The following is a 43,596-nucleotide window of genomic DNA, read 5'->3' as shown; positions in this document are numbered from 1 at the left end:
CGCGAAGGTGAGCCGATCCCGATCGCCGAGGAACGCATGGCGACCTTCGGCGCCAACTCGCTGTCGATCCGCGTGTGTTCACCGACGGTCAAAGAGGAAAGCCGGATTGAGGCCTGTTATCTGGATTCTGACCAGCGTCAGGCGTCGTTCTGCTGCCCACACTGCCAGCACCGCCAGTTCCCGACCTTTGAGCAGGTGCAATGGGACAAGGCCGGCAACACGCACCTAACCCGCACCGCGCGCTATTACTGCGAAGGCTGCGGCGTCGGCTGGAGCGAGGGTGACCGCCTCAAGGCGTTGAAGACCACCCGCTGGCACCAGTGCCGGACCTTCACCTGCTGCGAACAGATCATTGACCCGCGCGAGCAGTACCAGCAGGCCTGGCGCAGCAATCCCGAGGGCGCCCTGGAACGCGTTTGGACCTGGAGCACCAGTGATCGGCATGCGGTCTACATGGCGCGTTGCCTGACCTGCGGCACGCACCCAGTCAGCAACGAGCACGCCGGCTTTCAGGCTGGCAAGCTGTTTAGCCCCTGGTCGCGCGACAAGCCGGCGGACATGGCGCGCAAGTGGATCGCCGCCCAGGGCAACGAGGAAATGCTGCAGGTGTGGTGGAACACCCAAATGGGCCTGCCCTACCGCAAGCACGCCGGCCGCGAGGTGCGGCTGCAGACCCTGCTCGATCGCCGCGAACTGTGGGCGGCCGAGTTGGTCGACGAAATCGCCTGTATCACCTACGGGGTCGACGTCCAGGATTACCGTCTGGAAATCGAGGGAGTGGCCTGGGGTCGCGACGAGGAATCCTGGAGCGTGGATTACCACGTGATCGAGGGCGAATTTTCCGATCCGAAGACCCAGGCGGCGCTCGATGCCTACCTGCAGCGCAAGTGGTACCGCGCCGATGGCCGGCCCTTTGTGGCCAAGGCCACCTGCATCGACTCCGGCGGTCACCATACCCAGGCCGTGTATGCCTTCTGTAAGGCCCGGATCGGCCGGCGGGTGTGGGCGATCAAGGGTGAGTCGGCACAGAGCGGCCAGCGCAACCCGGTATGGCCGACCAAAAAGCCCAACAACCGCAACAAGGCCAGTTTCCGGCCGATCATCCTGGGCGTTAACTCGGCCAAGGACACCATTGCCGCGCGCCTGCACAAGGACACCCCGGGCGCCGGTTTTATGCACTTCCCGGTGGCGCGCGACGTCGGTTATTTCGAGCAGCTGACCGCCGAACGCTCGGTGCTCAAGTTCAAGGCCGGCCACAAGTTCCGGGTGTGGGAGGTTCGCCCAGGTCGGGCCAACGAGGCCCTGGACTGCCGGGTGTACGCCTATGCCGCGCTGCAAGGCTTGCTGCACCACGGCTACCGCTTGAACGCCGAGGCCATGGCTCTGGCCAAGACCATCGGACCCACGGTGGCCCGCGAGGTGCCCGCCGAGGCGATCGAGGCCGGCGTCACCCTTGAACAGCCGCCACTCCCGCCCTCCCCAGCCCCTGAGCCGGCCGCGCCGAAAAAGCGCCGCAAGCTCGCGTGACTGGTCACGAAGCATTGAGGTAACACCATGCGCCGAACCTACAACCCGGACACCAGTCTGCTGGCTGGCCGTTCCAACACTGCTCTGCAGGCGGATCTGGCGGCGGCCCAACAGGCCTATGTCGACCTGCAGGGCGGGGCCAAGGTGGTCAGCGTCAGCTATGCCCAGGGCAGTGGTAGCCGCTCGGTCACCTACACCCAGGCCAGCATTGCCGACGTGCAAAACCTGATCCGCTCGCTGCAGTCGCAACTGGGCATTATCCAGCGTGCCCGCCGGCCGATCCGGGTGGTGTTCTGATGGCGGCCGAAGTGCGGATTTTGGGCCTGAACGGTCAACCGCTGTTACGCACCACGCCGGGCAAGGCCAAGATGCTCAACGGTGGCGAACGCACTGCGTTTGATGCGGCCGGCACGGTGGGGGAGCACGTCGAGGCCTGGAACCCGTGGCTGTGGTCGCCGGATGGCGAGCGCAACCTGCACCGGGACCGCATCGCCGCGCGCGCCCGCGACCTGGTGCGCAACGATGGCTGGGCCAACGGTGCAATCACCCGGATCCTCGATAACTCGATCGGCGGTCAGTTCCGCCCGATCTTCAAGCCGGACTATCGCGGGCTGGCCCTGCGCACCGGCATCAAGGGCTTTGACGGCGAATGGGCGCACGAATACAGCCAGGCCCTGGCCGCCAATTATCGCGCCTGGGCCGAGGGTGATGGTTTTTACGCCGATGCCCAGCGGCACAACACCGTCACCCAGCTGATGCGCCTGGCGTTTCGCCACAAGCTGATCGACGGTGATGCGCTGGCCCAGGTGCAATGGATTCCTGACCGGGTCGGCCCGGGGCGAGCGCGCTACGCGACGGCCATTCAGCTGATCGATCCCGACCGGCTGAGCAACCCTTACCTGCAATTCGACAACGACGTGATGCGCGGCGGGGTGACGGTGGATGCCTACGGCGCCGCGACCGGTTATTACATCCGCGCCGCGCACCAGGGCGACTGGTGGGCCGGGGCCGACAGTCAGCGTTGGGACTGGATCCCCAAGGAAACCCCGTGGGGCCGGCCGATCATCGTGCACGACTTCGACCCGGATCGGGCCGGCCAGCACAAGGGTGCGGCGGGGATTTTTACCCCGGTGCTGACCCGCATGCGGATGCTGGCCAAGTACGACGGCGTCGAGCTGGACGCGGCCGTGGTCAACGCCATTTTTGGCGCCTACATCGAGAGCCCCTATGACCACCAGCTGGTCGAGGAAGCGATCGGCGACGCGGCCACCGATGACAGCCTGAGTCACTACCAGGATCAGCGCGCCGACTTCCACGACTCGCGCAAAACCATGCTGGGCGGTGTGCGCATCCCGACGCTGTTCCCGGGCGAAAAGATCAACGCGGTGACGGCCACCCGGCCCAACGCCAATTACATGTCGTTCGAAAACGCGTTCTTGCGCAACTTCGCCCAGGCCGCCGGCGTGTCGCCACAGCAAATGTCCGGCAACTGGTCGGACGTTAACTACAGCTCGGCGCGTGCGGCGATGCTGGAGGCCTACAAAACCATGGGCCGGCGGCACTATGACTTCACGTCGCGCACGGCCACCCCGCTGGTCAGCGCCTGGCACGAGGAAAGCCGCGAGATTGACGACTATCCGCTGCCCGCCGGGGCGCCGCCGTTTGCCCTGTTTCGCAGCCTCTACAACCGCATGCACTGGATGCGTCCGGCGCGCGGCTGGGTCGATCCAGTCGCCGAGAAACAAGGCGCCATCCTCGGCATGGATGCCGGTCTGTCGACCCTGCAGGCCGAGTGCGCCGAGCAGGACCTGGACTGGGAGGAAACCCTGGAACAGCGCAAACGCGAACTCGACAAGTTCAAGGAACTGGACATTCCGAAGCCGCAATGGACCGGCGCGCCCCATCCCAACCAAATCCCGGCCAACCAGGTCGACCAAAAACCCGAGGCCACCTGATGCAGTTTGCCCACTTGGCTCAGCGCCTGTTCAACACACCGATCGCCATCCGGCCGGACAAGGCCGAAGTGGTGATGGCCGCCCTGGCCGAGCGCCTGGGCATCACCCAAATGATGCACCTGGGCGGTGCGCCGATGAGCCTCAAGCCGCAGATGTTTGTCGATGACGACGACGGCTACGACTACGGCAGTCGCGACCGCAGTGACAAGGGTTATGACCTGGTCGGCCCGGTCGCGGTGATCCCCGTGCACGGCACGCTGGTGCAAAAACAGGCCAGCCTGCGACCGTGGTCCGGGATGACCGGCTATAACGGCATTCGCCAGGCGTTCCTGACCGCCCTGACCGACCCCAAGGTCGAGGCGATCATGCTCGATGTCGACTCGGGGGGCGGTGAGGTCGCGGGTTGTTTTGACCTGGTCGACACCATCTACGCCGCCCGGGGGCGCAAACCGATCTGGTCGATCCTCAACGAGTCGGCCTATTCGGCGGCCTACGCCATCGCCAGCGCCGCCGATCGGGTGGTGGTGCCGCGTACCGGCGGCACCGGCTCGATCGGCGTGATCACCCTGCACTGCGACATGAGCAAGGCGCTGACCGATTCCGGGCTCAAGGTCACCTTTATCACCTACGGCGACCAGAAGGCCGACGGTCACGCTGAAATCGCCCTGTCGCCCGAGGCGCAGGCGCGTATCCAGGCCGATATCGACACCATGGGCGAGCTGTTCGTCAGCACCGTGGCGCGCAACCGCAAGCTGTCGGCGGCGAAGGTCAAGGCCACTCAGGCCGGCACCTTTCTCGGCCAGCTCGGTGTCGACCAGGGCCTGGCCGATGCCGTAATGGCTCCCGACGCCGCCTTTCGCTCGCTGCTCAAACAGCTGGCATAACTCAACCTGAGAGGTTACCCCGTGTCTGTTTCTAAAACCTGGTCCCACCTGCTGGGCCTCCCCCTGCGTTCGCTTCGCGCGTCCAAGGCCGACGATGATGGCCCGATCGTCGAGGACTACAACAACGACGACCCGCTCGATCAGCAATACGCCGACGACGAGGACGACGACAAGAAAGCCCGTGGCAAAAAGGCCCGGGGCAAGCGCGCCGAAGACGACGACGACAAGCCTGACGCCGAAGACGACGATGATGACGTCGACGCCGATGACGACGACGAGAAAAAGCCCGACGCCAAAGCCCGGGGCAAAAGCGCTAAGGGCAAGCGCGCCGAAGACGACGACGTCGATGCCGAAGACGACGACGAAGACGACGAGAAAAAGCCCAGCGCGGCCCGTGCCTCCGAGCGCGCCCGTTGCGCGCGGATCATGGCCTACGGCATGAACCACGGCATGGCGCGCCAGGCTTTTGCCCTGGCCTTCGACAGCAATGTCACCCGCGCCACGGCTATTACCGTGCTCAAGGCTAACAAGGCGGCCTCGCCGAAAACGGCGGGCCGCACCAGCCTGGGCCATTCGATGGCCAGCCTCGGCATTCACCAGGTCGCCCCGGAAGGCTCGCGCGAGTTGCCGGCCGGCGCCGATACGGCGGCCGCCATGATCATCAAGGCCGGTCAGTAACCCTTCCTTTTCGCTAGACGGATTCCCATATGTCCACCATTAGCAGCAATGTCCTGGGCGATAACGCCCAGGTCCCGGGTGCTTACACGGCCCATTACAGCCCCGACCAGCTGATCGCCGATTCGCGCACCCTGGTCTCCGAGCCGATTTTGCTCGGCGCCGGCACCTACAAGCGCGGCGCGGTCCTGGGTCAGCAAACCGTGTACCCGATCACCGGCGCGGTGGTCGCGGGCAACACCGGCAACGGCGTGCTCAGTGCCCTGAGCACCAGTAAAACCAGCCAGATCGGCACCTACACCCTGACCGCCACCAGCGTGACCGACTTTGCCCTGGTTGACCCGCAGGGCAACGCCCTGCCGCATGTGACCGTGGGCACCCCGTACGCCGGCGAAATTGGCTTGACCCTGACGGCGGGGGCCACGGCGTTTGTCGAGGGCGATCACTTCACCCTGAGCGTGGCGGATGCGGTGGGTGTGTTTGTGTTGTGCGTGAAAACCGCCGTCGACGGCAGTGCGGATCCGGTGGCGATCCTCGCCGACGACGTCACCAGCACTGGCGTGGTGAGCACCGGCGCCTATGTGGCTGGTGAGTTCAACGCGGCGGCGTTGAGCTATGACGCCGGTTGGAACCCGGCGCTGTTGTTCGCCGGTTTGCGCAAGGTCGGCATTCACGCCAAGGCCTCGGTGACCGCCTCGGCGCCGTTGAACAACTCGGCCCCGTAATTCCCCCCGTCACCCGCCCTGCCCTGCCCTTCGGCGGGGCTTTTTTTTGCGCCCAGCCCACCCTCGCGTGGGCTTTTTTGTGGGCGCGCTTTGGAGCCTTTCAATGTCTGACAACCTCCCAAGTCTGGCGTTTACCACCGCGACCCTGGTCGCCGTGGTGCCGACCCTCAAGCGCCCGAGCAGCTTCCTGCTCGATAAATTTTACCCGGGTGTGCAGATGGCCGACAGCGAATACGTCGCGATCGACATCATCATCGGCAAGCGCCGCATGGCGCCGTTTGTCAGCCCTTTGGTCGAGGGCAAACTGGTCGAACAGTTGGGTACCGACGTCAAGCTGTTCAAACCGCCCTATGTCAAGGACAAGCGCGCCCCGGACCTGCGCCGCCCGGTGATGCGTCAGGTCGGCGAGCGTATCGGTGGGGGCCAGCTCAAGGGTGCCGAGCGTGAGGCGGCCAACCTCAACGCGGAAATGACCGATCAGCTGCAGATGCTGACCCGGCGGATGGAGTGGATGGCCGCCCAGGAGCTGCAGTACGGCAAAGTATTGGTTTCGGGGGAAGGCTTCCCGACCTCGCTGGTCGACTTCGGGCGTGACGAGTCACTGACCATTGCCCTGTCTGGCAATCACAAGTGGGGTGTGGCGGCCAACTTCGATGAGGACGGCCGCGACCCGTTGCCGGAACGTACCATCGATCAGGCGGCCCAGCGCATGCTGCGCCTGTCCGGTGCGCAGGGCACCGACCTGGTGTTCACGCCGGCGGCGTGGGACGCGTTCAAGAACGGCAAAAACATCTACGGTGCGATCAACTTTCCGAAACTCGCCGAGTCCGGCAACGTGATCAACCCGGCCACCCAGGTCGCCCCAGGTGCGGTCTATAAGGGGCGCTGGGGTCAGTTTGATCTGTGGCTGTACAACGAGTGGTTCGTTGATGACGACAACGTCGAACGCTCGATGCTGGAAGACGGTGTGGTGTTGATGGCGGGTGCTGACCTGATGGGGGTGCGCGCCTTCGGTCAGATCATCGACCCGCAACACAGCTACGAGGCCATGCCCTTCGCGCCCAAGACCTGGCTGCGTGAGGATCCAGCGCAGCGCATGCTGATGCTGCAGTCCTCGCCGCTGCCAATCCCAACCCGGGTCAACGCCAGCCTGGCAATGACCGTCTGTGACCCTCTGACTGACCTGGATGGCTAATCCCATGACCACACTGCAAAAAGATGAAGCGCCCAAGATCGTCAAGGCCGTGGTGGCCAAGGGTTGCCAAGTGACCGGGCACAACGGCAAGGCCGTCAAGGCCGGCGGCACCGTAACGCTGTTCGATTACGAGGCCCAGCGCTACACCGCGCGCGGTTTCCTGGTGGCTTCTGACGGCAAGTTAAAGACCGCGTCCGCACCGCCGACCCGCAACGAGGAAGGCGGGGTCTAAGGTGCTCAACTTCGACGCCCTGCTGCATGGCCCTGTGAGCGCAATTTTCGGCGAACAGGGCCAGGGTGCTGACCTCCCGGTCTACCAACCACAAGTCGGTGCGGCTTACCCCGTCGACGGCGTGTTTGATCAGGCCTATATCGAGGCTGATTTGTTGTCGGGGGTGGGAGCCAACACCGTCGAAAACCTGTTCGGCGCCCGCCTGGCGGCCTTCAAGGCGGCGCCTGTCCAGAACGATGCCATCACTATCCCGCGCCTGGGCAAAACCTTCCTGGTGCGTGACGTGCAGCCGGATGGCCATGGCTGGGTGCAACTGAGGCTCAGTGAAACATGACACAAACCATTGATCTGCTGCTCAGTGCGGTGGAAGCCATGAAGGACCACACCCTGGCCGGCGCCCGGGTGTACCCGGTGATTGACTGGCCGACCACGGCCGCGCACTACCCGGTGATTTATTGCCGGGTGCCGACCGAGGAAAAGCACTCGCTCAGTCGTAACGGTGGGCCGGATTTCACCGTGACCGCGACCCTCAAGGTCTGCGCCAGAACCGAGGTGTCCGCGCTGCCCAATGGGCAGAGTGCGGCTGTGTTGCTGCAGCAGCTGGCGCAGCTGAGCCAGCAAATTCAGGTGGCCCTGGTCAATAACCCGGCGCTGATGGGCAGCCTGCAGCAGGTCCCGTTTATTCATACCGAAATGTCGATCACGGCCAATGGCAACAAGGAGTTGGGCGAAGTCGAAGTGTCCATTGGCCTGGAGTTTTACCAGGGCCCGGAGGACTTCTACCCGCTGCCCGCTGTACCGCTGACCTCGCTGGGGCTCACGGCTGACCTGGGCAACGTGTTTGACCCCACCGGCACCTATGTCGATCCCCTGTTCCCTGATGCGGCCTTGCCGGCTCCGCGTACTAGCGGCCCCGACGGTCGTCCCGAGGGCGGTTTGATCATCGACTTACCTACTTAGGAACACCCCCTATGAAAGTTTATCCCGTTGCTGGGTTGCTATTACGCGACCCGGTCAAGGGCGATTTTGTGCCCGTTGAAGGCCGCGAGGTCGTCGATTCGCCGTACTGGTTTCGGCGCCTGGCCTGTGGTGATGCGTCCCTGACCGCGCCGGTAGCCCTGGAAAGCAATGTTCCAGAAGGACCGGCGGCCCTGGCCGAGGAATCGGCCGATGATCCGGCGGCCCCGCTGGCGGGCGATGAGTCGGCCGAAACCGTGGAGGACGCGGAATGAGTGTTTCCTTTAACCGCATCCCGTCCAACCTGCGCCTGCCGCTGTTCTATGCCGAGGTGGATAACAGCCAGGCGAACACCGGTTCGCAAACGCAACGCACGCTGATCGTCGGGCAAATCACCAGCGCCGGCAATGCCGTGGCCGGTGTGCCGGTGATCTGTGCCGGCGTGGACGATGCCAAGGCCAAAGGCGGCCCGGGCTCGCTGTTGCATTTGCTGACGAAAACCTACGTCGCGTCGGATTCGTTCGGCGAGGTGTGGTTGTTGCCCTTGACCGACGCCGTTAGCTCGTTGGCGGCGAAGGGCACGTTGTTGGTTAGCGCGCCGCCGACGGATACCGGGGTGATTTCGCTCTACATCGGTGGCGAGCTGGTCAGCGTCGCGGTGGCCAGCACCGATACCCCGGCCATCGTCGCGGCTGACATCGTCACCCAGGTCAACGCCAACCTGGCGTTACCCGTCACGGCGGCCGTGGACGGCACCGTGTCGGCCAAGGTCAACTTGACCGCGAAAAATGCCGGTGCCTGTGGCAATGACATCGATATTCGCCTGAACTACCGGGGAACGCCTGACGGTGAGGCGCTACCCGCTGGCCTGGCGTTGACCATCACCGCCATGGCGGGTGGCGCGACTAACCCGGTGCTGGACATGGCCTTGTCGGCCCTGGGCGATGAGGCGTTCGATTTCATCGTCTCGCCCTACAACGACACCGCCTCGCTGAACTCGCTGAAAAGCTTGCTCAATGACGCTACTGGCCGCTGGAGCTGGGCCAATCAGCTATACGGCCATATCTTCGCGGCCAAGGCGGGCACCCTGGCGACGCTGACCACGTTCGGCAACACGCGGAACAACCAGCATGAGTCGGTGCTCGGAGTGTACGACTCGCCGAGCCCGTCGTGGCTGTGGGCGGCCGACATGGCCGGCGCGGCCGCTGTGGCGTTGCGTGCTGACCCGGGCCGGCCGCTGCAAACCATTACCCTCAGTACGGTCCTGGCGCCGCCGCATGCGTCGCGCTTTACCGCGCCTGAGCGCAACACCTTGCTCTGGGACGGTATCTCGACCTTTACGGTCGGCATGGACGGCACCATTGCCCTGGAAAACGTCATTACGACTTACCAGGTCAACAGCTTCGGCGAGGCCGACAACAGCTACCTGCAGATTGAAACCCTGTTCCTGCTGATGCTCGTCCTGCGCGCGCAGAAGTCGGTGATCACCTCGCGGTTTCCCCGGATGAAACTCGGCGTGGACGGCGGCCGTTATGCGGCTGGCTCCAACGTGGTCACCCCGTCGGTGATTCGTGCCGAACTGATCGCCAATTACCAGGAGCTGGAAACCGCGGGCTTTGTGCAGAACAGCGCGCTGTTCGCCCAGGGCCTGATTGTCGAGCAGGACACCACCAACCCGAACCGCGTCAACGTCCTGTGGCCGGCCGAGCTGATCGACCAGCTGCGAGTGTTCGCCTTGCTCGCGCAATTCCGCCTGTAACCGGTACTGATCCACCCAAGCCACCCACCCGGGTGGCTTTCTTTTTGGGGCGCCCAAATGGCTGCAAGCAATCGTCTGGCCGGTACGGCCAGCATTACCGTGAGCGGTAAAAATTACATGTTGGTGGGTGAGCTGAGCTATGACCCGTCGACCGTCAAACGTGAAACCAAAACCGGCCAAGACGGCGTGCATGGCTTTGGTGAGATGCCTAAGCCCGGGAAAATTTCCGGCACCCTGCGCGACTCGGGGGACCTGACCGTGGCCGATATCAACGGCATGGTTAACGAAACCGTTGTGTTGACCCTGGCCAACGGCAAAACAGTCATCGGTCGCAACATGTGGACCGTGGAAAGCCAGGAAGTCAAAACCGCCGAGGCCACGTTTGAAGTGGTTTGGGAAGGCCCATCTGTCACTGAGGTAACTGCATGAACATCGTTGAAACCCTGACCCTTGAATTTCGTACCCCTATCGTTATCGGCAAGGACGCTGGGGCGTTGACCTACACCCACGTCGAGCTACGCGAGCCCACGGCCGGCGATCTGGAAAAAGCCCAGCGCGCCGACACCCCGGTGGGCGGTGTGATCAACCTGATCACGGAAATCGGCGGCGTACCGCGTCTGGTCGCGCAAAAAATGTGTGGTCGCGACATGGCCATCGCCGACAAGTTTTTCAGCTCTTTCCGCGCTGGCCCCGAGACGGCGGCGGATGGCCAGAACTGATAGCCGAACTGACTAAGTTCTATGGTTGGGGGCCGCGCGAGGCGTGGTCCCTGACCCTAGCAGAGCTGAAATGGTGGGCTCAGCAGTCCAAGCTAATGATGGAAAAGCCCGATGGCGAATAATTTTCAGATCCAGATCAGCGCGGTCGACAAGGCATCGGAGGTTTTCCGCAAGGTCAATACCGCCGTTAACCAACTGACCCGGCCGTTTGAACAGGTTGGCCAGTCGTTTAAAAGCCTGGGCAAGGAACTGGGCTTTCAGCGCTTGGGCAAGAACCTCGGCCAAATCGGTCGCGAAGCCAAGGGCGCGGCCTCGGGCGTGGCCTCGATTGTCGCGCCGATGGCCGCCGTGACCGGGATCGGTTCGGTCGCCGGGATTATTGCCTTGGCCGATGGCTGGGCGCGGCTGGGCCGTTCAACGGCCAACACCGCCGGCAACATCGGGATCAATGCCGGCGAGCTGCAAAAGTTCCAAGGGGCGGCCCGGTTGGCCGGGCTGTCGAGCGAGGACATGGCCAGCAGCCTGCAAGGGCTGTCGAGCACCATGGAAAACGCCAAGTTCGGCCGGGATAACTCGGCGCTGATGTTGTTCAACCGCTTGACTGGCGGGATGAAACACACGGCGGCCGGCGCGCTGGACGTGACCGGCGAATTTAAGGCGATGGCCACGGCGATCGCCAAGCTGAAAAACCCGCAAGAGCAAATGCTTGCCGCCCAAAAGTTCGGCATGCAGGCGTTATTGCCGCTGATTCGACAAGGCCCGGAGGCGTTTCAGGCGCTGCAGGATCGGGCCGAGTCATTGGGGTTGGTGATGTCGGGCTCGGCGCTCAAGGCCGCGACCGATTTTGCCAACAGTCTGGACAACCTGCACGGCGCTGGTACCGGGCTGAAAAATTCGATTATCGAGCAGATTACCCCGGCGATTAAGCCGCTGGTCGATGAGCTGGCGGGCTGGATCAGTCAAAACCGCACGCTGATCGCGCAGGACGTCGGCGCCTGGGCCAAGGACTTCGCCACCTGGGTCAACTCGGTGGATTGGAAGGGGGTCGGCAGCGGAATTCACAACTTTGTCAAAGGCATCGGCACGGTAGTTGACCACCTGGGCGGCTGGAAGGGAGCCGCCATCGCGGTCGGGGTGGTGATGAATGCCGCGCTGATCGGCAGCGTGGTCAGTCTGGGCGTGACTTTAGCGCGTGGCGGTATGGGGTTGTTGACCTTTATCGGCATGTTATCGCGCTGGAAATTTGCCGCTCGTAGCGCGGCGGCGGCGCAGGTGGAGGCCAATGCTGTCGGCGCGGCTGCCGGCCGTGGTGCGCTGGGAATCGGCTTGGGGGCGGCGGCCGTGGTGGGCACTTCTCTGGCCTTGACGGGGGACAAATCCGAGGACACTCGGGACGCCGAAAATCTGCAGAACGCCGCCATGGCTGGCGACCGAGGCGCCGCCGAACGGTTGGCCACCCAGCAGCTCGACCACTGGTGGTCTAAGGCGACCCCGCAAGAGATCAGCGCCCGCGCCGATGACATCGCCAGCGGCAAGCAGGCCGGTTACAGCCCGGAACTGATGGCCAAGCTGCACCCGGCGCAAGCCACGGCGGAAAAGCAACTGACCGGGCTGGAGCAGCAATACCATTTGCCGGCCGGCTTGCTGGATAAGGTCTGGAAACAAGAGTCGTCGCGGGGCGCCAACCTGTTGTCGCCGAAAGGCGCCAAGGGCCATTTCGGTTTCATGGACCCCACCGCCCAGCAATACGGCGTGACCAACCCGAACGACTTCACGCAATCGGCCGACGGCGCCGCGCGGATGTACCGGGACCTGTTGAAGGCTAACGGCGGCAATCTGGATAAAGCCCTGGCGGCCTACAACTGGGGACAAGGCAATCTCACTAAAAAGGGCCTCGACCAGGCGCCCGAAGAAACCCGTAACTATATCCGCGAGATCAAGGCGGGCATGGGTACGGACCAGGCCCCCCAAGGGCCTATCAGCAGTGGCAAAAACGAGACGCCACGGCATGCCATCGACTTGACGTTTAACGGCCTGCCTTCGGGCGTTTCCGCCAAGGCGCACTCGCCGAGTGGCGCCGACGTGAGCACTAAGATCGGTTATTCGGTCATTGGGGGTGTGGTGTGACGAGCTGGGTTAAAAAGTTAAACCCCGCCTCGTTTCGCGGGTTGCGCTTCGGGGTGCTGGGCAGCGAGCAGCGCTTTGGCCGCCGGGTGGCCGTGCATGAATACCCGAATCGAGATAAGCCCTTTGTCGAGGACATGGGGCGCTCGACCCGGAGTATCAACCTGGTGGGCTTTCTGATCGAGGACAGTCACGTCTATGGCGGCGGCTCGGTCCTTGAGCAGCGGGAGTTGATGATCGCGGCGGCCGAAAAAGCCGGGCCGGGGATCCTGATTCACCCGACGCTGGGTCAGTTGACGGTGTCGCTTCCCGACGGTGGCCTGTCGGTGGTCGAACGTTGGGATGAGGGGCGTTATTTCGAGCTGCATTTCTCGTTTATCGAGGCGGGAGAGCGGGTGTTTCCGGCGGCCAAGGTCGCCACGAAAAGCTTGCTCGACTCGTTGGTTGATAAATTGGGCCTTGCGGGGCTGAGTGACTTTGTGCGCTCGGTGGAGGCCACGATCAGCTCGGTATTCGCCGCGATCAAAACGGTGGAGGGGGTGATCAGCGATACGCTCGACACCGTGGAGTCGGTGATCAGTATCGGCCAGTCAGCGGTCAATGCGGTGATCGATACGGTGGCCGGCTTTCAGCAGATGGCCGGTCGAATCACCCACGACGTTAGCAATATCTCAAGTCTAGGCAGCCTGCTCACGGGGGACTTCGGGCGCTATACCTCGGGCGCCACCACTAAGGCGTTCCAGGCCAGCCCGTCGTCGTCGGATACCTCGGCCGCCATGTCGACGTTGATTGCGTCCGGCTGTGCCAAACGGGCTGCCGTCGCCTCGGCCTCGGCCTCGCTGACGGCCGCCGCCGCCGGGCTGAATGCCAAAACCGTGGGCGTCTTTGTGGCAGCGGTGAACGCCCTGGTCGACGCTGTGGTCGCCGCCATCCCCAGCCCGGCCGACCGGATTCGGCTGTTGTCGGGCCTGGCCAGTTTCATGCCGACGGCGTACAGCAGTACGTCGCCAATGGGCCAGGCCAAGAGCGTGGCCCAGTTTGTAACGGCCGCGTTAATTCGCCGCTCGGCCCTGGGTGCGTTGGCCAGCGCCGTATCGGAATACACGCCGAGTTCTTATGACGACACCTTGGCGGTGCGCAATGCGGTGGTGGGGGTGCTCGACGCGGAACTGTTGATTGCCGGCGACATGGGCGACGACGCGACCTATGTCGCGTTGAACAGTCTGCGCCAGGCGATTGTGGTCGATCTGGACACGCGCGGCGCCACGCTGGCCTCGCTGGCGACCTTTGCCCTCAACGCAAACCTGCCGGCGCTGGTATTGGCCAACCGGCTGTATCAGGACGCCGGTCGCTCGGATGAGTTGATCGGCGAGGCGGACCCCATTCATCCGGCTTTCATGCCGTCAAGTTTTCGTGCGCTGGCCCGCTAGCGCCGTCTGAGAGTCTCCATGTTTGATAATGACGTTTCGATCATCGCCGGCGGCCAGGTGCTGAGCGGCTGGACGGAGGTGCGGGTGACGCGCGGTATCGAGCGCCTGCCGAGTGATTTTAGCGTGAGCATGTCGGATGTCGTGCCGGGCGAGCTGCAGGCGATGGCGGTCAGAGAGGGGGACCCCTTTCAGCTGAAAATCGGTCAGGACCTGGTGATCAGCGGCTACGTCGACAAGGTGGTGCCGGGGTTTTCCGCGCGCTCGCACTGGATCCGGGTGGCCGGGCGGTCCAAGTGCTCGGACCTGGTCGACTGCGCGGCTGAGTGGCCCGGCGGTCAAATCAGCGGGGCTAACGCGCTGGTAATCGCGCAGAAACTTGCCTCGGTGTACGGGATGAATCAGGAAGGGATTCCGGTCTCGACCTCGATCACGGACTTACCGCAGATTCCGCAATTCAACCTGCTGTATGGGGAAAGCGCATTCGAGATCATCGAGCGGATCTGTCGTTATTCGGCGGCCCTGGTCTATGACTTGCCCGACGGTAGCCTGTTCCTGAGTCGGGTCGGCGTCACGCAAGCGGGCAGTGGTCTGGTCGAGGGGCAAAACGTTGAAAACGCGTGGGTCGAGAATTCGGCCGACGGGATCTATTCGGAATACGACGCGCTGTTGCAATCCATGGATGACCTGGGCGACTTGGGCGTCGGCGGCAATCTGCAATACACCGCCTATGACCCCAACTGTCGCCGCCATCGGAAAATGGTCCTGATTGCCGAGGCTGCCGGCGGCGGCCTGCAGATCCTGCGGCCCCGGACGCTGTGGGAGGTTGCGCGGCGCTCGGGCCGCTCTCAGGTGGTGCGGGTGCAGGTGGATTCGTGGCGCGACAGCACGGGGGCGCTATGGGCGCCGAATACCCTCGTGGCAGTGGAACTGCCGACCTTGAAACTGGAGTCGGCCAACCTGCTGCTGGGTGAGGTGACCTTTAGCCTGAATGATCGAGGCGGCCATGTGGCTGACCTGCTGCTGATGGACCCCGCCGCGTTTACCCCTCAACCCGTGCTGCTCCAGCCAATTTTTGCCGAGTTTGCCCATGTTCAATGACCAATATGCCGGTGCGGTGTCTCGGCTGTGGCGTCGGGTGCAACTGTTTGTGACGCGCGGGCGAATCACTCTCAGCAACGACAGCGGCACCGTGCAAAAGCTGCAGGTGCGGCTGGGGGCTCAGGAAGTCCGGGATTCCACCCCGCGCCTGGGTGAGTTCGGCCACGCCTCACGCCCGCCGACCGGTTCCGACGTGGTGGTGCTGTTCGTGGCGGGTGACCGTTCTAACGGGGTGGTGGTGGCCAGCGGTCACCAGGCCAGTCGGCCGCGCGACATGCAGGAAGGCGAAAGCCAGCTGTATGACCTGTGGGGTAAGTCGGTTTACCTGACCAAGGACGGCGGGATTGTGGTCGAGGCGCAGGGCACGCCGGTGACGGTCAACAACGCGACCACGGTGACGGTCAACGCCTCGGCCAAGGTGCGGCTTAACACCCCGGTACTGGAAGTTTACGGCCCTGGTGGCGTCGGCGGCGTGGTTAAGGTCGGCGCCGGCGCGACCGGTTCGTTTTCCACGCCGACCGGGCAAACCGTCATGGTGCAAGACGGCATCATCACCACCATTTTTTGAGGCGCTTATGAACCCACAAGGCTCGCAACCCGTTAATGCCGCTTACTTTCAATCGCTGACTGACCAGGTCAATAACACTGATACTTGCGCGGATCTGCAGGCGTTTACCGCCGAGGCGTTTGCCTCTGTCAACGCCATGATCAAGGGGATCGAGGACCAGCTGGCGGCGTTGGGGCCGCTCCTCGATCTGCTGACTGCGCCGTCGCTCAACCTGGGCGCCATCGTCTCCTGGATCACCTCGTTTATCGAAAGCTTTCTGACGCCCCTCACCAAGCCGCATTCCACCTACCTCGCCCAGCTAACCGAATTGGTGGCGCAGATGTCGGCGCTGGCGAGCGCCGTCGCGGCCAAGGCGGCGAGCTTTGAGCAGTGCGCCGTGGTGGTTCCGCCGGTCGTAACGACGCCATGAGTGATATTCGGACGGTGTGGGTCGCCGAGACCGGCCAGGGTGACTGGCAGGTGTTGGACGGCGCCCTAGACAGCGGTGACGACATGGCCTCGGCGGTGTTTATCAGCCTGTTTTCAGATCGTCAGGCCAACAGCGATGACGTACTGCCGGACGGCTCGACGGACCGGCGCGGCTGGTGGGGGGATCTGGGTCAGCCTGTGCCGCTGGGATCACGACTCTGGCTGTTGTCCCGCTCCCGGCTGGATGACAACGCGGCCAAGATGGCGGTGATCTACGCCAAGGAGGCCTTGCAATGGCTGCTCGATGACCAGGTGGCCGAGAGCGTGACCGTCACGGCGACAATCCAGGGGCCCAAGCAGCTCAATGTGGCCGTGACCGTCACGCAGCGCACCGGGACCAAGAACTACCAGTTCGCCTGGGCCTGGAATCAGCTGTCCTGACGTTTAAACCGAGTTTTAGACCGCCCCCCGTGGCGGTTTTTTTTCGCCTGGAGTTTCCCTTATGCCCTACCCACGTCCGCCGCTGTCGGCCCTGCGCGCGCAGATGTCGACCGACATCACGGAGGGCCTGAAGACCGTTGACGGTCTGTTGCGGTTTTCCAATCTGAGCATTCTCGGCACCGGCGTCGTCGGCCTGGCGCACCAGCACTATGGCTTTCTGGCGTGGATTGCCAAGCAGGCGAGCCCCTGGACGGCCACGGATGAATACCTCGATGCCTGGGCCGCACTGAAAAACGTTTTTCGTTATCCGGCGGCGGTGGCCAGGCTCCAGGCGACTTGGCTGGGGGCGCCGGGGGTGCCCTTGCCGCAAGGCACGGAGGTCGTCATCGGTAACGGGGTTTACTACACCACGGCGGCGGATGCGCTGGCCGACGGCGCCGGCGTGGTGTCGGTGGAGCTGGTCGCGGTCGTCGCCGGCGCGGCCGGCAACGCCGAGGTGGGTAGCCTGGCGACCTTGACCAGCGGGGTCGCCGGGATTCAGTCGAGCGGCGCGGTCACGGCCAGCGTGGCCATCGGCCTGGACGTCGAGCAAAACGAGCCCTTGCGCACGCGGATGCTGGCGGCCTATCAGGCGCCGGCGCGCGGCGGCGCCGCCCTCGACTATGTGGAGTGGGCGTTGAACTGTCCGGGGGTAACGCGGGCCTGGGTGCAGCCGATGGGGGCCGGCCCGGGCACCGTTGTGGTGTACGTGATGTTTGACCTGGTCAACAGCGCGAACAACGGTTTCCCCGTGGGCACCAACGGCCTGTCCCCGCTGGACAACCGGGCGATCCCGTCCACGATCGCCGCCGGTAACCAGTTGGTCGTGGCCAACATGCTGTTTGCCAGCCAGCCGGTGACGGCGCTGGTGTACACCTGTGCGCCGGCGCCAAGTCCGCAGGCCTTCACCATCACCGGGCTGCTGGGGGCTTCGGCCACCGTCAAGGCCGCTGTGGCGCAGGCGATTGCCCAGGTGCTGATCGATGAGGGCACCCCGGCCCCCGGCGCCGGCTCGGTCGTCGAGCTGGACAGCATTAATGCGGCGATCGGCGCGGTGCCCGGCACGGCCGGGTTTGTGATCACCAGTCCGCTGGCGAACATCGCCAACGTGCTGGGCCAGCTGCCGACAGTGGGGGTGATCACCTATGCCTAAGCCGGTCTTTACCGATGCTGACTACGCCCAGGCCATCAGCAACCTGCTGCCGCCGGGTAAGGCCTGGAACCGTGATCCTGGCAGCGTGCAGGCCCAGGCGGTCAGCTGTTTCGCGCCGACCTTTCGCCGTAACAGCGACGATGCCCTGGCGCTACTGGTCGATTCCTTCCCCGCGACAGCGGTCAACTTGCTGCCCGAATGGGAGGCCACCCTTGGCCTGCCCGATCCCTGCGCCGGTGTATCGCCGACCCTGCAGGGGCGCCGGGCGCAGGTGGTGGCCCGCTTTTCCGCCCATGGCGGCCAGTCCGTCAGCGACTTTCAAACCTACGCGGCGGGGCTGGGCTACGCCGTCACCGTCCAGCAGTACGCCCCGTTCCGCATGGGGCAAAGCGTTTGCGGCAGCGCCCTAGGCGGCCTGGATTGGTTTTACACCTGGGCCATTCAAACACCCGGAAATCCGGTGACGCCCTTTGCCCTCGGCCGCTCGACTGCGGGCGAGCCTTTGGCCAGCTGGGGCAACGCCGTCCTTGAGTGTGAGCTTCGGGCCATCGCCCCGGCGCACACCATTTTGCAATTCCACTATTCCTAACGGTCCCCAGGGTTTCTATGTATCAGATTGATAACAGCACCGCCGCGCTGGTTCAGCCCGCGCCCACGGCCTTTGGCACGGCTGGATATTTTACCGATGGCAATCCGGCCGTCGGCCAGGCGGCGACCGTGCTGCCGGCTGAGTTCATGAACTCGCTGATGCTGGAAGGTCTCAACGTCTTGAGCGCCGCCGGGATTGCCCCGGCCAAAGGCTCGTACAACCAGCTGGCCCAGGCGATCAAGACGATTATCCAGGGCGGCGCGACCACCTACGCGGCGGATACGGGCGTGGCCAATGCCTATGTGCTGGCCCTGACGCCAGCGATCACGGCCTACACCGGCACCACCAAGGTGCGCGGTCTGGTCGCGCACACCAATACCGGCGCCTGCACCCTGGACGCCGGCGGCGGCGCCAAGGCCTTGGTCGGTCTGGCGCATTCGGCGCTGCAAGGCGGGGAAATGGTCGCCGGCGGCTATTTTGAGGCGCAGTACAACGTCGCCCTGGGCAAGTTTATTTTGCTCTGGTGTACCGGTGCCGCCGAGCAAGTGGCCAACGCCACGCAAAGCCAGCACGCGCTGACGCTCGGTCAGGCGCAGTCGGGCACGTCCACCTATGCCGTCGATACCGGCGTGGCCAATGCTTATGTGCTGGCCCTGACCCCGGCCGTCACGGCCTACAACAGCCCGCTTAAGGTGCGCGGCCAGGTGAACGCCACCAACACCGGCGCCAGTACGTTGGATGCCGGCGCCGGGCCAAAGGCCTTGGTCGGCCTGGCGCATGCCGCGTTGCAAGGCGGGGAAATGGTCGCCGGCGGCTATTTCGAGGCCGAGTACAACACCACGCTGGGCAAATTCATCCTGCTGTTTTGCACCGGTGCGCCCGAGCAAGTGGCCAACGCCACGCAAAGCCAGCAGGCGCTGCCGCTGGGGCAAGCTTCGAGTCTGTTCGGCGGACAGGCTGGAAAGATTGAGTGGTTTGCGACAATGACGCCGCCGTCTACGCACCTGGCGGCCAACGGATCGGCAATATCGCGGACGACATATGCCAGCTTGTTCAATGCAATCACGGTCGCCGCGACCGGTAACGTGACCTCGGGCAGCCCGACCATTACTGCCGTCGCCAGCACGGCTGCGATGTGGGTCGGCATGCCGATCAGCGGTCCAGGTATTCCACTGAGCGCGACTATTGCGTCCATCGTGGCCAACACCAGTATTACCCTGTCGATCAATGCCACCGCGACAACTGCATCTGCGGCGCTGGTGATCTGTCCATTTGGCGTCGGTGATGGTTCGACTACCTTCAACATTCCAGACATGCGCGGTCGCGTTCCTCGCGGCTGGGACAACGGCGCTGGCCTTGATGCCGGCCGTATCTTCGGCAGTGGGCAGGCTGATGGTAACGCCAGTCACAATCACGGCGTTAGCGATCCTGGGCACGCTCACGGAGTTAACGACCCTGGGCACATGCACAGCGTTCAGGCTGGTAGCGCGCTCGTAAGTATTGCGGCGGGTGGATCACAATATGGGGTATTCAGCGGACAACAAAACACAACATCTAGTGGCGTTGGTGTTTCCATTCAAACAGCCTTGACCAATATTTCCACTCAACTCGCCGGCGGCACTGAAGCGCGAATGAAAAACATTGCCCTTTTGCCGTGTATTAAATACTGATAGGTGCTGACATGATCGTTTACGGCTACAACCCTGTAACTATGGAATTCGTCGGCGCCACGGATGCTTTTGAGTCGCCGCTGGAGGCTGGTTTATTCCTCATCCCTGCTAACACTACGAAGCTTGCGCCACCTGTTTTTGATGAAGTTACTCAAGTGTGCGAGTTCAACGGTTTGACGTGGGCAGTGCATGCCCGCACTGAAACTCCGCTTCCGCCGGGGCCAACGCCAGAAGAAGTCAGAGCCGCGCTCGAAGCTGATCGCTTGAAAGAACGCAACCTGCTTTTAGCAGATTCCGATTGGATGGTAATTCGGCACCAAGACGAGTTGCTGGCTGGAACTGATCCGGCGTTGACGCCCGCGAGCCTAAAGGCCCTTCTGCAATATCGGCAAGCCCTTCGCGATATCACAAAAGCTGATGGCTTCCCTGAGTGCAGCTTGCCGGAGCTGGATTGTCCACCATCCCCGTAACCACTAACGGTCAAAGCGCCCGCCATGAGCGGGTTTTTTATGGCCTGGAGAAAGCCGTGTCCCTTCTGTTAAGTTTGCCGCGCGCCTTGGCGCAGTGGTCGTTTCTGTTCGTCTGTAATGTGGTGCTGTTGCTGTTGGGCCTGGTGGTGGTCGCGGTGGCGCTGCCGTTTCGCGTACCTGGAGTGTCGGTCAGTGATGGCCGGCCCATCGTCAACCTGCCGCGCTGGGCCTGGCTATGGGGCAATGACTTCGACGGGGTGCTGGGCGACAAGCACGGAACCTGGGCGGCGTCGACGCCCTTTGGCTGGCCAGCGGCGTCCTTTGGCGCGATGTACACCTGGGCGGCCTTGCGCAACCCGGTGAACAACATGCGCCGCCTTTCGCTGTTTGCCTGCCCGGTCGCACAATGCACGATCAGCGGCTATGGCCAGGACTATGTCAGGGATTCGGACGGCCAAAGTGGCTGGCAGTTTGTGATTGCCAGGTGCGGGCTGCGCCGCTGGTATGGCTTTTATTGGGTGCATCAGTGGACGACTGCCCGCGCCCTGGTCGTGCGCCTGGGCTATAAGATCGCGATCAGTGATGCCGGCGTGACGGAAGAACCGATTGGCATGACCACCAAGCTCGATTTGTACAAGGCTATTTGACGAGGTTTCGCGGCCGCTCGATGCGCTAACAACCTGAATGGGCATCAATTTTCTTGCCGCGTTCGGACGATGGAGAGTACGATCCGGGGAATCTATAGCGGCCGATTGGTGATGAAAGGTCGGCGGCTGCGGCGGCGATTGGGGTGGAAAAATTCAATTATTTTTGTATTTTTGCATTCCATTGCGCGCGCGTCCTGCGCTAAGATGCAACGCATAGGCGCCCCGAAGAAGGCGCAAAAGTAGCAAAAAAGGCTTTAAATTCAGGAATTTAGCTTCGCAGAAAAGAAAAAACCCCAGGTCCTGGCAGACTTGAGGTTTTTGGGGTCATCACACAAAACTCATGTAAAAACCGCGATCAAGGTTTGAGTTTATGCGTGTCGGCCCACTGATGCAAGCGCACAGGGGCAAGGCATGCAGAGCTTTAACGAAGCTTGCAGCGTGCTTCCACGGATGTGGGGTACGCGCGAGTATGGTTTTCCAGGGCTTTACCTGGGAACAGGCAACCGATGCGGACATGATCCGCAGGCACTGGCCGTCGATCGGCTGGATTTGCACGTGCCCAACGGGGGCAAATGGCCGCGCCTGATCCAGGCCGGTATCAATCGCATTCAAGCGTATTTCAACGACGCGGCCGCGCTGCCGCCGCTGGCCCACCTGTCCAAAAAGCACAACAAAGATGGCATGCCGCGCCAAAATCGCAGCGAGGCGCGCGAAGGGCATGCCCTGGTGCTGTCGGTGATCTTTACCTACCTCGACCTTAAGTCGCTGCGCGTGGGCTACTACACCAACACCGGCCATTTCGTCAGCATTTCCTTTCTGGAAATCGCCCGGCGTTGCGCCATGACCTGCCAGGTGAAAGCGCGCGATGATGCGGGCCAGGTCATTGCCGGCAAATACAAAGAGGTGCCCACCTCGCGTTTCTGGCGCACAGTGCGCGACCTCAAGCAGGCCGGTGCCATCAAGGTGTTTGAGCAGTACGAAGAAAAGGACGCCGGCAAGCGCGCCCTGACCGCCATCAAGTCGTTCAATAAAAAGTTTCTTGCCGTGATCGCCGGTTGGTCGCTGTCACGCGTAGAAAAGGCCTGCAAGCGCGCCTCGCAGCGCGTCGGTGGCTTCCTGCTGAAAGCTGTCGACGCCGGTGTCGAGAACGTCCACCAGCGCAAGGTTCTGATCAAGGACATTCAGTCGGCCAACGTCAAGCGCGAGCTGTTCGGCGAGGGCACGGCCAAGAATCGCCAGCCGGTGATCAGCGGTGCCCGCGAGTCCGTCGAGGCCGCGTTGCGCCAGGAACACGTCGAGCATGAAGCCAAGGTGCTGGCCAGCATCACCGCCGCCCTGGGCCGCCCACCGCGCGGCCTGGAGCAACTGAAAATGCAAGCCCAGCACGGTTATCTGAGCTACGAAGAATTCGTGCGACGAAAGCTCGGCGGCTAGCCGCCCTCCCCCCTGATATCCCTTCTCACCTCCCCCTGAACGCCAGGGCGCCCCGCTATGGGCGCTTTCTGGCGTTTCTGCGTTGATCCCTTCCCCCTTCCCCCGTCATACGTGCCAAAGCCGACCAGATCGGCCATAGCGCACGACAAACACCCCATCCAACCCTTGCAGCACCGCCCAAATGCGCGCCGCGCGCGCCGCGCATGAAAATTTAACTCACACCCCAAATATTAAGTCGCTCTAGAGCGGATTTAAGTCCGTGTTGGTCTTTCCCGTTGTACAACTAGAGAAGCCTGGCCAGGCTACGCCTGACCTAGTAATGCCTCGGCGATGCCGAGAACAGTCTGTTTACGCCTGAGCTTCGCCCAGGCAACACGGTTGCCCGCAATTCGTGCCTACGGCACGGCGGGGCCCACGAAACTCGCTGGGGCGACCGCCGCCGTTCCGTCAGTGAGGCGACTTACTCCCCCTGCAGGCCGGCCACACCCACCGTACGACGCACCATCGTCGCAGCGGCCTTTGGGTGAACAGTCGCCGGCCGTAGGCCTGGTCGGCGCGCAAGCGCGCCAGTGATCAGTGACGGGGGTGCCCTTCCGCGATTTGTTCGACGCTGGCCACGCCTGCGCCTGCCTGGGCGATTTCCCGGTTAACGTCAGGCCAACGGCGCACCAGGGCAATGGCGAGGTGCTGGCCGCGTTCTGTGCGGCAGCTCGGCGATCGAGCGGTTGGACAATCGTGTGCGGGCCGGCAATGCGCCTGCCTGGCCGGCGTGGGTGGGGCGGTTGGTCGCTTACTGCGTGGTGGCCTCGTGAGCTGGAATCCGCCTAAAGGGTATTTTTTAAGTATTAAAAAGATATCTTAAAGATATTGAATAAGTACCCATGTCGCGATACGATGGCCATCAGTTCACTTGCCAGGACGGCCGCGCGCCGACAGCTTTTGCGATGAAAAAACCGCCTGTTGCCCCCCTAAAGGTCCAGCCCTCCCGCGATGAGAATACGGTGGAAATGTTCCCCGAGCTGTTGGCCCTGGTGCCGCCGCCTAAGCCCGCGCCGCTGACACCCGCCGAACGGCAAAAGCGCCGCCGTGACAGGGTCCGCGAGCTGAAGGCCGCCGAAGGCCTGCGCACGGTGCTACTGTCCGAAGACGAGCGCCGCCTGGTGGAGCAACTGCGCGAGCAGAAAGCCGTCCAGGCGCCCGAGGATGTGCAGGCGATTGCCCTGACCCAAACGGACCGTATGGTGTTGAGCCTCGGGCTGTTGGCCCATGAGGATCTGCACCACCGGCCCAAAGACTGGGAAACCAGCAAAAAGCCTGGGTTTGACGCGCTGCTGCGCAAGCTGTGGCCAGAAGGTGATAACGGCCGTTACCTGGCTGAGCCCGAGCGCAGCACCCGCCGCCCGGCGGCTTTCCTGCGCGACCAGTTGGACGCCGCGCGCGTGGAAAATCAGCGCCTGAAAAGCGCCCTGCAGGAGATTGCCGCCGAAGTCAGCAGCGCGGCTGTCGCGCCCATGCCGGTCCTGGCCCCGGCTGTTGCGAGTTTCGACGTAACCCAGTTGAACGGCGAGGAAATCAACTTGATCAAGGCGGCGGTGCATGACTATGGCCAGGCCTGGCAGGGCGTGCCCTGGAAAGTGGCGGCCTGTGAAAGCCTGTGGCGCCGCTTGACCATCGTGCAGACCGGTCGAGAGTTTCACGGTGGCGACTTCTGGTCGCGCACCGAGGGCGACACCAACTGGTCGCAGGCCGCCGTGGCGGCGGAAACGGCGCAAGTGCGCGCCGGGCTGGCCGAGGGGCGCGCTGCCGAGTCGGTGTTGGACCTAGCGCCGATTGAGCGGGTTGTGACCCGGGCCGCGCTGGACTACTACGCCGAGTCTTATGGCGAGGATTGTCCGCCCTGGCGCGACGAGGTTTGTCTGGATCTGTGGCGCCGCCTGGGTGGCCTAAGCGTGGCCAGCTGCCCGACCTGGCCGCCGCGCGAACAGCGCAACGTCCATGCCGATCGCGCGCACTACGTCACGGAACGCGCCCAGCTGGTCAAGGCATTGGAGTATGCCAACACCATGAACGCGCAAATGGTCAAGCGCTTGAACGTGAACGAAAAAGCAGCCGGCGTGACTGAGCTTGGCACTGATTAAAAGGATCCCTAGAAGCGCAATTGACCAACGAACTGAACCGCCGGGAGCCGCCCGCCTGACTAAAAAGTCAGGCGCTCGCGCTCGGTGTCGAGCAGTTGCTGGAGCAGGTGCAGGGCCACCAGATTGCCGCCCTGGGTGTCGCGCCAGGCTTGGTGGGTGATCTTGTACAGGTGATCGATTTGCGCGATCACTTCACGTGAGCGCACGACCTCAAGGGCCAGACGCTGGACGTCCGGGCTGTGGTGTTGCCGCCAGACGGCGCGCAGTTCGTCCAGCGTCAGCGGCTGGAACGGCGGGAGGTCGCGGGGCATGATAAGCGCTCGATAACTGTATACCTACACAGTATGTGGCCAGTGGCTGGACGTGGCTACTGCCGGCAGTCCCCTGCGTGTCGGCTTGCGGAACAAGCTACACAAGTGTTGCATTGGCAGCATAAGTGTTGCACAATGGCTCTACCGAAACGGGCAAGGACGACAGCAATGAAGTGCAGCGAGTTTCGGCGGTGGTTGGTGGCCCAAGGCGTGGAGTTCAAGAGCGCCAAGGGCAGTCACTTCAAGGTCTACTTGAATGGCAAGTCAACCGTCTTTGCGGACCACGGCAGCAAGGAAATGCACGAAGGGTTGCGCAAGACCATCATCAAACAGCTCGGCCTCAAGGATTGAGGTTGAGCTGTACCCCCAAGAGGTGAGCCATATGTATCAGTACCCGTTGGAGCTGCACCACGAAGCGCCGGGCGTGTGGTTGTCGTGCCCGGACATCCCGGAAATGAACGCCGCCGGCGACACCCTGGGCGAAGCCTTTGCCGAGGCCCTGAATGGCCTGGAGTCGGCGCTGTCGCTGTACGTCGAGCAGCGCCGCAAGATCCCGGCCGCCTCGGCGCCGCGCGATCCGTCGCTGGTCCTGCACCTGCCAGCGCTGACCGTGGCCAAGATCATGCTGTGGAACGCCATGTGTGACGAAGGCGTGAGCCGCGCCGAGCTGGCCCGGCGCATGGGGTGCACGCGCCAGGTGGTCGATCGGCTGGTGGACTTTATCCACGCCTCGAAAATCGAGCAGGTCGAGCGAGCGCTGGGCCTGCTGGGCCGGCGTCTGTCGCTGGTGTTGGAAGCGGCCTAACTCAACCCGTTACGCGTAACAGCGCAAGGAATCCCCGCCATGTCGACCCTGCAACCCGGCAAGTTGCCGCCGCTGACCGACGCCCAGGTGCAGGCCGGTGCCCGCCCGGGGGAAACCTGGGAGCAAGCGCGGCAGCGCCTGGAGGCGGCGAACTGGGCCTGTCCGCCAGAGCCGCAACGCTGGAGTCGTGACGCCGATTGCCTCCTGAGTGGCTGGATCCATGATCAAGGCCTTGAGGGCGAGTTGATCGCCTGGGCGCCCGGCGAGCTGGGCAAGGGCCATCCCGGCGTTGAAGTCACGACCCCTTACGAACCTGAATAGAAAGGAGCCCCCGCCATGAAAGCCGTTGAAACCCGCGCCTGGCGCTTTGAGACACCACCCGGCGACGATTGCGAGATTCAGTGTCCCGATGATGACTGCGCCGCCTGGAGTCCGCTGGCGGCCTGGACGGTCGAGGACCTGGAGTGCGAGACCTGCGGTGAGCATGACGCTATGCAATGCCCGGTCTGCGGCTGGCTGCACGACCATGTGCACAGCGACCTGCTGCTGCTCAAGGTCCGCGCGCCATCCGTGACCCATCACGAATAGAAAGGAAGCCCCGCCATGATCGACCCCACCACCGATCCCGTTATGCGCATGCAGGCCATCACTGGCGACGACCCCGAGTGGTCGGCGGTCGATGCCGGATATGAGTTTGTCGCGTCCGTAAAGCCCCATGCAGAAGTGTTTGAAGGGCTGCCGCGCTGGCTGGGCTATGTGGTGCGTGCCGCGTTCGTGGCCGGCGCCAAGTGGCAGCGCGAGCAAGACGAGCCCGCCGCGCCGGCCGGACCTGTAAACAATCCGCACACATAGGAAAGGAACCCCGTTATGGACCTATACCCGCCGATGCGACCCTGGCCTACACCTGTCCCCGCCGAGCAGATCAAGTGGGGGAATGACTTGGTAGCTGATTTCAAAAGTCTGCCGCCGTTGACGGCTGACGAGCAGGCGGCCATTGACCGGCGCGGCCGGCTGGTCGAGCTGTTGCGCGAGGGTAAAATTTCATTGCCCGAACGTGAATACGGCCCAAAAACCTGGATGCTTGAGTGAAAGGAACCCCCGCCATGACCACACCGAAGAACGCCCCGATCACCCTGGAGCTGCCTGCCTATGTGGTGGACATGCTGGCCGAATGGGCGCGCCTGGATGGCGGCATCATGCGCCCGTCTGTCGTGCCCGGCGACAAGGTGAAGCAGCACGAGCAAAGTGCGATTTTGGCGCATGGGGTTGTGCTGGCCGTGTTGACCGCGCTGCCGGCGTTTTCCGCCGAGGGTGATCTGGCCGATGCGCTCAACGAGCGCGCCGAAGCCTATGCCGACCATCGGGCCGCCAAGGCCGCAAAATCCAACTGAAAGGAACCCCGGCCGCCGGTGGCTATACTGGCAGCGTCACTGATCGGAGGGACTGCTATGGATACCATCGTGCTGTACGGCCCGGATGGCCGTGAGGAAAGTTTTCCGCTGCCCGCCGGTCCGATGGAACTGGTCGAGCCGGTGATTGACGAAATCATTCAGCACCCGGCCAATGCCTGGGCGGATCGCTATGAGTTCTACAGCCATGGCAGTCAGGTCGACCAGTACGGCTTTCCGGTCTACGCGGACGACTGAGCCTCGCGCGTTACGAGTAACGTCGTTTATGTTCAATTGGCCCCCACACCACGACCTGGTGCGGGGGCCTTTTTTTGTGCCTGTGAGTTCCAGACATGGCATGTCTGGGCTACCATAGGCCCACTGTCTGGTTTTACGCACAGACCGCCACTCACTCGCAAAGGAAAGGACGCCATGAGCAGCACCGTCGCCAAAACCGCCCAAGCCTTCACGACCACCACCTGTCGCCACTGCGGCAGCACGGCGTTGACCTGGGCGACCTCGATCGTCAACCGCTCGGACGTGCAGCAAGGCCGGCTCAATACCCGCGACGTCGAGTGCCTGTTTTCTCTCGGCTGCGATACCTGTTCCGAGACGCTGGCCATGGTCAGCGCGGATCGGGTGGCCGACCTGGTCAACGCCGGCGCCGCCGAGCAGCGCGCCGCCAACGATGCCGACGCGGCGTGACGTGTCACAACCCATTGAGAAAAGGAGATTCAGCACCATGAAAAACAGCCACGGCCTCGATGTCGATTACTTCAGCCGCAAGATGGAACGCATGCTCAACGGCGCGTCGAGCTACACCCGCGACGAATGGGCACGCGAGTGCGCGCGCATGGCCAAGGTCGCCGATCCGGCGGTGCTGCTGGAGGCCGAGTTTGTCGGTGAGCCGGCGCCGTTTGCCGTCAAGGTCGTCAGCAAGTTGCAGCGCTATCAAGAATGCACCGATGACGATCAAGGCGCCGATATCGGCCGCCACTGGTTTGACCTGCTGACGCAGTTGGGTTTGCTGATCCGCGTACAGCGCAGCCCGGCGCTGTGGGAGCTGTCGCAGCAGGGCGAGGATCTGCTAGAGGCCGAGCGCGTGAAGTCGGTTGTTCTGGCCAAGTCCGGCGCGTGATGCGTCACCACCCATTGAAGAAAGGAGATTCACCCATGGCTGACCTTGATTTGATCCTGCCGCGCGTCACCGTCGAGGGCGACGAGCTGGTAATCCGCATCCACCAGCGCACCTTGGCCCATTCGGTGGCCATGGGCGACAACTGGCCCGTCAGCGGCGACGGCCAGCCGATGGCGTTCGTTATTGATCAGGCTCTGTTGATGGCCGAAGTGGCCACGCAGTTGCTGGAGGAAGACGAGCAGGGTGCCACGCCGTTACACCACCTGTTCGACGCGGCCGCGATGGCCATCATTGAGCAGGGTGGCGAGTCCATCGAGCTGCGCGAAGACGAGGGCGACGACGAATGAGCGGCGTGACTCCCGCGCTGCTGGATCAGGCCGCGCGGTTTGTCGCGGCGCGGCCCTTCACCGGGCCCCGGGCGCTGATGCGCCGCTTTTCCATCGGCCTGCACGCGGCTCGCTGGCTGCTGATCAATCTGGAACAACAAGGCCTGGTGCGTGGCCACTGGAGCCGCCTGGTCGCGTCCGCCAGCCTGGGCGGTGTTGACGTGTATTCGCACCGAATCTACCGGGTGCAGCCGTGGGCCTGGCGCACGCTAACAGGGGGCGCATGATGGCGCGCAAGAAAGCCAAGGAAGCGCAAGCGCTGACCCTCGATCGAGTCCAGGCCCTGGAGGCGCGGGCCATGAAACTGGTGGCGGCGATCGAGGCGGTCGACAGCGCCGACGACCTGGAGGATGCCGGCCAGTACGTGAAATGGTTCACCGACATGATGGTCAGCGAGGGCTATCACCCGATCGCCGCCGAAGGCTTTGCCGCGCATGGGCGCAAGGCGGTGGCCGCCGCCCAGGTGCGCCTCGGCGTGCAGCGGGATGCCCCAGGCCTGCCGAAGACCGACGCCGGCGCGCTGGATGCCGGCTATTTCAAGACCCGGCTCAAAAGCATGATCGCCGTGTTATCGAACTACAGCCCGGCCGAGCTGGCCCGCGAGTGCGCGCGCCTGGCTCGCCGCGCGGATCCGCGCGTGCTGCAGGAGGACGAATTTCAATGACTGCCCCTCGCATTGAGTTGCCGCCAAGGAGGTTCCACCATGCCCCGCATCTATAAAGGCAAGCTCAGCGAAGGCGCCGGCCTGGCCAACTGTGTGCGCCAGGCCATTCTCGACCAGGAGCTGGCCGGCCAGGCGCTGCGCTTGTACTGGGTTGACGACACCGACGTGGTGGCCGCCCGCTCGCGCGAGGAAGCCCTGGAGGTGATGCGCCGTCAGTACGGCACTGAGCAATGCCGCGACTTGACCGAGAAGGTGGTCAAGCCGATCGATGACGCCCAGGCGAACTTGCCGCTGACCGACCCTCAAGGCGCGCCCGTGGATACGCTGCGCGCGCGCCTGGTGCTGGCCCAGGGGCCGGCCTGGCTCGGCGGTTCGCAATGAGCCCAGGCCTCGCGCTGACGTGATCCCTCACGCGCGACGCAACAGCTCGCGCGTTGACCCCTGTTGTGACCGGTCACGCTGTTATCGACCGCACCACCTCCCAAGCAGCCCCAGGCTAGAGCGGTTTATGCGCTCGGTCTTGCCCTGTGCGCCGCGACCCGCTACAAAGACCCCACTTTCGTCACAGGCAGCCCCATGACCACCCGCGACCCCGACAGCCGCCCGTTGCGCGGCATTACCGAGGAAACCTTTCTGTCCCATATCCGCAACCACTCCGCGCGCGAGGTGGTGGTGCAATACATGGGGTTGAGTGAGGTGGACGGGTCCGAGCAATGGACGATTTCCATTCGCCTGGGTGATTCGCGCAACCGCCTGACCCCGATTCGTTCCAAGCGCGAGCCGGTGCGCTACTGGAAAAGCCTCAAGGCGGTGGCCAGTTTTTGCCGCAAGCGGGGCGTACCGGTGGCGACCGTGGAATGGTAAAAAGATATCAAAAAGATACGAAAAGAATTGACGTTAGATATCCATAGGATATCCTTTGCGTATCTAAACGATACATGAGGGGAGGCGACACTATGTCCATTATCGTGGTGGGAAACACCAAGGGCGGAATCGGCAAGTCGACCAATGCGGTACAGGTGGCGGTGGGTCGTGCGTGCCAGGGCAAGGACGTGCTGCTGGTCAATGCTGACCGGCAGTCGTCTTCGTCCAATGCGATCGATCGGCGGGACGCCGCCGGCCTCACGCCGAGCGTGACCCTAGTCGCGTACCCGGACGGCCAGCAGCTGCGTACCCAGGTGCTGCGGCAGCTGGACAAGTACGACGATATCGTTATCGATGCCGGCGGCCGTGACAGCTCGGCCTTTCGCCATGCGATGATGATCGCCGACGTCATGTTGGTGCCGATCGCGCCCGGCGATTTTGAGCTGGACGCTCTGGAGGATGAACTGGTGCCGCTGATCCGGGAGATTCAGGCCTCGCGTGGCGACAACCCGCTGCCGGTCTATGCCTACCTGAACATGGCCGAGGCCAAGAAGTTTTCCAGCGATAACCTCGACACCCGCAAGTCGATTGAGAGCTTTCCCGAGCTGCAGCTGCTCGACCTGAACATCGTCAAGCGCAAGTCCATTGCGGCGGCGTCAGCGCGCGGTCTGGCCGTTAGGGAAATGAAGCCGCGCGACCCCAAGGCGGTCAAAGAAATTGACGAACTGCTGGCCGCGCTGTTTTAATCGAAAAACATATCCTTTGGGTATTTATTTAATATCCAAATAAGATCTAAAAAGTATCAGGACAATATCCTATGGCTGTTATTAAACGCGCTCCAAAACCCGCCAGCGATGCCCCCGAGGAAGCGCAAAAAGCCGCCCTGATCGCGGCGCCGGCGCCGGACAGCAAGGCCGAGAGCGTGCAGCGGGGCAAGCTGGTCAAGTTTCCGACGGCCCTTGAGCAAGGTTTTTTAGATGAGGTGGATGCCTTCCGCCAGCATGCTGGGCTGTCGCGTAATGCGGTGATCAGGATTGCCCTGCGCCGTTTGCTGGATTCTGGCGCCGTGTGAGCGGTTAGCGTCAGACACTAAAAAGCCCCGGCAGGCAGGGTCCTGGCGGGGCTTTTTTCGAGGGTGGAACGGGCCGCGATCAATGCCCGCGCCGGTTGCGCAACTCGACGTAGTGCGGGTCGACGGTCGCGGCGCCCATGTGCTCGGTGGCCATGTCGATGCGCGAGCCTAGGTCAGCGTTGTTGTGGTTGAGATAGGTCAGCGCCGAGTAGCCCAGCCCGGCCGCGAGGCCGATGATCATCAGGTGCCGTGGGCGCAGCACGCCAAGCACGAAGGCCCGGGCAATCATGTGGGCCTGGGTCCGGGCGCCCAGCTTGCCGCGTATGCGGCCCTCGACCAGCGGCAAGGCTTCTTCATGCAGGCCTGTGGCCTGGGCTTGTTCGGGCATGGTGTAGCCCTCAGCCATGCAAGCCAGTAGGCCCAGTTCACGTTGGGTCAGGTTCTGGCCGGGGGTGATAATCAGGTTCTCAGAGACCTGTTCGCGAGTGGTCATGACTGTTTCAATCCGTTGAATGGGGGGGAGTTACACCAAGAGGTTATTGGTCGCCTCAAAGAGGCCGCCGGCGGGCTCGCTGGACAGATGGCGATCGTGGGCTACCTGGAGGGTGTGCTGCGCCTTGAGCAGGTGGAATTTCAAGCGTTCGTGCTCATTGGGCCCGAGCATTCCTTGCATGAAGTACAAGGTCACCGTATCCACGGCGCTGCCAATGTGGTGTGCGCTTTCAGAGAGGTGATCGCTTACGGCGTGGAAGGTGGCCGCGCACAGTGGATTTTCGGGCATTCGAGCGGATCCTTTTGACGAATTTATATACAAATGCAACGTTTTTGTATTTTAACGACTTTGTAAGGACCTGTAACAGGGGTTTTTCTAGCGGGAATGCAAAATGGCCGTGACTCGACCAATAATCACCAGGCTTTCATCTTTGGCGACCACTTCCCGGCCGTCGTGGTTGATGACCTTGATCGAGCCGTCTAGCTCGGGCTCCAGCCAGCGAAACCAGATCCGGTTATCGACCAGTAAGGCGTACAGATCACGCTCGCGCGGGGTTTTATTGCTGTGATCGATCAGCGCCAGGTCGTTTTTGCTCAAGGTCGGCGACATGCTGGAGTCAGTGGCCTTAACCAGGATGCAGCGTTCGGGCGTCAGGCCCACCTGTTCAAAATAGAGGGCGCTAAACGCGGCGTTTTTGTCCGTGGCGATGCGCACGGCGGCGCCTTCGGCGTTAATCACCGTGGTGCCTTCCAGGCACGGGTAGCCGCTGTCCAGGTTGGTGCGGTAATCGTTGGTAATACCCATCAGGTAGCCCGGCGCCACTTCCAGGGCGGCGGCCAGCTCCAAAATCGTCGGTATTTTCGGCATGGCGCGCCCGCGTTCCCAAGCGTGATATTTCGACGTGCTAGGACGGCTGGGCATGCGCGCGCAGACGTCATCGATTTTCATTTTCAAACGCTGGCGGGCTTTGGCCAAGCGCTCGCTGATCGGCGACTCGGTGTCGATAATCATAAAAGTCGGATCCTTTTGGGGGTGCGGTTTTGCAACTTAGGTTTGTCAATTTATGCGTAAATAGTACAACCTTTTTGCACATCACCATAAAAATCTGTTGCAACTGCGGTGTTGTGCGGCTAAAAATACAAAAATATTGTACTAATCAATATTAAATGTATTTTTATGTTGGCTGATTGTATGACTCCCCAGCACCAAATTAGTGCCCTTACCGTCCTGCCTATGATGGAAAGCCTTGTCGCAGACCCGCTGCTGATGACGGTGCGCGCGCGCGTGGGTATCGCCGGGGTCGGTCGTCTAGCCACCATTCTGTCGCTCTGCGGTCCTGCCGGCGCCTGCCTCGGTTATGCCGAATGGCTGGGCCTGCTGCAGGCCACGCCGCACGAATACGACCTCTTAGTCACTGTGCTGCGCGAGCTGCAGGTGTTTACCACCCAGGCCACCGATGAGCCATCGCGCATCCGTTTCGAGCCCGGTCCTGCCTGGGCGCCGACGTGGGCGGCGCGTCCGGTCCACCTGACGCTGATGCCGGATGCAGCGGCCTGGGCCGCCTGGTGCCAAAGCGAGCTGGCCATGCCCGGCTGGCTGCTCGAAACCCCCGAGACGCAAGCCCTGTTCCGCCGCTGGTGCGCGTCTAACGTAACCGTCGACGAGGCCACCCAGGCCGTACTGCAGGCGGTCGCCGGCGGCGATGTCAGCCCGTCGACGATCCACCAGCAACTGGCCCTCGTGCGCAAGTCCGCCCTGCAAAAAGCCTCCCGCTAAGGCGCGCCACGCGCCGCCTATCACCCCTCCGGCTGCCTGTCAGGCGGCCATGCAAGGAACCCGCCCCAATGCTGATTATCGGCCTCTATGGGGGCTCGCCTGAGTCCCGCCACGAAATCCAACGCGCCCTGGTCCACCCGCAAAAACGCCCCGAGCTGCAGGCCTTTGCTTGCCCGATTGCGGTGCGCCTGGCGGGTTCGCGGGTGCACCACTTGCGCGCCGCCCTGGAGCAACGCCCCGCCGGCGTCCAGGTGCTGCTGGTGACGCACGTGCAAACCGTCGAGGAAGCCCAGTTGCTCAAAGAGTACGGCGCACGCATGTGGTACGTCATGGGCCAGCCCAGCGAAGTGATTCCGTTGGCCCAAGGCGACCTGCCCGTAACTGGCATGGTCGGCGGCTGCCGGCACTACCTTGACCCACTGGAAGCATTGAGCCAGTCGTTGCTCGATGCGCGCCGGGGGCGCTGATGGCCTTGCCTCACTACGCCTACCGCGACCCGGCCCAGCAGGTGGAGGCGGACGAGTTGCACCGCCTGGGCTGCAAGGGCTGCGCCCGGGCCGAGACCATGCTGGGCCTGTCGTTCTGCCCCAGCGACCTGCGATACCCCAGTTGCAAGCGCAACAAGCGCGACGGCTACCTGCTGGCTCGCGAGCATGGGGGTGAAGGATGACCCCAAGGACGCAAAAGCGCCTCAAGGTCCATTTGGAAAAATGGGCGCGCTGGACCGCTGGCCTGGGCGTGGGCCTGGGCGGCGGCAGCATTCTGGCGCGCTGGATGGACAGCAAGGGCCACCTGATTTTCGGCGGCAACAGCGGCCCGAAAAAAGGCCCGATCGATGACTGGGAGGCGGCGATCGAGGCCTGCGTGCTGCACCTGGCCACCACCGACCTGCTGGCCGCCGACGTGCTGCGCCTGGAGCACGACGCCGGGATCGACAACGTGCTGAGCCGTCGGGGCATTCAAGGCTATGACCCGATCAACGCCACCAGCGTGCGCCGCGCCAAGGCCCTGGGCATCAGCGATCGCACCTATCGCCGCCACCTCACTACCGCGCGCCAGGCCGTGGCCGCCGCGCTGAAACTGGAGACACCCCTCGCATGAAATCCCACCCGTTGTTCGCCTGGCTCGGTCAGGAGCCTGACCAAATCCCTCTGGCGCGCTTGAATGCTTACAGTGCCGCCCTCGGGCTCGATGCGCGCGTCGTGACCCATCACGCTCTGCGTGGTGAGGGTCAGCCGCTGGATGCTTTCCTGCAGGCGGCGTTGACCCAGTTCGATCGGACCTACGTCGAGCGCGAGCTGGGCGCCGGGTTTGTCGCCGCCGTGGCGTTTATGACCCCCAGTCAGCGCGCCGGCTTCCTGTTCGTGCGCCCCACCACGCCGGCGGCCGTGGCGCTGTGGGCCATTGGCCTGGCTGACCTGGACAACCCGTTGCCGGTGCGTCAGCGCCTGTCGGAGCTGTGCGCGCCGACGCTGACGCCGATTGCGCCGTGCGCGCCGGCCGATCGCACCCGGCAGTTGGCCCAGGCGGAACTGTCCCGACTGGACGCGCCGACCCTGCAGGGCGCCTTTGACCTGCTGATCGACGGCCTGCAGCTGCACGCCCATGGCTTGCCCGGCCTGCTCTTTACCCCCTTGGACAGTCGCCCATGAACACCCCGCGCGAGGAGTTTGTGCAGGTTCTTGGGCGTCGGGCGATCAAGGCCCTGCCGCGTGCCGAGGTGGTGCGCCTGCAGGCGGCCGACAAGTACGTCAGCGTCTATTCAGCGACCCAGGAGGTGCTGCTGGAGGATTCCCTGGCCACCCTGGAACGCGAAGGTATGCCGGGCTTTTTCCGCTGTCACCGCGCGCACCTGGTGCGCCTGGACCTGATCGCCCGCGTTTGGCGCGCGCACAACACCACCGATTACTGGCTGCAGCTGCAGGGCTGCGCCGAGCCGCTGCCGGTGGCGCGCCGCCATCGCCGCGCGCTGTTTGCGCTGCGCCCGGAACTCAACCCCTCGGCGTGATCCGTCACGCCTAAAACGGCGCGTTCGCGCGCCATACCCCCGCGTCACCTTCTACCCTTCCCCTTGCCTCGGCGTTCGGCTGCCTGCCGTTCGCCGTCGGCGCGCACCTGGAGGCTTTCCCATGGCCCGCACCCTGAAAACCGAGATCACCGAGGCGGCGATCAAACGTCATGCCGCTGACCCGGACATTCGCGAACTCAACGACCCGCGTTTGCCGTTGCGCCTGCGCTACGGAAAGGACCGTTCCGCCGCCAGTTGGCACCTGGTGCGTCACGTTGATGGCAAAGACCTCTGGCGCAAGGTGGGCAGCTGGCCAGCGCTGACCGCCAAGGCGCTCAAGGAGGCCCTGCCGCGCATCCTCGCCCGCTACGCCCATGATCCCGGTTACGCCGCCTCAGTCAGCGGGTACGCCACCCTTAACGACCTGCTGGTCTGGTACGAGACGCGCCTGGCGACCAACCGGAATCTGTCGCGCCGGCGCATCGCCACCGTGCGCTCGGCCATTCGTAAACACCTGCGGCCCAAGGTCGGCGCCCTGCCCTTGATCGACTGCACCCGCGCCGCCCTGGACGCCCAGTTGATCTGGCCGCTGCAGGGGCAATGCTCGCTCGCCCATACGCGCCTGGTGTGGTCGGCCTTGCGGGTGATCTGCAAGCAGGCGACCAAGCTGCAGCTGGTAGAGGTGGACCCGCTGCTCGGCATGCAGTTTTCCGACTTTTCCAGCGTGGCGATCCGCGCCAAGGCCATGCGCATCCGGCCCGAGGCGATCGGTCCGCTGCTGGCTCAGTTGGCCGAACGTTTCGACGAGCGCCCGGGCGAGGTGATGCTGGTGGCCCTGCAGCTGGCCCACGGCACGCGCATCAACGAGACCCGCCTGGCGCGCTGGCAGCACGTCAACGGCGGCGGCTGGTGGCACATCCCGGCGGAAAACGCCAAGACCCGCGAAGCCTTGAACATCCCCATCACCGCGCAGCTGCAGGGCCTGCTGCAGCGCTACCGGGCGCGCCAGGTCAAGGCCGGTTACAGCGGGGTGTGGTTGTTCCCGGGCAAGCGTCAGGGCCAACCCTTGTCCGAACGGGCAGCCCTGGAAGTCTACGCGCGCTATTCAGCCGGCGAGTGGTCCAGCCATGACCTGCGCAAACTGGCGCGCACCACCTGGCTCGACCTGGGCATCGACTACCTGATCGGCGAGCTGCTGCTCAACCACAAGCTCAAGGATTTGAACGCCGCCTACATCCACACCCACGCCGAGGAACGCAAGCGCGACGGCCTGCAGCGCTGGCACGCCTGGCTCGATGCGCGGGGTTTTGCCGCCCTGCACGCCAAGACGTCACCAAGACACGAAGAATCAGCCGTCGCACTGCAAGCCACGACCGGCGCGGCCTCGGCGGCCTTTTAGGCGTACATAAGCTAGGAGGACGTTGTGCACGGCGGGCGCTTAGGAATACAATCGTTTTGCATTTATCAAAAACGGTTTGATTTTAAGGCGCCCGCTCATGACTCGACCCACCCGTTCCACCCTCCGCCAGGGCCAGACCCTGTACGTGCTGGTTCACCCGCTGCTGAGCAATTCCGGGCGCCATGAAGCCCTGGCCGTGCCCATCGACAGCAACGCCGCCCGCGATCGCGTCAGCCGCCTGATGGGTCCGGCCGGGGTCTACAGCTACAGCCGCAAACACATCGAATCCCTGGCCGCCGGCCTCAATGCGCGTCTAATCGCCGATCAGGCGCGGGCCCTGGGCTCGCCCTTCCCGCGTTCGACATCGCAGCGTCAGCGGCCTTTCAGGAGCCTAGTCCATGTCGCGTAAGCCTTCCCTTTCCTCTTTGCGCGCTGGCCAGACCCTGTACCTGGTCGACGCCAAGCGCACGGCGCACCACGGTGCGGCCCAGGTGGCCATGGTTCAGGTCAGCAATGCCGACGTGCGTTATGCCCATGACGTGTTGAAGGGCTTGCCGCCCCGGGCCTTTTACTCGCGCCGGCGCGCCCTGAGCTGCGCCCGCCAGCTGGCTCGGCAACAGGCGCAACTGAAAGGCGCACTCCGGTCGATCATCCGCGCCCTGGCCTCGGAGGGTCGGCCATGAGGCGGATTCTGTTGTTGGGTGTCGGTCTGTTGGGTCTGTCCGGCTGTTATGCCCCGGACGCAGCCCAGCGCGCCCTGTTCGATGCCGGCTACACCGGGATCGAAGTCAGCCGCGAGCCGCTGCTGGCCTTTTCAAAATGCGCCGACGACGATCGTTTCGAGACCTGGTTTACGGCCGTGAGCCCAGTGGGGCGCCGCGTTTCGGGCGCGGTGTGCAGTGGCTGGTTCAAGGGCTCGACCGTGAGGGTCGACGGATGAGCGAACAAACCTCCCTGGCCCGGCTGGCCCGTCTGATCGGCGACGACGCGCACGCCCTGACCTTTCAAACCTTCGGCCAGTACCGCACGGCGCTGCTGGCCGCGGTCAAGCTGTTGCAGGGCCTGCCAGGATCCGCCCCGGTGTCGCTTTCGAAGGCCGAGCAGGAGATTCAGGCCGCGCGCCTGGCCCGACAGTTGGAGCATGAACGGGCCGGCTTTCCAGCGTGCCGGGATGATGCCTACACCTCGGGCGAGCTGGCCCTGGAAGCGACGGCCTACCTGCACTCGGCGCTGAACAATAACCGGGCCTACGTGCCCCGGTATTTTCCGTGGGATCCGCTGCACTGGCCGGTTGAGACGCCGCGTGGCTGCCTGGTCCGCGCCGCCGCGCTGTGCCGTGATGAGCTGGAACGCCTGGACCGCGCGGCGGCACAGGTGCACCCATGAGCCATGCCGTGTTGTTCCTCGGCGGTCCGCTGGACGGCACGCGCACCATCGTCGAGGAACTGCCGCCGTTCCGGCTGTACCCGACCTGGGATTCTGAAAAAGGCATAGCGAGCCAGGTGGTCTATCGCTTAAAAGAAATCCACGACGCCGATGGCGGTTTGGCGGGTCAGCTCTATGTGCGGGAAGGGTTGGGTGTGCTGGCCCAGCTGCTACACGGTTACCGCGAGGCGCGCGCATGAGTCGCACCAAGCCGCCGACCAAGGCCCAGCAAAAGGCCCAGGCGCAGAAAGCCAAAGATGAACAGAACGCGCGCAAAGAGGCCCAGCGCCTGCGCGACAAAGCCCTGGGCATCGAGCGCAAGGAACTGGCCCTGTCGAACCGTGAATTGGACATGGTGCGCTTTGGCTGCCTGGTGCGCGGCGGCCTGGCTGAACCCTACGGTCTCAACGAATACCTCAGTACGCTGATCCGTCGCGACTATGCGCGGCTGCAGGAGCAACTGCAGGACGTCCAGGGTCAAGCCTGTGGGCAGTGCCACAAGCCGTTGCCACAAGGCTGTGGTGGTGACCATCCGGGGTATGCCACCTGCTGGTTCAAGCGCGGCCCGGCCTCGCTGTTGCTGTGACTGGTCACAATGGCGTGCATTTAGCGAAATGCAAAAATATTTGATTTATGCAAAACGGTTTGACAGTTCTGGCCGCTTTCCTTATCTTTTGTTCTAGCGTGGTGATTGACGCGCCACCGCTGACCCTCTCCGGCCATCCTCGCCAGGCCATTTTTTTGCAGTAACCCCGGCCCCAGCCTGCCGGGTGCTGAATGCCCCGATTCAGCGCTCTTTTTATTTCGCGACATCTCTTTATTGCCCGGCCGCCCCGCCGGGTTTTTTTTCGTCTGGAGTTTTTATCATGTCGAGAGCCCTGGAACTGGCGAAGGACGCCGGCGTGGCCGCGCCGCCGGTGTATGTCGCGGCGCAAACGCTGTTTTTCGGTTTGCCGCTCAATAGCTGGGCCTCGCTGCTAGCCATCATCTATACGGCGCTGATCATCCTCAACCATGTTCGTAAGCAGTGGCTGCCCTGGCTGGTGTCGAAGCCGTGGACACGCTCGCAGTGGTGGAAGGGATGAAGCTGCCGCGCGGGTTGGTGATCCCGCTGGCCGGCACGGCGCTGGCCATCGCCGGCAGTCTTAGTGGTTTCTTTGAAGGCACCCGCTACGTGCCCTACCAGGACGTCGGTGGGATCTGGACCGTCTGTGACGGCCATACCGGCCCTGACGTGGTGCCGGGTTTGGTGGCGACAGAGGCGCAGTGCGAAGCCTACCGCCAAGCCGATTTGGCGGTGGCTAACCGCGCCGTCAAGCGCCTGATCAGCGTGCCGCTCTCGGCGCCCTGCGAAGGGGCCTTGACCGATTTCACGCTGAACGTCGGCAGCGGGACGCTGGCCAAGTCGTCGATCCGCACCAAGTTCAACGCCGGTGATTACGCCGGCGGCGCAGCGGCTATTTCCCTGTACCACTACGCCGGCGGTCGTGACTGCCAGCTGAGCGCGTCCAGTTGTGCCGGGATCGTGGTTCGGCGCTCGGTCGAGCGCTGGTTATGTGAGCTGAACCTATGAGTTTTCATCTTTGGGCGACTCTGCGCGCCCTTACCACCCGCTGGCCATTGCCCGCAAAAGGAGCTATCAATTTGGAACTTGTCGACACTTCCGCCCCCGACACCGCTGCCGGTGTGGCTCTCAATGCTTCGCCTGACGCTGTCGGTCTTGCTGTTGCTGACCCTGCTGCCGCTGCCGGCACGTCCACTGCCCTGGTCGCTGAGAACAGCCTGTCGGCCGGCTTCGGCCTTGCCGCTGTTGCTGCTGCTGCGGCCCCGGCTGCGGCTGTCGCGCCTGTTGCCGCTGCTCCAACGGTTGACACTGCGCCAGTTGCTGCGTCCATCCCTGCGCTCGGCCTGGCGCCGCTGGATTCTGATGGCGAAGGCGAAGACCGCGACGAGCTGGAAAGCCTCAGCGCACTGGCGGCGCCGGCGGACATGTTCGTCGGCCTGCTGAAAAACCTGGTGTCGTTCGCCATGGACTTGGGCCATGACTTCGAAACCGCGTTCGATGCGGCGGCCATCCGTGCGCAGGCCATGGTTGCGCCGAAGCAATGAAAGCGGCCCTCGCGCTGATTCTGTGCGTTCTGGTGCTGCTCGGCGGTGTGTCTTACATCGAGTGGCAGTTGCACAAGGCAGAGAGCGCGGCGGCCACAGCGACCACTGAGTTAAAGGCGGCGCGCGACGCTAACCAATCGCAGGCCCTTGCCTTGGCGACCCTGGAAGCCGACCGCGCTGCCGACCAACAGCAACTGGCCGCGCTGGCTGATCAACTGACGTTGATCGAGGCGCAGCGCAATACCACGCGAAGTGCCTTCGCCCAGGTGGTGGCTCATGCAACGCCCGCTGATAAAGACTTGCTTAATAGCAAGTTGCCTGCTGCTACTGTGCAGCTGTTCCGTCGATCAACCGCAACAGTTGATCCAAGCGCAAGTAATCCGCCTGTCCATCCCTGACGCGATGCTCACGCCTTGCGCCATGACCGGGATGGAAGGCGACACCGTTGCCGACCTGGTGAACTACGCCATCGATCAAAGCGCCGCCATTGCCTGTTATCAGGCCAAGCAAAATCAAGTGCGCGCGAAAGTGGCCAGTCAGCCCGCCGGTTAACAAGTTGGAAAAAGCCCATGTCTGATGCTCTTAATATTTCGATACGATCCAATATCAAGGAAATCAGTAAAAGCCTCTCAGACATGGCATTCAGACAAATTGCTTTTGCTACAACTACGGCGCTGACCGAGTTAGCAAAAGAAGTGCAAGCCGATGAAAGTGACAACATCGCGCACACGTTCAAGAAGCCCAAGGCCTTTACCAAAAACGCCGTCGGCATGCGCGGCGCGCGCAAGGACAACTTGACCGCGCTGGTGTTCGTCAAACCGATCGCGGCGCGCTACCTGCAGCCGTATGAAGACGGCGGCAACCATGTGCTGCCGGGTAAAGCATTGCTCAACCCGAAAGACATCAAGCTCAATACCAACGGGCAGTTGCCGCGCGGAATCCTGGCCCGACTCAAGGCCCGCCCGGATATTTTTATTGGGCCGGTTAAGACGAAGTCTGGCGTTGTCAACGGTGTTTGGCAGCGGGCTTACTTTCGACCAAAAGGGAGTGAGCGCGGCCGCTCCCATCAGGGCGGCGAGGTGAAGCGCGGGGCTAATACAACGGGGCGCTTGAAACTTCTAATTCGTTTTGGTGATGCGCTGCCGGTAAATAAACGCCTCAACTATCGCAGTCGCGCGCAAAGTTTGGTGGATCGTCGGTTTAATGCCGTGTTTGCCACGGCGATGGATAAAGCACTAACAACGGCCAAATAGAATGTTTAACGACAAGTATGTAAATGCGGCGCTAGTTTGTTCGGTTGCGTCGGCAGTTGTTAGTTATAAGCCATTGCTGTGCGCGTTAATTGTTGCTCAAGTTTTTTTGATTAGTTTGATGTTCAAAAAGTTATGGGGGGGTGCGCCATGAAGTAGATCGACGTGGTTCCTGAGTCACGGGCGCAAGTGACCGTATTCGGCCCAAATCGTAAAACGAGGGCGCGCTGGTCAGCGGTGTACCTGAATACTGACCCGGAGCGCATCAGCCGCCAGCTGATCCCGTGAGCGACCGAGAGAGGTCACAAGGACGGCCGTGGCACGGCGCCGGATAACGTCACCGGCCCGCCCGGGAGGGTCCGACGGGGTGGGTAGGAGGGCCATAGGCACCCCCCCCCTTGTTTGGGTCCCTCCTGGGCTCTCCTGCAGCGTGGGCATTGCGCGCCGCGCTGCAGCCCCAGCTATGAATTTTGAAAATTGGGTAACAGTTTTTTATGGCCATCGTCAGCCAATCCACGTTCGCCAAAATCATGGACGTGTCACGCAAGACGGTCACCACCTGGAAAGCCAAGAATTTATTGGTGATGCAGGGCGATCAGGTCGATGAAACGGCCTCGAAAAAATTGCTCGATAAGTACCGCTCGCCACCGGCCAAATCTGTTACCTCGGCCCGGGCGCGAGTCGCCAAAAAACCGACGACGGGTAACAAACCAGGTAACAAGAATTCCGCCGCGTCAGGTAACAACTCTGACGCGCCCAAACGTCCCCGCAAGACTGCCCCGCCCGAACCCGGTACGCCGGAGTTCGACGCCGCCGAAGACATCGCCCGAAACGGCGCGCCGCACACCCTCAACGAGGCCAAGCGGATCAAGGAAAACTATCTCGCCAAGCTGCGCGAGCTGGAGTTTCAAGAGAAAACCGGCGAGCTGGTCGAGTTGGCCCTGGTCGAGCGGGTGTTGTTCAAAAGTTTCCGTCAACAGCGCGACGCCTGGTTGAACTGGCCGGCCAAGGTCGGGCCACTGATCGCCGCCGAGCTGGATATCGACAGTGACAAGGTGGTCGCCCAGCTCAATGAATACGTCCACAAACAAATCAGTCAGCTCAGCGAGCCGGTGCTCGACTTCGAAGCCGAACAAGATTGAGCGGCTGTATCGCGCCATTCAACGGGCCATGGCCCCGCCGCCGCGCATCAGCCTGCCGGCCTGGGCCGACAAGTTCCGCAAGCTGGCCCCCGAAGCGGGCAGCACCTCCGGCGATTGGGATACATCGACCGTCGAGGTCGCCCGAGGCCTGATGTTGGCCGTGACCGAGCTGGGCGTGCGGACCATTTCCGCCATGGTCTCGACCCAGCTGCTCAAAACGGCCTTTCTGGAGAACGTCACCGGCTACTTCGCGCACCTGGACCCCTGCCCGATCTTGCTGGTGCAGCCCAAGGAAGACGCCGCCGAGCAGTTTTCCAAGGAACGCATCAGCCCGCTGATCCGCATCACGCCCGTGCTGCGCGCAATCATGGGCAGCCAGGGCAAGAGCCGCAACAAGGACGAAACCCTGCTGTACAAGGCGTTCCCCGGTGGCTTTCTGGCCCTGGTCGGCGCCGGCAGCCCGGACAACCTGGCGCGCCGGCCGATCCGTGTGGTGCTGTTCGACGAGGTCGACAAGTACCCGGTGACT

At 63.2% G+C, this 43,596-nt stretch carries 69 protein-coding genes; 65 read left to right on the top strand and 4 right to left on the bottom strand.

Annotated elements, in window-relative coordinates:
• The 27 genes from ACX3YF_RS31690 to ACX3YF_RS31560 all read left to right on the top strand — a co-directional run.
• On the top strand, nucleotides 1-1,527 hold a 1,527-nt coding region (locus ACX3YF_RS31690; RefSeq protein WP_458974963.1), incomplete at its 5' end, for a terminase gpA endonuclease subunit.
• 27 nt (nucleotides 1,528-1,554) lie between these two features.
• On the top strand, nucleotides 1,555-1,824 hold the full coding sequence (gpW, locus tag ACX3YF_RS31685; protein ID WP_458974962.1) for a gpW family head-tail joining protein: 270 nt from the start codon (nucleotides 1,555-1,557) through the stop codon (nucleotides 1,822-1,824).
• Nucleotides 1,824-3,482 (top strand): phage portal protein, encoded by a 1,659-nt coding sequence (locus ACX3YF_RS31680; RefSeq protein WP_458974961.1) that lies wholly within the window; start codon nucleotides 1,824-1,826, stop codon nucleotides 3,480-3,482. Before gpW ends, ACX3YF_RS31680 begins: the two co-directional genes overlap by 1 nt.
• A complete protein-coding gene (locus ACX3YF_RS31675; RefSeq protein ID WP_458974960.1) occupies nucleotides 3,482-4,366 on the top strand; it encodes a S49 family peptidase in 885 nt (294 codons plus the stop codon). The genes ACX3YF_RS31680 and ACX3YF_RS31675 overlap by 1 nt, the downstream gene beginning before the upstream one ends.
• Nucleotides 4,367-4,387: 21 nt before the next feature.
• On the top strand, nucleotides 4,388-5,044 hold the full coding sequence (locus ACX3YF_RS31670; RefSeq protein ID WP_458974959.1) for a hypothetical protein: 657 nt from the start codon (nucleotides 4,388-4,390) through the stop codon (nucleotides 5,042-5,044).
• Between the two features lie 29 nt (nucleotides 5,045-5,073).
• Nucleotides 5,074-5,766: a hypothetical protein gene (locus tag ACX3YF_RS31665; protein ID WP_458974958.1), complete on the top strand. Its 693-nt coding sequence runs from the start codon at nucleotides 5,074-5,076 to the stop codon at nucleotides 5,764-5,766.
• Between the two features lie 103 nt (nucleotides 5,767-5,869).
• Nucleotides 5,870-6,961 (top strand): major capsid protein, encoded by a 1,092-nt coding sequence (locus ACX3YF_RS31660; RefSeq protein ID WP_458974957.1) that lies wholly within the window; start codon nucleotides 5,870-5,872, stop codon nucleotides 6,959-6,961.
• 4 nt (nucleotides 6,962-6,965) lie between these two features.
• Complete coding sequence (locus ACX3YF_RS31655) at nucleotides 6,966-7,193, top strand: hypothetical protein (RefSeq protein ID WP_458974956.1); 228 nt, start codon at nucleotides 6,966-6,968, stop codon at nucleotides 7,191-7,193.
• A gap of 1 nt (nucleotide 7,194) precedes the next feature.
• Nucleotides 7,195-7,527, top strand: a complete 333-nt coding sequence (locus tag ACX3YF_RS31650) for a head-tail joining protein (RefSeq protein WP_458974955.1) — start codon at nucleotides 7,195-7,197, stop codon at nucleotides 7,525-7,527.
• Nucleotides 7,524-8,153, top strand: a complete 630-nt coding sequence (locus tag ACX3YF_RS31645; RefSeq protein WP_458974954.1) for a phage tail protein — start codon at nucleotides 7,524-7,526, stop codon at nucleotides 8,151-8,153. Before ACX3YF_RS31650 ends, ACX3YF_RS31645 begins: the two co-directional genes overlap by 4 nt.
• An 11-nt stretch (nucleotides 8,154-8,164) precedes the next feature.
• Entirely contained in the window at nucleotides 8,165-8,425 is a 261-nt protein-coding gene (locus tag ACX3YF_RS31640; protein WP_458974953.1) for a DUF2635 domain-containing protein, read from the top strand.
• Entirely contained in the window at nucleotides 8,422-9,909 is a 1,488-nt protein-coding gene (locus ACX3YF_RS31635) for a phage tail sheath subtilisin-like domain-containing protein (protein ID WP_458974952.1), read from the top strand. Before ACX3YF_RS31640 ends, ACX3YF_RS31635 begins: the two co-directional genes overlap by 4 nt.
• 57 nt (nucleotides 9,910-9,966) lie before the next feature.
• Nucleotides 9,967-10,338: a phage tail tube protein gene (locus ACX3YF_RS31630; protein ID WP_458974951.1), complete on the top strand. Its 372-nt coding sequence runs from the start codon at nucleotides 9,967-9,969 to the stop codon at nucleotides 10,336-10,338.
• Nucleotides 10,335-10,628, top strand: coding sequence for a phage tail assembly protein (locus ACX3YF_RS31625; RefSeq protein ID WP_458974950.1), 294 nt, complete (start codon nucleotides 10,335-10,337; stop codon nucleotides 10,626-10,628). Before ACX3YF_RS31630 ends, ACX3YF_RS31625 begins: the two co-directional genes overlap by 4 nt.
• Before the next feature lie 111 nt (nucleotides 10,629-10,739).
• Nucleotides 10,740-12,755, top strand: a complete 2,016-nt coding sequence (locus tag ACX3YF_RS31620; RefSeq protein WP_458974949.1) for a transglycosylase SLT domain-containing protein — start codon at nucleotides 10,740-10,742, stop codon at nucleotides 12,753-12,755.
• Nucleotides 12,752-14,182 (top strand): DNA circularization protein, encoded by a 1,431-nt coding sequence (locus ACX3YF_RS31615; protein ID WP_458974948.1) that lies wholly within the window; start codon nucleotides 12,752-12,754, stop codon nucleotides 14,180-14,182. The genes ACX3YF_RS31620 and ACX3YF_RS31615 overlap by 4 nt, the downstream gene beginning before the upstream one ends.
• 18 nt (nucleotides 14,183-14,200) lie before the next feature.
• On the top strand, nucleotides 14,201-15,280 hold the full coding sequence (locus tag ACX3YF_RS31610; protein WP_458974947.1) for a phage baseplate assembly protein: 1,080 nt from the start codon (nucleotides 14,201-14,203) through the stop codon (nucleotides 15,278-15,280).
• Nucleotides 15,270-15,848, top strand: coding sequence for a phage baseplate assembly protein V (locus tag ACX3YF_RS31605; RefSeq protein ID WP_458974946.1), 579 nt, complete (start codon nucleotides 15,270-15,272; stop codon nucleotides 15,846-15,848). Before ACX3YF_RS31610 ends, ACX3YF_RS31605 begins: the two co-directional genes overlap by 11 nt.
• A gap of 7 nt (nucleotides 15,849-15,855) precedes the next feature.
• Nucleotides 15,856-16,257 carry a hypothetical protein gene (locus ACX3YF_RS31600; RefSeq protein WP_458974945.1) on the top strand — a complete coding sequence of 134 codons (402 nt, stop codon included), beginning with the start codon at nucleotides 15,856-15,858 and terminating at the stop codon, nucleotides 16,255-16,257.
• Complete coding sequence (locus tag ACX3YF_RS31595; protein ID WP_458974944.1) at nucleotides 16,254-16,697, top strand: phage GP46 family protein; 444 nt, start codon at nucleotides 16,254-16,256, stop codon at nucleotides 16,695-16,697. The genes ACX3YF_RS31600 and ACX3YF_RS31595 overlap by 4 nt, the downstream gene beginning before the upstream one ends.
• Before the next feature lie 61 nt (nucleotides 16,698-16,758).
• Nucleotides 16,759-17,889: a baseplate J/gp47 family protein gene (locus tag ACX3YF_RS31590; protein WP_458974943.1), complete on the top strand. Its 1,131-nt coding sequence runs from the start codon at nucleotides 16,759-16,761 to the stop codon at nucleotides 17,887-17,889.
• The gene (locus ACX3YF_RS31585; RefSeq protein WP_458974942.1) at nucleotides 17,882-18,478 is read left to right on the top strand and encodes a YmfQ family protein; all 597 of its coding nucleotides are present in this window, start codon (nucleotides 17,882-17,884) and stop codon (nucleotides 18,476-18,478) included. Before ACX3YF_RS31590 ends, ACX3YF_RS31585 begins: the two co-directional genes overlap by 8 nt.
• 17 nt (nucleotides 18,479-18,495) lie before the next feature.
• The gene (locus ACX3YF_RS31580; RefSeq protein WP_458974941.1) at nucleotides 18,496-20,148 is read left to right on the top strand and encodes a tail fiber protein; all 1,653 of its coding nucleotides are present in this window, start codon (nucleotides 18,496-18,498) and stop codon (nucleotides 20,146-20,148) included.
• An 11-nt stretch (nucleotides 20,149-20,159) separates the two neighbouring features.
• Nucleotides 20,160-20,618, top strand: coding sequence for a phage tail assembly chaperone (locus ACX3YF_RS31575; protein ID WP_458974940.1), 459 nt, complete (start codon nucleotides 20,160-20,162; stop codon nucleotides 20,616-20,618).
• A gap of 56 nt (nucleotides 20,619-20,674) precedes the next feature.
• Nucleotides 20,675-21,265 (top strand): DUF7338 family protein, encoded by a 591-nt coding sequence (locus tag ACX3YF_RS31570; protein ID WP_458974939.1) that lies wholly within the window; start codon nucleotides 20,675-20,677, stop codon nucleotides 21,263-21,265.
• A gap of 411 nt (nucleotides 21,266-21,676) precedes the next feature.
• Nucleotides 21,677-22,699, top strand: coding sequence for a hypothetical protein (locus ACX3YF_RS31565; protein WP_458974938.1), 1,023 nt, complete (start codon nucleotides 21,677-21,679; stop codon nucleotides 22,697-22,699).
• Between the two features lie 881 nt (nucleotides 22,700-23,580).
• Nucleotides 23,581-24,837, top strand: coding sequence for a hypothetical protein (locus tag ACX3YF_RS31560; protein WP_458974937.1), 1,257 nt, complete (start codon nucleotides 23,581-23,583; stop codon nucleotides 24,835-24,837).
• A 59-nt stretch (nucleotides 24,838-24,896) separates the two neighbouring features.
• On the opposite strand, the gene ACX3YF_RS31555 is transcribed toward ACX3YF_RS31560, so the two are convergent.
• The gene (locus tag ACX3YF_RS31555; protein ID WP_458974936.1) at nucleotides 24,897-25,148 is read right to left on the bottom strand and encodes a hypothetical protein; all 252 of its coding nucleotides are present in this window, start codon (nucleotides 25,146-25,148) and stop codon (nucleotides 24,897-24,899) included.
• A gap of 168 nt (nucleotides 25,149-25,316) precedes the next feature.
• Between ACX3YF_RS31555 and ACX3YF_RS31550 the strand changes: the two genes are divergently transcribed.
• From ACX3YF_RS31550 to ACX3YF_RS31470, 17 genes are all read left to right on the top strand, one after another.
• Nucleotides 25,317-25,499, top strand: a complete 183-nt coding sequence (locus ACX3YF_RS31550) for a type II toxin-antitoxin system HicA family toxin (protein ID WP_458974935.1) — start codon at nucleotides 25,317-25,319, stop codon at nucleotides 25,497-25,499.
• A 31-nt stretch (nucleotides 25,500-25,530) separates the two neighbouring features.
• Complete coding sequence (locus ACX3YF_RS31545) at nucleotides 25,531-25,953, top strand: type II toxin-antitoxin system HicB family antitoxin (RefSeq protein ID WP_458974934.1); 423 nt, start codon at nucleotides 25,531-25,533, stop codon at nucleotides 25,951-25,953.
• A gap of 39 nt (nucleotides 25,954-25,992) precedes the next feature.
• Nucleotides 25,993-26,274, top strand: coding sequence for a hypothetical protein (locus ACX3YF_RS31540; RefSeq protein WP_458974933.1), 282 nt, complete (start codon nucleotides 25,993-25,995; stop codon nucleotides 26,272-26,274).
• Between the two features lie 15 nt (nucleotides 26,275-26,289).
• The gene (locus ACX3YF_RS31535; RefSeq protein ID WP_458974932.1) at nucleotides 26,290-26,541 is read left to right on the top strand and encodes a hypothetical protein; all 252 of its coding nucleotides are present in this window, start codon (nucleotides 26,290-26,292) and stop codon (nucleotides 26,539-26,541) included.
• A 15-nt stretch (nucleotides 26,542-26,556) separates the two neighbouring features.
• Nucleotides 26,557-26,805 carry a hypothetical protein gene (locus ACX3YF_RS31530; RefSeq protein WP_458974931.1) on the top strand — a complete coding sequence of 83 codons (249 nt, stop codon included), beginning with the start codon at nucleotides 26,557-26,559 and terminating at the stop codon, nucleotides 26,803-26,805.
• Nucleotides 26,806-26,820: 15 nt separating this feature from the next.
• A complete protein-coding gene (locus ACX3YF_RS31525; protein ID WP_458974930.1) occupies nucleotides 26,821-27,042 on the top strand; it encodes a hypothetical protein in 222 nt (73 codons plus the stop codon).
• 14 nt (nucleotides 27,043-27,056) lie between these two features.
• Nucleotides 27,057-27,344: a hypothetical protein gene (locus ACX3YF_RS31520; protein WP_458974929.1), complete on the top strand. Its 288-nt coding sequence runs from the start codon at nucleotides 27,057-27,059 to the stop codon at nucleotides 27,342-27,344.
• Between the two features lie 57 nt (nucleotides 27,345-27,401).
• A complete protein-coding gene (locus tag ACX3YF_RS31515) occupies nucleotides 27,402-27,599 on the top strand; it encodes a hypothetical protein (RefSeq protein ID WP_458974928.1) in 198 nt (65 codons plus the stop codon).
• A 174-nt stretch (nucleotides 27,600-27,773) separates the two neighbouring features.
• A complete protein-coding gene (locus tag ACX3YF_RS31510; protein ID WP_458974927.1) occupies nucleotides 27,774-28,046 on the top strand; it encodes a hypothetical protein in 273 nt (90 codons plus the stop codon).
• 37 nt (nucleotides 28,047-28,083) lie between these two features.
• Nucleotides 28,084-28,479: a hypothetical protein gene (locus tag ACX3YF_RS31505; protein ID WP_458974926.1), complete on the top strand. Its 396-nt coding sequence runs from the start codon at nucleotides 28,084-28,086 to the stop codon at nucleotides 28,477-28,479.
• Nucleotides 28,480-28,514: 35 nt separating this feature from the next.
• Nucleotides 28,515-28,826, top strand: coding sequence for a hypothetical protein (locus ACX3YF_RS31500; protein ID WP_458974925.1), 312 nt, complete (start codon nucleotides 28,515-28,517; stop codon nucleotides 28,824-28,826).
• Complete coding sequence (locus tag ACX3YF_RS31495; RefSeq protein ID WP_458974924.1) at nucleotides 28,823-29,092, top strand: hypothetical protein; 270 nt, start codon at nucleotides 28,823-28,825, stop codon at nucleotides 29,090-29,092. Before ACX3YF_RS31500 ends, ACX3YF_RS31495 begins: the two co-directional genes overlap by 4 nt.
• Nucleotides 29,092-29,529, top strand: coding sequence for a hypothetical protein (locus ACX3YF_RS31490; RefSeq protein ID WP_458974923.1), 438 nt, complete (start codon nucleotides 29,092-29,094; stop codon nucleotides 29,527-29,529). Before ACX3YF_RS31495 ends, ACX3YF_RS31490 begins: the two co-directional genes overlap by 1 nt.
• A 39-nt stretch (nucleotides 29,530-29,568) precedes the next feature.
• The gene (locus tag ACX3YF_RS31485; protein WP_458974922.1) at nucleotides 29,569-29,910 is read left to right on the top strand and encodes a hypothetical protein; all 342 of its coding nucleotides are present in this window, start codon (nucleotides 29,569-29,571) and stop codon (nucleotides 29,908-29,910) included.
• Nucleotides 29,911-30,105: 195 nt separating this feature from the next.
• Entirely contained in the window at nucleotides 30,106-30,393 is a 288-nt protein-coding gene (locus ACX3YF_RS31480) for a hypothetical protein (protein ID WP_458974921.1), read from the top strand.
• Between the two features lie 92 nt (nucleotides 30,394-30,485).
• A complete protein-coding gene (locus ACX3YF_RS31475; protein WP_458974920.1) occupies nucleotides 30,486-31,139 on the top strand; it encodes an AAA family ATPase in 654 nt (217 codons plus the stop codon).
• A 71-nt stretch (nucleotides 31,140-31,210) separates the two neighbouring features.
• The gene (locus ACX3YF_RS31470; protein WP_458974919.1) at nucleotides 31,211-31,465 is read left to right on the top strand and encodes a ribbon-helix-helix domain-containing protein; all 255 of its coding nucleotides are present in this window, start codon (nucleotides 31,211-31,213) and stop codon (nucleotides 31,463-31,465) included.
• Between the two features lie 79 nt (nucleotides 31,466-31,544).
• On the opposite strand, the gene ACX3YF_RS31465 is transcribed toward ACX3YF_RS31470, so the two are convergent.
• The 3 genes from ACX3YF_RS31465 to ACX3YF_RS31455 all read right to left on the bottom strand — a co-directional run bounded on the left by ACX3YF_RS31465 (nucleotide 31,545) and on the right by ACX3YF_RS31455 (nucleotide 32,969).
• Nucleotides 31,545-31,958, bottom strand: coding sequence for a hypothetical protein (locus ACX3YF_RS31465; protein ID WP_458974918.1), 414 nt, complete (start codon nucleotides 31,956-31,958; stop codon nucleotides 31,545-31,547).
• 30 nt (nucleotides 31,959-31,988) lie between these two features.
• Nucleotides 31,989-32,246, bottom strand: a complete 258-nt coding sequence (locus ACX3YF_RS31460; protein WP_458974917.1) for a hypothetical protein — start codon at nucleotides 32,244-32,246, stop codon at nucleotides 31,989-31,991.
• 87 nt (nucleotides 32,247-32,333) lie between these two features.
• The gene (locus ACX3YF_RS31455) at nucleotides 32,334-32,969 is read right to left on the bottom strand and encodes an XRE family transcriptional regulator (protein ID WP_458974916.1); all 636 of its coding nucleotides are present in this window, start codon (nucleotides 32,967-32,969) and stop codon (nucleotides 32,334-32,336) included.
• A gap of 222 nt (nucleotides 32,970-33,191) precedes the next feature.
• Here ACX3YF_RS31455 and ACX3YF_RS31450 point away from each other — a divergent pair, with 222 nt between their 5' ends.
• The 21 genes from ACX3YF_RS31450 to ACX3YF_RS31350 all read left to right on the top strand — a co-directional run.
• Nucleotides 33,192-33,734: a hypothetical protein gene (locus tag ACX3YF_RS31450; RefSeq protein WP_458974915.1), complete on the top strand. Its 543-nt coding sequence runs from the start codon at nucleotides 33,192-33,194 to the stop codon at nucleotides 33,732-33,734.
• A gap of 68 nt (nucleotides 33,735-33,802) precedes the next feature.
• Entirely contained in the window at nucleotides 33,803-34,201 is a 399-nt protein-coding gene (locus ACX3YF_RS31445) for a hypothetical protein (RefSeq protein WP_458974914.1), read from the top strand.
• Nucleotides 34,201-34,404: a hypothetical protein gene (locus tag ACX3YF_RS31440; protein ID WP_458974913.1), complete on the top strand. Its 204-nt coding sequence runs from the start codon at nucleotides 34,201-34,203 to the stop codon at nucleotides 34,402-34,404. Before ACX3YF_RS31445 ends, ACX3YF_RS31440 begins: the two co-directional genes overlap by 1 nt.
• Nucleotides 34,401-34,835, top strand: a complete 435-nt coding sequence (locus tag ACX3YF_RS31435; RefSeq protein WP_458974912.1) for a hypothetical protein — start codon at nucleotides 34,401-34,403, stop codon at nucleotides 34,833-34,835. The genes ACX3YF_RS31440 and ACX3YF_RS31435 overlap by 4 nt, the downstream gene beginning before the upstream one ends.
• Nucleotides 34,832-35,386 carry a hypothetical protein gene (locus tag ACX3YF_RS31430; protein ID WP_458974911.1) on the top strand — a complete coding sequence of 185 codons (555 nt, stop codon included), beginning with the start codon at nucleotides 34,832-34,834 and terminating at the stop codon, nucleotides 35,384-35,386. The genes ACX3YF_RS31435 and ACX3YF_RS31430 overlap by 4 nt, the downstream gene beginning before the upstream one ends.
• On the top strand, nucleotides 35,383-35,742 hold the full coding sequence (locus ACX3YF_RS31425) for a LytTR family DNA-binding domain-containing protein (RefSeq protein ID WP_458974910.1): 360 nt from the start codon (nucleotides 35,383-35,385) through the stop codon (nucleotides 35,740-35,742). Before ACX3YF_RS31430 ends, ACX3YF_RS31425 begins: the two co-directional genes overlap by 4 nt.
• Before the next feature lie 121 nt (nucleotides 35,743-35,863).
• Entirely contained in the window at nucleotides 35,864-37,141 is a 1,278-nt protein-coding gene (locus ACX3YF_RS31420; protein ID WP_458974909.1) for a tyrosine-type recombinase/integrase, read from the top strand.
• Between the two features lie 97 nt (nucleotides 37,142-37,238).
• Nucleotides 37,239-37,550 carry a hypothetical protein gene (locus ACX3YF_RS31415; RefSeq protein ID WP_458974908.1) on the top strand — a complete coding sequence of 104 codons (312 nt, stop codon included), beginning with the start codon at nucleotides 37,239-37,241 and terminating at the stop codon, nucleotides 37,548-37,550.
• Nucleotides 37,540-37,824, top strand: coding sequence for a hypothetical protein (locus ACX3YF_RS31410; RefSeq protein ID WP_458974907.1), 285 nt, complete (start codon nucleotides 37,540-37,542; stop codon nucleotides 37,822-37,824). Before ACX3YF_RS31415 ends, ACX3YF_RS31410 begins: the two co-directional genes overlap by 11 nt.
• The gene (locus tag ACX3YF_RS31405; protein WP_458974906.1) at nucleotides 37,821-38,081 is read left to right on the top strand and encodes a hypothetical protein; all 261 of its coding nucleotides are present in this window, start codon (nucleotides 37,821-37,823) and stop codon (nucleotides 38,079-38,081) included. The genes ACX3YF_RS31410 and ACX3YF_RS31405 overlap by 4 nt, the downstream gene beginning before the upstream one ends.
• Nucleotides 38,078-38,527 carry a hypothetical protein gene (locus ACX3YF_RS31400; RefSeq protein WP_458974905.1) on the top strand — a complete coding sequence of 150 codons (450 nt, stop codon included), beginning with the start codon at nucleotides 38,078-38,080 and terminating at the stop codon, nucleotides 38,525-38,527. The genes ACX3YF_RS31405 and ACX3YF_RS31400 overlap by 4 nt, the downstream gene beginning before the upstream one ends.
• Nucleotides 38,524-38,766, top strand: a complete 243-nt coding sequence (locus ACX3YF_RS31395; RefSeq protein ID WP_458974904.1) for a hypothetical protein — start codon at nucleotides 38,524-38,526, stop codon at nucleotides 38,764-38,766. Before ACX3YF_RS31400 ends, ACX3YF_RS31395 begins: the two co-directional genes overlap by 4 nt.
• Nucleotides 38,763-39,152: a hypothetical protein gene (locus ACX3YF_RS31390; RefSeq protein WP_458974903.1), complete on the top strand. Its 390-nt coding sequence runs from the start codon at nucleotides 38,763-38,765 to the stop codon at nucleotides 39,150-39,152. The genes ACX3YF_RS31395 and ACX3YF_RS31390 overlap by 4 nt, the downstream gene beginning before the upstream one ends.
• Before the next feature lie 280 nt (nucleotides 39,153-39,432).
• Nucleotides 39,433-39,651 carry a hypothetical protein gene (locus ACX3YF_RS31385; protein WP_458974902.1) on the top strand — a complete coding sequence of 73 codons (219 nt, stop codon included), beginning with the start codon at nucleotides 39,433-39,435 and terminating at the stop codon, nucleotides 39,649-39,651.
• Complete coding sequence (locus ACX3YF_RS31380) at nucleotides 39,621-40,139, top strand: lysozyme (protein ID WP_458974901.1); 519 nt, start codon at nucleotides 39,621-39,623, stop codon at nucleotides 40,137-40,139. The genes ACX3YF_RS31385 and ACX3YF_RS31380 overlap by 31 nt, the downstream gene beginning before the upstream one ends.
• 71 nt (nucleotides 40,140-40,210) lie before the next feature.
• The gene (locus tag ACX3YF_RS31375) at nucleotides 40,211-40,675 is read left to right on the top strand and encodes a hypothetical protein (RefSeq protein WP_458974900.1); all 465 of its coding nucleotides are present in this window, start codon (nucleotides 40,211-40,213) and stop codon (nucleotides 40,673-40,675) included.
• Nucleotides 40,672-41,073, top strand: coding sequence for a hypothetical protein (locus ACX3YF_RS31370; RefSeq protein WP_458974899.1), 402 nt, complete (start codon nucleotides 40,672-40,674; stop codon nucleotides 41,071-41,073). The genes ACX3YF_RS31375 and ACX3YF_RS31370 overlap by 4 nt, the downstream gene beginning before the upstream one ends.
• A complete protein-coding gene (gene lysC / locus ACX3YF_RS31365) occupies nucleotides 41,036-41,227 on the top strand; it encodes an Rz1-like lysis system protein LysC (RefSeq protein ID WP_458974898.1) in 192 nt (63 codons plus the stop codon). The genes ACX3YF_RS31370 and lysC overlap by 38 nt, the downstream gene beginning before the upstream one ends.
• A gap of 17 nt (nucleotides 41,228-41,244) precedes the next feature.
• Nucleotides 41,245-41,928 carry a hypothetical protein gene (locus ACX3YF_RS31360; protein WP_458974897.1) on the top strand — a complete coding sequence of 228 codons (684 nt, stop codon included), beginning with the start codon at nucleotides 41,245-41,247 and terminating at the stop codon, nucleotides 41,926-41,928.
• 491 nt (nucleotides 41,929-42,419) lie between these two features.
• On the top strand, nucleotides 42,420-43,067 hold the full coding sequence (locus ACX3YF_RS31355; protein ID WP_458974896.1) for a hypothetical protein: 648 nt from the start codon (nucleotides 42,420-42,422) through the stop codon (nucleotides 43,065-43,067).
• 28 nt (nucleotides 43,068-43,095) lie between these two features.
• Nucleotides 43,096-43,596, top strand: a 501-nt coding sequence (locus ACX3YF_RS31350) for a phage terminase large subunit family protein (RefSeq protein WP_458974895.1), incomplete at its 3' end; no start/stop codon positions are given.

It is taken from the genome of Pseudomonas fluorescens group sp. PF-69 (assembly GCF_054481235.1).
The sequence above is the reverse complement of the archived record's forward strand: the minus strand, read 5'-3'. Positions and strand labels throughout refer to the sequence as shown.

Bases quoted from the DNA above. Each gene is read 5' to 3' on its own strand.
- gpW (WP_458974962.1), top strand. From the start codon at position 1,555: ATGCGCCGAACCTACAACCCGGACACCAGTCTGCTGGCTGGCCGTTCC.
- ACX3YF_RS31680 (WP_458974961.1), top strand. From the start codon at position 1,824: ATGGCGGCCGAAGTGCGGATTTTGGGCCTGAACGGTCAACCGCTGTTA.
- ACX3YF_RS31675 (WP_458974960.1), top strand. From the start codon at position 3,482: ATGCAGTTTGCCCACTTGGCTCAGCGCCTGTTCAACACACCGATCGCC.
- ACX3YF_RS31665 (WP_458974958.1), top strand. From the start codon at position 5,074: ATGTCCACCATTAGCAGCAATGTCCTGGGCGATAACGCCCAGGTCCCG.
- ACX3YF_RS31660 (WP_458974957.1), top strand. From the start codon at position 5,870: ATGTCTGACAACCTCCCAAGTCTGGCGTTTACCACCGCGACCCTGGTC.
- ACX3YF_RS31655 (WP_458974956.1), top strand. From the start codon at position 6,966: ATGACCACACTGCAAAAAGATGAAGCGCCCAAGATCGTCAAGGCCGTG.
- ACX3YF_RS31645 (WP_458974954.1), top strand. From the start codon at position 7,524: ATGACACAAACCATTGATCTGCTGCTCAGTGCGGTGGAAGCCATGAAG.
- ACX3YF_RS31640 (WP_458974953.1), top strand. From the start codon at position 8,165: ATGAAAGTTTATCCCGTTGCTGGGTTGCTATTACGCGACCCGGTCAAG.
- ACX3YF_RS31635 (WP_458974952.1), top strand. From the start codon at position 8,422: ATGAGTGTTTCCTTTAACCGCATCCCGTCCAACCTGCGCCTGCCGCTG.
- ACX3YF_RS31630 (WP_458974951.1), top strand. From the start codon at position 9,967: ATGGCTGCAAGCAATCGTCTGGCCGGTACGGCCAGCATTACCGTGAGC.
- ACX3YF_RS31625 (WP_458974950.1), top strand. From the start codon at position 10,335: ATGAACATCGTTGAAACCCTGACCCTTGAATTTCGTACCCCTATCGTT.
- ACX3YF_RS31620 (WP_458974949.1), top strand. From the start codon at position 10,740: ATGGCGAATAATTTTCAGATCCAGATCAGCGCGGTCGACAAGGCATCG.
- ACX3YF_RS31610 (WP_458974947.1), top strand. From the start codon at position 14,201: ATGTTTGATAATGACGTTTCGATCATCGCCGGCGGCCAGGTGCTGAGC.
- ACX3YF_RS31605 (WP_458974946.1), top strand. From the start codon at position 15,270: ATGTTCAATGACCAATATGCCGGTGCGGTGTCTCGGCTGTGGCGTCGG.
- ACX3YF_RS31600 (WP_458974945.1), top strand. From the start codon at position 15,856: ATGAACCCACAAGGCTCGCAACCCGTTAATGCCGCTTACTTTCAATCG.
- ACX3YF_RS31595 (WP_458974944.1), top strand. From the start codon at position 16,254: ATGAGTGATATTCGGACGGTGTGGGTCGCCGAGACCGGCCAGGGTGAC.
- ACX3YF_RS31590 (WP_458974943.1), top strand. From the start codon at position 16,759: ATGCCCTACCCACGTCCGCCGCTGTCGGCCCTGCGCGCGCAGATGTCG.
- ACX3YF_RS31585 (WP_458974942.1), top strand. From the start codon at position 17,882: ATGCCTAAGCCGGTCTTTACCGATGCTGACTACGCCCAGGCCATCAGC.
- ACX3YF_RS31580 (WP_458974941.1), top strand. From the start codon at position 18,496: ATGTATCAGATTGATAACAGCACCGCCGCGCTGGTTCAGCCCGCGCCC.
- ACX3YF_RS31575 (WP_458974940.1), top strand. From the start codon at position 20,160: ATGATCGTTTACGGCTACAACCCTGTAACTATGGAATTCGTCGGCGCC.
- ACX3YF_RS31565 (WP_458974938.1), top strand. From the start codon at position 21,677: ATGCAGAGCTTTAACGAAGCTTGCAGCGTGCTTCCACGGATGTGGGGT.
- ACX3YF_RS31560 (WP_458974937.1), top strand. From the start codon at position 23,581: ATGTCGCGATACGATGGCCATCAGTTCACTTGCCAGGACGGCCGCGCG.
- ACX3YF_RS31555 (WP_458974936.1), bottom strand. From the start codon at position 25,148: ATGCCCCGCGACCTCCCGCCGTTCCAGCCGCTGACGCTGGACGAACTG.
- ACX3YF_RS31550 (WP_458974935.1), top strand. From the start codon at position 25,317: ATGAAGTGCAGCGAGTTTCGGCGGTGGTTGGTGGCCCAAGGCGTGGAG.
- ACX3YF_RS31545 (WP_458974934.1), top strand. From the start codon at position 25,531: ATGTATCAGTACCCGTTGGAGCTGCACCACGAAGCGCCGGGCGTGTGG.
- ACX3YF_RS31540 (WP_458974933.1), top strand. From the start codon at position 25,993: ATGTCGACCCTGCAACCCGGCAAGTTGCCGCCGCTGACCGACGCCCAG.
- ACX3YF_RS31535 (WP_458974932.1), top strand. From the start codon at position 26,290: ATGAAAGCCGTTGAAACCCGCGCCTGGCGCTTTGAGACACCACCCGGC.
- ACX3YF_RS31530 (WP_458974931.1), top strand. From the start codon at position 26,557: ATGATCGACCCCACCACCGATCCCGTTATGCGCATGCAGGCCATCACT.
- ACX3YF_RS31525 (WP_458974930.1), top strand. From the start codon at position 26,821: ATGGACCTATACCCGCCGATGCGACCCTGGCCTACACCTGTCCCCGCC.
- ACX3YF_RS31520 (WP_458974929.1), top strand. From the start codon at position 27,057: ATGACCACACCGAAGAACGCCCCGATCACCCTGGAGCTGCCTGCCTAT.
- ACX3YF_RS31515 (WP_458974928.1), top strand. From the start codon at position 27,402: ATGGATACCATCGTGCTGTACGGCCCGGATGGCCGTGAGGAAAGTTTT.
- ACX3YF_RS31510 (WP_458974927.1), top strand. From the start codon at position 27,774: ATGAGCAGCACCGTCGCCAAAACCGCCCAAGCCTTCACGACCACCACC.
- ACX3YF_RS31505 (WP_458974926.1), top strand. From the start codon at position 28,084: ATGAAAAACAGCCACGGCCTCGATGTCGATTACTTCAGCCGCAAGATG.
- ACX3YF_RS31500 (WP_458974925.1), top strand. From the start codon at position 28,515: ATGGCTGACCTTGATTTGATCCTGCCGCGCGTCACCGTCGAGGGCGAC.
- ACX3YF_RS31495 (WP_458974924.1), top strand. From the start codon at position 28,823: ATGAGCGGCGTGACTCCCGCGCTGCTGGATCAGGCCGCGCGGTTTGTC.
- ACX3YF_RS31490 (WP_458974923.1), top strand. From the start codon at position 29,092: ATGGCGCGCAAGAAAGCCAAGGAAGCGCAAGCGCTGACCCTCGATCGA.
- ACX3YF_RS31485 (WP_458974922.1), top strand. From the start codon at position 29,569: ATGCCCCGCATCTATAAAGGCAAGCTCAGCGAAGGCGCCGGCCTGGCC.
- ACX3YF_RS31480 (WP_458974921.1), top strand. From the start codon at position 30,106: ATGACCACCCGCGACCCCGACAGCCGCCCGTTGCGCGGCATTACCGAG.
- ACX3YF_RS31475 (WP_458974920.1), top strand. From the start codon at position 30,486: ATGTCCATTATCGTGGTGGGAAACACCAAGGGCGGAATCGGCAAGTCG.
- ACX3YF_RS31470 (WP_458974919.1), top strand. From the start codon at position 31,211: ATGGCTGTTATTAAACGCGCTCCAAAACCCGCCAGCGATGCCCCCGAG.
- ACX3YF_RS31465 (WP_458974918.1), bottom strand. From the start codon at position 31,958: ATGACCACTCGCGAACAGGTCTCTGAGAACCTGATTATCACCCCCGGC.
- ACX3YF_RS31460 (WP_458974917.1), bottom strand. From the start codon at position 32,246: ATGCCCGAAAATCCACTGTGCGCGGCCACCTTCCACGCCGTAAGCGAT.
- ACX3YF_RS31455 (WP_458974916.1), bottom strand. From the start codon at position 32,969: ATGATTATCGACACCGAGTCGCCGATCAGCGAGCGCTTGGCCAAAGCC.
- ACX3YF_RS31450 (WP_458974915.1), top strand. From the start codon at position 33,192: ATGATGGAAAGCCTTGTCGCAGACCCGCTGCTGATGACGGTGCGCGCG.
- ACX3YF_RS31445 (WP_458974914.1), top strand. From the start codon at position 33,803: ATGCTGATTATCGGCCTCTATGGGGGCTCGCCTGAGTCCCGCCACGAA.
- ACX3YF_RS31440 (WP_458974913.1), top strand. From the start codon at position 34,201: ATGGCCTTGCCTCACTACGCCTACCGCGACCCGGCCCAGCAGGTGGAG.
- ACX3YF_RS31435 (WP_458974912.1), top strand. From the start codon at position 34,401: ATGACCCCAAGGACGCAAAAGCGCCTCAAGGTCCATTTGGAAAAATGG.
- ACX3YF_RS31430 (WP_458974911.1), top strand. From the start codon at position 34,832: ATGAAATCCCACCCGTTGTTCGCCTGGCTCGGTCAGGAGCCTGACCAA.
- ACX3YF_RS31425 (WP_458974910.1), top strand. From the start codon at position 35,383: ATGAACACCCCGCGCGAGGAGTTTGTGCAGGTTCTTGGGCGTCGGGCG.
- ACX3YF_RS31420 (WP_458974909.1), top strand. From the start codon at position 35,864: ATGGCCCGCACCCTGAAAACCGAGATCACCGAGGCGGCGATCAAACGT.
- ACX3YF_RS31415 (WP_458974908.1), top strand. From the start codon at position 37,239: ATGACTCGACCCACCCGTTCCACCCTCCGCCAGGGCCAGACCCTGTAC.
- ACX3YF_RS31410 (WP_458974907.1), top strand. From the start codon at position 37,540: ATGTCGCGTAAGCCTTCCCTTTCCTCTTTGCGCGCTGGCCAGACCCTG.
- ACX3YF_RS31405 (WP_458974906.1), top strand. From the start codon at position 37,821: ATGAGGCGGATTCTGTTGTTGGGTGTCGGTCTGTTGGGTCTGTCCGGC.
- ACX3YF_RS31400 (WP_458974905.1), top strand. From the start codon at position 38,078: ATGAGCGAACAAACCTCCCTGGCCCGGCTGGCCCGTCTGATCGGCGAC.
- ACX3YF_RS31395 (WP_458974904.1), top strand. From the start codon at position 38,524: ATGAGCCATGCCGTGTTGTTCCTCGGCGGTCCGCTGGACGGCACGCGC.
- ACX3YF_RS31390 (WP_458974903.1), top strand. From the start codon at position 38,763: ATGAGTCGCACCAAGCCGCCGACCAAGGCCCAGCAAAAGGCCCAGGCG.
- ACX3YF_RS31385 (WP_458974902.1), top strand. From the start codon at position 39,433: ATGTCGAGAGCCCTGGAACTGGCGAAGGACGCCGGCGTGGCCGCGCCG.
- ACX3YF_RS31370 (WP_458974899.1), top strand. From the start codon at position 40,672: ATGAAAGCGGCCCTCGCGCTGATTCTGTGCGTTCTGGTGCTGCTCGGC.
- ACX3YF_RS31360 (WP_458974897.1), top strand. From the start codon at position 41,245: ATGTCTGATGCTCTTAATATTTCGATACGATCCAATATCAAGGAAATC.
- ACX3YF_RS31355 (WP_458974896.1), top strand. From the start codon at position 42,420: ATGGCCATCGTCAGCCAATCCACGTTCGCCAAAATCATGGACGTGTCA.